54 protein-coding genes and 2 tRNA genes are annotated in these 46,975 nt (G+C 65.8%); 33 read left to right on the top strand and 23 right to left on the bottom strand.

The features are described 5' to 3' along the window. Window positions 1–120 precede the first annotated feature (120 nt). Both LRP66_RS16075 and LRP66_RS16070 read left to right on the top strand, forming a co-directional pair. Window positions 121–336, top strand: coding sequence for a hypothetical protein (locus LRP66_RS16075; protein WP_230483610.1), 216 nt, complete (start codon window positions 121–123; stop codon window positions 334–336). 155 nt (window positions 337–491) lie between these two features. Next, window positions 492–1,655 (top strand): ATP-binding protein, encoded by a 1,164-nt coding sequence (locus LRP66_RS16070; RefSeq protein ID WP_230483609.1) that lies wholly within the window; start codon window positions 492–494, stop codon window positions 1,653–1,655. 90 nt (window positions 1,656–1,745) lie between these two features. Here LRP66_RS16070 and LRP66_RS16065 read toward each other — a convergent pair whose 3' ends face one another. After that, complete coding sequence (locus LRP66_RS16065; protein ID WP_230483608.1) at window positions 1,746–2,450, bottom strand: hypothetical protein; 705 nt, start codon at window positions 2,448–2,450, stop codon at window positions 1,746–1,748. A 158-nt stretch (window positions 2,451–2,608) separates the two neighbouring features. On the opposite strand from LRP66_RS16065, the gene LRP66_RS16060 reads away from it, so the two are divergent. The 3 genes from LRP66_RS16060 to LRP66_RS16050 are packed head-to-tail and all read left to right on the top strand — an operon-like array spanning window position 2,609 to window position 4,508. After that, the gene (locus tag LRP66_RS16060) at window positions 2,609–2,812 is read left to right on the top strand and encodes a hypothetical protein (RefSeq protein WP_443026708.1); all 204 of its coding nucleotides are present in this window, start codon (window positions 2,609–2,611) and stop codon (window positions 2,810–2,812) included. Between the two features lie 14 nt (window positions 2,813–2,826). Then, a complete protein-coding gene (locus LRP66_RS16055) occupies window positions 2,827–3,243 on the top strand; it encodes a LexA family protein (protein ID WP_230483607.1) in 417 nt (138 codons plus the stop codon). Further along, entirely contained in the window at window positions 3,240–4,508 is a 1,269-nt protein-coding gene (locus LRP66_RS16050) for a Y-family DNA polymerase (RefSeq protein WP_230483606.1), read from the top strand. Before LRP66_RS16055 ends, LRP66_RS16050 begins: the two co-directional genes overlap by 4 nt. Before the next feature lie 301 nt (window positions 4,509–4,809). Here LRP66_RS16050 and LRP66_RS18285 read toward each other — a convergent pair whose 3' ends face one another. From LRP66_RS18285 to LRP66_RS16035, 4 genes are all read right to left on the bottom strand, one after another. Continuing rightward, entirely contained in the window at window positions 4,810–4,938 is a 129-nt protein-coding gene (locus LRP66_RS18285) for a hypothetical protein (RefSeq protein WP_268992467.1), read from the bottom strand. Further along, the gene (locus LRP66_RS16045; protein ID WP_230483605.1) at window positions 4,939–5,145 is read right to left on the bottom strand and encodes a helix-turn-helix domain-containing protein; all 207 of its coding nucleotides are present in this window, start codon (window positions 5,143–5,145) and stop codon (window positions 4,939–4,941) included. It abuts the gene before it with no gap. Between the two features lie 475 nt (window positions 5,146–5,620). Beyond that, the gene (locus LRP66_RS16040; protein WP_230483604.1) at window positions 5,621–6,247 is read right to left on the bottom strand and encodes an SOS response-associated peptidase family protein; all 627 of its coding nucleotides are present in this window, start codon (window positions 6,245–6,247) and stop codon (window positions 5,621–5,623) included. Window positions 6,248–6,652: 405 nt separating this feature from the next. Beyond that, a complete protein-coding gene (locus LRP66_RS16035; protein ID WP_230483603.1) occupies window positions 6,653–7,246 on the bottom strand; it encodes a hypothetical protein in 594 nt (197 codons plus the stop codon). 573 nt (window positions 7,247–7,819) lie between these two features. Here LRP66_RS16035 and LRP66_RS16030 point away from each other — a divergent pair. Further along, window positions 7,820–8,041: a hypothetical protein gene (locus LRP66_RS16030; protein ID WP_230483602.1), complete on the top strand. Its 222-nt coding sequence runs from the start codon at window positions 7,820–7,822 to the stop codon at window positions 8,039–8,041. 40 nt (window positions 8,042–8,081) lie between these two features. On the opposite strand, the gene LRP66_RS16025 is transcribed toward LRP66_RS16030, so the two are convergent. After that, window positions 8,082–8,396: a hypothetical protein gene (locus tag LRP66_RS16025; protein WP_076716960.1), complete on the bottom strand. Its 315-nt coding sequence runs from the start codon at window positions 8,394–8,396 to the stop codon at window positions 8,082–8,084. 102 nt (window positions 8,397–8,498) lie between these two features. Further along, complete coding sequence (locus LRP66_RS16020) at window positions 8,499–9,413, bottom strand: endonuclease/exonuclease/phosphatase family protein (RefSeq protein WP_230483601.1); 915 nt, start codon at window positions 9,411–9,413, stop codon at window positions 8,499–8,501. Window positions 9,414–9,992: 579 nt separating this feature from the next. Here LRP66_RS16020 and LRP66_RS16015 point away from each other — a divergent pair. Beyond that, the gene (locus LRP66_RS16015; protein WP_230483600.1) at window positions 9,993–10,247 is read left to right on the top strand and encodes a helix-turn-helix domain-containing protein; all 255 of its coding nucleotides are present in this window, start codon (window positions 9,993–9,995) and stop codon (window positions 10,245–10,247) included. A 154-nt stretch (window positions 10,248–10,401) separates the two neighbouring features. Here LRP66_RS16015 and LRP66_RS16010 read toward each other — a convergent pair. From LRP66_RS16010 to LRP66_RS16000, 3 genes are all read right to left on the bottom strand, one after another. Continuing rightward, a tRNA-Leu gene (locus tag LRP66_RS16010) sits at window positions 10,402–10,486 on the bottom strand. A 57-nt stretch (window positions 10,487–10,543) separates the two neighbouring features. After that, complete coding sequence (locus LRP66_RS16005) at window positions 10,544–10,855, bottom strand: hypothetical protein (protein ID WP_230483599.1); 312 nt, start codon at window positions 10,853–10,855, stop codon at window positions 10,544–10,546. Between the two features lie 31 nt (window positions 10,856–10,886). Continuing rightward, window positions 10,887–12,401, bottom strand: a complete 1,515-nt coding sequence (locus LRP66_RS16000) for a YifB family Mg chelatase-like AAA ATPase (protein ID WP_230483598.1) — start codon at window positions 12,399–12,401, stop codon at window positions 10,887–10,889. Between the two features lie 194 nt (window positions 12,402–12,595). On the opposite strand from LRP66_RS16000, the gene rpmH reads away from it, so the two are divergent. The 6 genes from rpmH to LRP66_RS15970 all read left to right on the top strand — a co-directional run bounded on the left by rpmH (window position 12,596) and on the right by LRP66_RS15970 (window position 16,554). Next, window positions 12,596–12,730: a 50S ribosomal protein L34 gene (gene rpmH / locus LRP66_RS15995; RefSeq protein ID WP_007404632.1), complete on the top strand. Its 135-nt coding sequence runs from the start codon at window positions 12,596–12,598 to the stop codon at window positions 12,728–12,730. A gap of 59 nt (window positions 12,731–12,789) precedes the next feature. Continuing rightward, entirely contained in the window at window positions 12,790–13,176 is a 387-nt protein-coding gene (gene rnpA / locus LRP66_RS15990; RefSeq protein WP_443026709.1) for a ribonuclease P protein component, read from the top strand. Between the two features lie 2 nt (window positions 13,177–13,178). Then, window positions 13,179–13,391 (top strand): membrane protein insertion efficiency factor YidD, encoded by a 213-nt coding sequence (gene yidD / locus LRP66_RS15985; RefSeq protein ID WP_230483597.1) that lies wholly within the window; start codon window positions 13,179–13,181, stop codon window positions 13,389–13,391. Between the two features lie 30 nt (window positions 13,392–13,421). Then, window positions 13,422–15,119: a membrane protein insertase YidC gene (gene yidC, locus LRP66_RS15980; RefSeq protein WP_230483596.1), complete on the top strand. Its 1,698-nt coding sequence runs from the start codon at window positions 13,422–13,424 to the stop codon at window positions 15,117–15,119. Beyond that, on the top strand, window positions 15,116–15,787 hold the full coding sequence (yihA, locus tag LRP66_RS15975; RefSeq protein ID WP_230483595.1) for a ribosome biogenesis GTP-binding protein YihA/YsxC: 672 nt from the start codon (window positions 15,116–15,118) through the stop codon (window positions 15,785–15,787). Before yidC ends, yihA begins: the two co-directional genes overlap by 4 nt. 104 nt (window positions 15,788–15,891) lie before the next feature. Beyond that, a complete protein-coding gene (locus tag LRP66_RS15970) occupies window positions 15,892–16,554 on the top strand; it encodes a glutathione S-transferase family protein (RefSeq protein ID WP_230483594.1) in 663 nt (220 codons plus the stop codon). Between the two features lie 18 nt (window positions 16,555–16,572). Here LRP66_RS15970 and LRP66_RS15965 read toward each other — a convergent pair whose 3' ends face one another. Continuing rightward, window positions 16,573–16,743, bottom strand: coding sequence for a hypothetical protein (locus tag LRP66_RS15965; protein ID WP_230483593.1), 171 nt, complete (start codon window positions 16,741–16,743; stop codon window positions 16,573–16,575). Window positions 16,744–16,854: 111 nt separating this feature from the next. Here LRP66_RS15965 and dapE point away from each other — a divergent pair, with 111 nt between their 5' ends. Next, window positions 16,855–17,970, top strand: a complete 1,116-nt coding sequence (gene dapE, locus LRP66_RS15960; protein WP_230483592.1) for a succinyl-diaminopimelate desuccinylase — start codon at window positions 16,855–16,857, stop codon at window positions 17,968–17,970. Here the strand turns inward: dapE and LRP66_RS15955 are convergent. From LRP66_RS15955 to LRP66_RS15945, 3 genes are read right to left on the bottom strand one after another with little or no spacing between them, the layout of a single operon-like run. Beyond that, window positions 17,948–18,475 (bottom strand): Smr/MutS family protein, encoded by a 528-nt coding sequence (locus LRP66_RS15955; protein WP_230483613.1) that lies wholly within the window; start codon window positions 18,473–18,475, stop codon window positions 17,948–17,950. The genes dapE and LRP66_RS15955 overlap by 23 nt on opposite strands. A gap of 25 nt (window positions 18,476–18,500) precedes the next feature. After that, window positions 18,501–19,865 (bottom strand): murein transglycosylase A, encoded by a 1,365-nt coding sequence (locus tag LRP66_RS15950; protein ID WP_230483591.1) that lies wholly within the window; start codon window positions 19,863–19,865, stop codon window positions 18,501–18,503. Window positions 19,866–19,889: 24 nt separating this feature from the next. Then, window positions 19,890–20,513 (bottom strand): Tim44/TimA family putative adaptor protein, encoded by a 624-nt coding sequence (locus LRP66_RS15945; RefSeq protein WP_230483612.1) that lies wholly within the window; start codon window positions 20,511–20,513, stop codon window positions 19,890–19,892. A gap of 267 nt (window positions 20,514–20,780) precedes the next feature. Here LRP66_RS15945 and secB point away from each other — a divergent pair, with 267 nt between their 5' ends. Genes secB through LRP66_RS15925 form a run of 4 tightly spaced genes read left to right on the top strand, consistent with a single transcriptional unit; the run spans window position 20,781 to window position 24,448 of the window. Then, on the top strand, window positions 20,781–21,296 hold the full coding sequence (gene secB, locus LRP66_RS15940) for a protein-export chaperone SecB (protein WP_230483590.1): 516 nt from the start codon (window positions 20,781–20,783) through the stop codon (window positions 21,294–21,296). Between the two features lie 13 nt (window positions 21,297–21,309). After that, complete coding sequence (gene murJ, locus LRP66_RS15935) at window positions 21,310–22,902, top strand: murein biosynthesis integral membrane protein MurJ (RefSeq protein WP_230483589.1); 1,593 nt, start codon at window positions 21,310–21,312, stop codon at window positions 22,900–22,902. Window positions 22,903–22,910: 8 nt separating this feature from the next. After that, window positions 22,911–23,918 carry a tryptophan--tRNA ligase gene (trpS, locus tag LRP66_RS15930; protein WP_230483588.1) on the top strand — a complete coding sequence of 336 codons (1,008 nt, stop codon included), beginning with the start codon at window positions 22,911–22,913 and terminating at the stop codon, window positions 23,916–23,918. Beyond that, window positions 23,918–24,448, top strand: coding sequence for a topology modulation protein (locus LRP66_RS15925; RefSeq protein ID WP_230483587.1), 531 nt, complete (start codon window positions 23,918–23,920; stop codon window positions 24,446–24,448). The genes trpS and LRP66_RS15925 overlap by 1 nt, the downstream gene beginning before the upstream one ends. Before the next feature lie 116 nt (window positions 24,449–24,564). Here LRP66_RS15925 and dnaA read toward each other — a convergent pair whose 3' ends face one another. The 3 genes from dnaA to mutM form a co-directional block, all read right to left on the bottom strand. Further along, window positions 24,565–26,136: a chromosomal replication initiator protein DnaA gene (gene dnaA / locus LRP66_RS15920; protein WP_230483586.1), complete on the bottom strand. Its 1,572-nt coding sequence runs from the start codon at window positions 26,134–26,136 to the stop codon at window positions 24,565–24,567. A 476-nt stretch (window positions 26,137–26,612) separates the two neighbouring features. Continuing rightward, entirely contained in the window at window positions 26,613–26,876 is a 264-nt protein-coding gene (gene rpsT / locus LRP66_RS15915; RefSeq protein ID WP_042490304.1) for a 30S ribosomal protein S20, read from the bottom strand. Between the two features lie 87 nt (window positions 26,877–26,963). Continuing rightward, window positions 26,964–27,779: a bifunctional DNA-formamidopyrimidine glycosylase/DNA-(apurinic or apyrimidinic site) lyase gene (gene mutM, locus LRP66_RS15910; protein ID WP_230483585.1), complete on the bottom strand. Its 816-nt coding sequence runs from the start codon at window positions 27,777–27,779 to the stop codon at window positions 26,964–26,966. Between the two features lie 80 nt (window positions 27,780–27,859). On the opposite strand from mutM, the gene LRP66_RS15905 reads away from it, so the two are divergent. The 8 genes from LRP66_RS15905 to LRP66_RS15870 are packed head-to-tail and all read left to right on the top strand — an operon-like array spanning window position 27,860 to window position 34,426. Then, on the top strand, window positions 27,860–28,591 hold the full coding sequence (locus LRP66_RS15905; protein ID WP_230483584.1) for a class I SAM-dependent methyltransferase: 732 nt from the start codon (window positions 27,860–27,862) through the stop codon (window positions 28,589–28,591). Window positions 28,592–28,633: 42 nt separating this feature from the next. Continuing rightward, window positions 28,634–30,169 (top strand): 2-polyprenylphenol 6-hydroxylase, encoded by a 1,536-nt coding sequence (gene ubiB / locus LRP66_RS15900; RefSeq protein WP_230483583.1) that lies wholly within the window; start codon window positions 28,634–28,636, stop codon window positions 30,167–30,169. A gap of 29 nt (window positions 30,170–30,198) precedes the next feature. Further along, a complete protein-coding gene (locus tag LRP66_RS15895) occupies window positions 30,199–31,281 on the top strand; it encodes a hypothetical protein (protein ID WP_230483582.1) in 1,083 nt (360 codons plus the stop codon). Then, window positions 31,278–32,465, top strand: a complete 1,188-nt coding sequence (gene coaBC, locus LRP66_RS15890) for a bifunctional phosphopantothenoylcysteine decarboxylase/phosphopantothenate--cysteine ligase CoaBC (protein ID WP_230483581.1) — start codon at window positions 31,278–31,280, stop codon at window positions 32,463–32,465. Before LRP66_RS15895 ends, coaBC begins: the two co-directional genes overlap by 4 nt. Then, window positions 32,462–32,911, top strand: a complete 450-nt coding sequence (gene dut, locus LRP66_RS15885) for a dUTP diphosphatase (RefSeq protein WP_230483580.1) — start codon at window positions 32,462–32,464, stop codon at window positions 32,909–32,911. Before coaBC ends, dut begins: the two co-directional genes overlap by 4 nt. After that, window positions 32,908–33,315 carry a hypothetical protein gene (locus tag LRP66_RS15880; protein ID WP_230483579.1) on the top strand — a complete coding sequence of 136 codons (408 nt, stop codon included), beginning with the start codon at window positions 32,908–32,910 and terminating at the stop codon, window positions 33,313–33,315. Before dut ends, LRP66_RS15880 begins: the two co-directional genes overlap by 4 nt. Beyond that, window positions 33,312–34,079 (top strand): HesA/MoeB/ThiF family protein, encoded by a 768-nt coding sequence (locus tag LRP66_RS15875; RefSeq protein ID WP_230483611.1) that lies wholly within the window; start codon window positions 33,312–33,314, stop codon window positions 34,077–34,079. Before LRP66_RS15880 ends, LRP66_RS15875 begins: the two co-directional genes overlap by 4 nt. Then, window positions 34,076–34,426 (top strand): hypothetical protein, encoded by a 351-nt coding sequence (locus tag LRP66_RS15870; RefSeq protein ID WP_230483578.1) that lies wholly within the window; start codon window positions 34,076–34,078, stop codon window positions 34,424–34,426. Before LRP66_RS15875 ends, LRP66_RS15870 begins: the two co-directional genes overlap by 4 nt. Before the next feature lie 489 nt (window positions 34,427–34,915). Here LRP66_RS15870 and galU read toward each other — a convergent pair whose 3' ends face one another. Then, window positions 34,916–35,776: a UTP--glucose-1-phosphate uridylyltransferase GalU gene (galU, locus tag LRP66_RS15865; RefSeq protein WP_230483577.1), complete on the bottom strand. Its 861-nt coding sequence runs from the start codon at window positions 35,774–35,776 to the stop codon at window positions 34,916–34,918. A gap of 112 nt (window positions 35,777–35,888) precedes the next feature. Between galU and wecB the strand changes: the two genes are divergently transcribed. The 4 genes from wecB to LRP66_RS15845 all read left to right on the top strand — a co-directional run bounded on the left by wecB (window position 35,889) and on the right by LRP66_RS15845 (window position 39,535). Then, a complete protein-coding gene (gene wecB / locus LRP66_RS15860) occupies window positions 35,889–37,016 on the top strand; it encodes a non-hydrolyzing UDP-N-acetylglucosamine 2-epimerase (RefSeq protein ID WP_230483576.1) in 1,128 nt (375 codons plus the stop codon). After that, window positions 37,000–38,268 (top strand): UDP-N-acetyl-D-mannosamine dehydrogenase, encoded by a 1,269-nt coding sequence (wecC, locus tag LRP66_RS15855; protein ID WP_230483575.1) that lies wholly within the window; start codon window positions 37,000–37,002, stop codon window positions 38,266–38,268. The genes wecB and wecC overlap by 17 nt, the downstream gene beginning before the upstream one ends. 73 nt (window positions 38,269–38,341) lie before the next feature. After that, window positions 38,342–39,100, top strand: a complete 759-nt coding sequence (locus LRP66_RS15850; protein ID WP_230483574.1) for a metallophosphoesterase — start codon at window positions 38,342–38,344, stop codon at window positions 39,098–39,100. A gap of 195 nt (window positions 39,101–39,295) precedes the next feature. After that, window positions 39,296–39,535, top strand: coding sequence for a hypothetical protein (locus LRP66_RS15845; protein ID WP_230483573.1), 240 nt, complete (start codon window positions 39,296–39,298; stop codon window positions 39,533–39,535). 577 nt (window positions 39,536–40,112) lie between these two features. Here the strand turns inward: LRP66_RS15845 and LRP66_RS15840 are convergent. Both LRP66_RS15840 and rpsU read right to left on the bottom strand, forming a co-directional pair. Next, window positions 40,113–40,682: an FKBP-type peptidyl-prolyl cis-trans isomerase gene (locus tag LRP66_RS15840; protein ID WP_230483572.1), complete on the bottom strand. Its 570-nt coding sequence runs from the start codon at window positions 40,680–40,682 to the stop codon at window positions 40,113–40,115. 163 nt (window positions 40,683–40,845) lie between these two features. Beyond that, a complete protein-coding gene (gene rpsU / locus LRP66_RS15835; protein ID WP_007404630.1) occupies window positions 40,846–41,052 on the bottom strand; it encodes a 30S ribosomal protein S21 in 207 nt (68 codons plus the stop codon). 387 nt (window positions 41,053–41,439) lie between these two features. Here rpsU and cysS point away from each other — a divergent pair, with 387 nt between their 5' ends. Then, complete coding sequence (gene cysS, locus LRP66_RS15830) at window positions 41,440–42,894, top strand: cysteine--tRNA ligase (protein ID WP_230483571.1); 1,455 nt, start codon at window positions 41,440–41,442, stop codon at window positions 42,892–42,894. 16 nt (window positions 42,895–42,910) lie between these two features. On the opposite strand, the gene LRP66_RS15825 is transcribed toward cysS, so the two are convergent. Further along, window positions 42,911–43,225 carry a hypothetical protein gene (locus LRP66_RS15825; protein ID WP_230483570.1) on the bottom strand — a complete coding sequence of 105 codons (315 nt, stop codon included), beginning with the start codon at window positions 43,223–43,225 and terminating at the stop codon, window positions 42,911–42,913. A gap of 54 nt (window positions 43,226–43,279) precedes the next feature. Beyond that, a complete protein-coding gene (locus LRP66_RS15820; protein ID WP_230483569.1) occupies window positions 43,280–44,323 on the bottom strand; it encodes a M48 family metallopeptidase in 1,044 nt (347 codons plus the stop codon). 196 nt (window positions 44,324–44,519) lie between these two features. Here LRP66_RS15820 and LRP66_RS15815 point away from each other — a divergent pair, with 196 nt between their 5' ends. After that, window positions 44,520–45,893, top strand: coding sequence for a class II 3-deoxy-7-phosphoheptulonate synthase (locus tag LRP66_RS15815; protein ID WP_230483568.1), 1,374 nt, complete (start codon window positions 44,520–44,522; stop codon window positions 45,891–45,893). Window positions 45,894–46,012: 119 nt separating this feature from the next. Then, window positions 46,013–46,087, top strand: a tRNA-Glu gene (locus LRP66_RS15810). An 80-nt stretch (window positions 46,088–46,167) separates the two neighbouring features. Here LRP66_RS15810 and LRP66_RS15805 read toward each other — a convergent pair. Further along, a complete protein-coding gene (locus LRP66_RS15805) occupies window positions 46,168–46,887 on the bottom strand; it encodes a tyrosine-type recombinase/integrase (RefSeq protein WP_230483567.1) in 720 nt (239 codons plus the stop codon). Window positions 46,888–46,975: the final 88 nt, after the last annotated feature.

Raw genomic sequence — 46,975 nt, 5'->3', positions numbered from 1 at the left:
GATGCTGTCGCCCGTCGAGTTCGAACGGCAGCAGGCTTTGATGGCTCAAGGCGTCTAGAAAACTAGGGGCTACTCAGGGTATGAGTCTTCTTCGAATCCGGCATCAGAGATCCTGAAGCTATGGCAGCGCTTTACTTTACAGGCACATCGCTGACCGGCAAGTGTCTGACGCTCGCACCGATGACCTCACGTAGGGCGGCAGGTTTAAACATCCAGCCGCATGATTGGGCAGGATATTTCTTATTTGAGGCGTCAACAAACGGTGATCGAGTGATCGCCCGTGTCGAGGATGACGAGGCAGCCTTCGACCTAGCAGCCCTCTTAGGCATTGGGTGACAGGCCGGGATAGCCGAACCGGCTCCGCTGTGATTTGGCTGGCTGCGGGCGCGGTGACAACCGCATATCCGAAGGCTAGCGTTGTCTAACGATGTCTAGCGTATACGACTAGACTTCCCTATCCATCGATAGACATCCCGCTTCGGACTTGACCCATGGACCCTTACCGCAACCCTTTCGCGCCTGGCGCAGGCAGCCGCCCCCCTGAGCTCGCCGGACGTGACACAATTCTGGAAGCCGCTCGCATCTCATGTGGCCGCGCGATCAATCGAAAAAACGCCCGGTCGATCATGTTGCTGGGCCTTCGCGGAACAGGTAAAACGGTTCTACTGAATGAGATAGGCCGCAATGCCGAACAGGATGGGCTGTTAATCTCTCGAGTTGAGTCACCTGAAGGTGAAAGCCTCGCCCGCCTTATCTTTCCTGAGATGAGGAAGGTGTTGCGATCGCTATCGGGGGTAGAGGCAGCGAAGCAGATTGCTGGTCGCGGCCTCCGTGGGCTTCGCAGTTTTGCGTCTATTTTTAAAATTGAGATAGGCGGCGTCGAATTTAATGTGGAACCCGAACCCGGCTTGGCAGACACCGGTGATTTGCAATACGACTTACCAGACCTTTTTGTACTCATCGGCAAAGCCGCCCAAGCAGCGGGCCGTGGGTGGGTCCTCCTCATTGATGAGGTTCAGTACCTTTCAGAAACTGACTTATCCGCATTAATTGTCGCATTGCATCGCATATCGCAAGAAGGGCTGCCCGTTCTACTCGTGGGCGCTGGGCTGCCTCAAATCGCGCGTCTGGCTGGTGAGGCCAAATCATACGCCGAACGCCTCTTTCAGTATCCACCGGTAGGCGCTCTCGACGAGAGCGCGGCATCACAAGCCATCGAAAAGCCTATAATCGAAGAGGATGCGCAAATTGACCCCAGGGCACTCTCTCTAATCGTACAAAAAACAAAGGGTTATCCTTTTTTCCTGCAAGAGTGGGCTTCTGTGGTCTGGAATAATTCAGATGGTCCTGAAATTACAGAAGAAGACGCCGAGCGATCATACGGTGAGACGCTCGCACTACTCGACGATGGCTTTTTCAAAGTCCGGATTGATCGCCTTACCAAGGCAGAGGTGCAATTCGTAAAAGCGATGGCGGCTCTTGGAGATGGCCCTTATGCAATGTCAGATATTGCTCATACGATGAATAGAACCCAAAAGTCACTTGGTCCTGCTCGTTCAAGCATTATCACCAAAGGCATGATATATAGCACGGACCACGGGTATCTTGATTTTACCGTTCCTCTGTTTGCCGAGTTCATGCGTCGTCAGGGCTAACCATCTGCACTGTCACTCACGGGGGCGACGGCTCATCTTTTGGTGTCGCGCAGGCGAGAAAATCAGTGTCACTGGCATTCTGCCGACCGATTAGAACGACACCTCCAGCACGATCACAACCGGCTTGCCATGCAGCTGCCCCACCAGCGTCACGTTCCCAAGCGGTGCGTCGGGGCTGTTCATTGCCATGATCGCTGTGACAGGCATGTGCGCGGTAAACAGCGGCTTGAACGTCTGAGACCGGGGCGCCGTCACGATCGTTGTGCCCGCCTTATCATCAACCCAAGCGCCGTATCCCCATGCCGAGCCGACCAGCCGCATCGACTTCCCCGCTGGCTGCGGGACAACTCGATCGTCGTCGTATCGACGACCATCACATGCCGTCGGCGTCAAGCGCGCGTCGGACAGCTTGCCATAATATTCTGCGCTGAGGCTGAAGCACTGCCCGCCACTCAATTGCAATTGAACCGAAAGGTATCCTGGCGACTTGGCACCTGTCAGCCGCTCACCGGCTGACAGGTCGAGTGAATAGGCCCCGACGATTTGAAGGCGCTGCTTGTCAGCATTCGGATAACCCGGATCCGTCTTAAACAGCTTGGCCACCTCGGCTATCGGGATGCAGGTCAAGCGCGGCGCCGATGCATCGACCACCGGTGCTACGCATGGGCGCGCCGCTGCATTCGGTCCGGCGCTGTAGCCGACGGGTGGCGTGAACTCTTGTGCCATGGCTGGCGCGGCGATCAGCCCCGCTGCAATGCCTCCCAAGCACCGCACAATGACCTTGTCTTGCAGCATCGACATTCTCCCTCACATGAGCCTAGCGCATGGATGTCGGCCGTCCAGTCCGTCATGCTCCTTAGGCCCATCGGGACGTCCGCACCTCATCGAACCCCTTGACCTATGTTCTCATTTTGTTCCAGCTAGGCCGGGTCACGAATCGCTGGAATATAAGCATGATGCAGCACGACCCCCGCCTGCGCGAAGCCGCGCGGGCCATCTATCAGGCTTGCTATCCCTCGGACGAATGGGCGCAGTTCGCGTTCGACGAGGCGGAGCGATACGGGACCGTGCATTACCGTCAGGCCGTGGATGGTGCGCTGGCGGCCCGTGCCTGCCTGGCTGCCGCTGGCGAGCAGCTCGCGCTTCCCGTCACGTGACATCCCAGCCTGCGATGCGCCTGCATGACGTGCCTTTCGACCTCGTCCCGCGCGAGTTGCCGTTCTTCCTGTGCCGAACCCCGGCGGGCTTTCCGTCGCCTGCGCAGGACGACATGGAAGAACCGATCGATCTGGGGGCTTGGCTCGTCGAGCATCCGGCCGCCAGCTATATCATGCGGGTCGAGGGCGGATCTATGGCGGGCGCCGGGATCACCGATGGCGACCTGATCGTGGTCAACCGCGCCAAGCGGGCCCGCGCCGGTTCCATCGTCGTCGCGCTGGTCCATGGCGACCGCACGCTGAAGCGACTTAAGCAGATGGACGGCCGCTATTGGCTGGTCCCGGAGGCTGATGGCTTCTCACACATTCTTGTCGACGAATATGTCGAGATCTGGGGCGTCGTGGTGGGCGTGGCGCGCAAGGTCGCATGACCTCCCCAATCGCCCTGATCGACTGCAACAACTACTATGTCAGCTGTGAGCGCGCCTTCGACGCCAGCTTGGTGGGCGTGCCGGTCATCGTGCTGTCGAACAACGATGGCTGTGCGATCGCACGCTCTGCCGAGGCGAAGGCGTTGGGCATCAAGATGGGTGATCCGGCCCATCACCTGCGTGACCTGATCCGACGCCACGGCATTCAGGTCCGCTCGTCCAATTACACGCTCTATGGTGACATGCAGCGCCGTGTCCTGGCCGCCTGCCAAGCGTTCGTGCGGGACTTCGAGATATACTCGATTGACGAGATATTTCTCGATCTGGCCGGGTTCGATGACCGCGACCTTGTGGACCATGCCCATCGCCTTCGCGCTCAGGTCCTGCGCTGGACGACGATACCCACCTGTGTCGGCATCGCCGATACCAAGACGCTGGCCAAGCTGGCGAACGCCGCCGCGAAGAAGCAGCCGCGCTTCGGTGGCGTCGCTGACCTGCGTGATGAACGCCTCCGCCAGGACGTCATGCGGGCTTTCCCCGTCAGTGACGTGTGGGGTGTCGGTAAGGCCACGGCGCTAAAGCTGGCAGCGCTGGGCGTGACCACCGCCGCCGGTCTTCGGGACATGCCCATGAAGCAGGCTAGAGGCGTCGGGACGGTAGTGCTTGAGCGACTGGTCGCTGAGCTGCGCGGCATTCCTGCTGACGCCGTTGAAGCGGTCGAGCCGCAGCGGAAGGGCATGGCCGTGACACGGTCCTTCGGGACGCCTGTGACTGACTTCGACGGCCTGATGGGCGCGCTATCCCAATATGCGCTGCGGGCCGGGGAGAAGCTGCGCAATCATGGCCTCGTCGCGGGGCGGCTGACGGCGTTCTTCCATACCAACAAGCATAAGCCCGACCGCCCTCAATATGCCGGGTCCCGAGCCGTGACGCTGCATCCGATGACAAGTGATAGCCTGGAATTGATCGCCGCCGCTCGACGGTGCGCGGAACGAGCTTGGCGGGATGGATACGCCTATACGAAGGCCGGGATATTGCTTGACGATCTGATGGCTTCGGCTGATCGCCCCCGGACGCTATTCGAGGCAGATACCGAGAAGCGCGATCGCCTCATGGCCGCGCTGGACGAGGTGAACGAGCGCTTTGGGACATTCACGGCCGTCACGGCCGGACAGGGCTTCAAGCGCCAGTGGCGGCTTCGGTCGGAGATGCGATCACCTGCATGGACGACGCGGATTGATGAGGTGCCGACGGTTCGGGCGTAACTGGAATTCACACGTAATGCACTAAACCAATCCTACCGCAAATGGGGCACTGTGGCTCAAGATAATTAAGGATGGGTCCAGCACTTTTCATTTCATTCCAGCTTGTGAACGTCGCCGACCTACCTTTAAATCCAGCAAGAGTGTACTGCTCCCACATTGAACTGAAAGGAGCGTCGTTTTCAGAACATTTAAGTTCGCCCTTATGGCCACACTCGCACTGGATAGGGGTGCTGGTCCTGGTAGTCATGACATACTTTCGACAGAAAAAAGGCCGCCAGCGTCAGAGCCAGCGGCCAATAAGTCAGTTTTTCGGCCCGTTCTTGCCGGTCTTATAAGTCTCAACAACGGTATTCGCGGGGCGGCGGTTCGCCTCTTTCACCGTGATGATCTGCCCTGTTCGGGCGTCACGTCCGCGCTTGAACTCACCCATTCAAGCAGCCTTCAGCGCGACAGGGAAAGGACCCCGACGAGGTGGCTCCTCCGGAAACCAGCGGCCATGCATGGTTTCGGAAACGCGGCCTTGGTTCACACCGCAAAGCGCGGCTGCTTGATGCTGGAAAAGCCCCATCTCGATGATGAGGAAACGAATGTGCGCCGCCATTTCCGGCGTCACAGGTGGGGAAGAAAAACGTCGCATTTGTTGTCGCTCCAAGGCGACAGAACCGAGTTGACACGACGCTCCGATAGGCTCTAAAGGGAGCCTCGCTAGCGAAATTCTACCGCGGTTCTGTCGCGGTTACCAAACCAACCCCGGGGTGCTCCAACACCTCGGGGTTATTTGCGTTTGAAGCGATTCTTGTTCCGAAGCAAGAAGAATCTGATTTGCGGGCCACTGAGCCGGTTTTCCGGCACAGATGAGTCGCCGGGGGTATTTGCCCTCGAATACGCCCCTGAGTGCCCTCTACGGGTAAAATCGGCGCATATTTGGGATCTATCCACAGCGCAGGTTGGGCTTATTCACAGGTATGGTTAACCGTTCCGGTTGCGTCCCACGGATGTTCCATTGCCGAGATGCCGTGCAAAGTTCAGGCTGATGCAGTTCTCAATTGAGCGATTCAGTCGATGGGTTAAGTGTGATTCGCCCGATCGGCTTATTGGCCAACAGCTTGGGGCTAGCGTCCCCTGGTAGGATACACTGGCCCGCGTACCTTCATGCGGTCGGCAGGATACGGGCGCTGGAGCATCACCGCTTCTGCTGCCGGTGCGCGCAGCCACGTCGTCACGTCCCCCGGGTGCAAGACGGTGATCATCGCCTTCGGGTGAACGGGCTCGACTAGTTCGTTGGCGTCGCAGGTAACCATCGCGAACGACCGGCCCTCAGCCGTCTGCTGCCAGAACCCCGCGACAGCAAAAGTCAGCTGATCGGTCACGCTGAACCACATCTCACCTTTGAGCGGCGGCTTCCCGTCCCCCAGGTCGTGGCGGTCGGGGGTGAACTCACAAAACTCCGTGAGCGGGATGATGCAGCGGTTTGCAGGATCAGCAGCTAGGCGTCGCCACTGCGGCAGTGCCAGGTTGCGCACGTTCGTCATGGGGTACGGAGCTTTCCCACCCAACACGTCCCAGGACATGACGTCCCAAGCTCTTTCGCCATCCTGCTCCCTGATCACATAGCTGCGCGCCTTGGGACGCAATTCCTGCGGGTGAAAGCGATTGTCGCGCGGTCGTTCGTCGAACAGCTTGGCGGCCGACTGAAATATCGTCTGCGGCTCGCCACCAAATCGGGCCCGGTTACACATTCGCCTATATCGCCGCCAAGCTATTGTCAGCGTGATAGAACGTGTCAGGCGAGCCCAGTTTCCCCTGAGTTAGGATGACGCGCCTAGACCCCGTATCGCTTATTCCCCCCGCTGGTGATGCAATAGCGCCCGCCACGTGGACCAACGCAGACGTTGCCGCCGTTGCACGGGCATGCCCCCTCGGTGGTGCCTCGGGTCGGATAGAAGTTCAGCCCCCGGCTTCGTTTCACCCGCTTCGTAGAGTGGGATGACCGGTAGCGCTTGGCATCAGCTTGATCGGCCCCGATGCCAGAGACGACGAGCGCAAAGCATGAAAGAGCGGCAAGGATTTTCATTCGTTCCTCCCACGACCGTGAGGCTGACGGTGAAGGGGCCGGGGTGAATCAGCACCCCGACCCCGCCCAATTATTTCGCGGGCTGCGGCGCAACCGGCACGGTCGCGTTGACCGCAAGCGGAGGCGGCGCGGTGGCAGAGATCGAAAGCGGCACGTCCTCGTCGACGAAGCTCTTCACGATCGACCCGGCCGGGACCTTGGCACTGGTGCCGGTCATCAGGAAGCCCGCCACCGGAACCAGGGCGATCGCCCCCACAACGCCAGCCGTCCCCGTCACGCCCTTGTCGTCGAAGGCACCCGACATGCGGATCTGGCGACCGTTGACCGTCACGAACAGGACGCGGCCCGCAAGGTGCCCCGACTTGCCCCACATGCCCTTGTTACGTACGTCGGTGATCTCACCCATTGCGGGGCTGCCAGCCGGAATGACCGTGACGCCGTTCACGACGACCGGCTCGGCCGTTTCAAGGTGAAAGCGCTGCCCGACGCGGAGCTGCTTGCCCTTGGTAGTCAACTCTTCAGAAAGGCGAAGAGGAACCTCAGTCCCGACACGCAGGACAGCGGCGTTAGTGGTGGAAGCAGCGATCGGCGTCGGTTCAGCGACTTGCGCATGCGCAGCAACAGAAGCGAGCGCAACGGCGCCCGCCAGGCAATACTTCAACATTAGGTATCCCCCCGTTTCTGATTCGCGGCTCGCGAAGCATTACGGGGATTAGGATTTAGGACCGCCGCTTAGTCAACTGTCCAATGCCACCACAATGACCGCAATGGCACGCCTGACATAACCGGCAATTGCGATGATCACCGGCAAGCCCATGATCAGCGCAAGGGCACAGATCTGAACCCAGTCCAGAACGCTGCGCCACCTGCTGACCGGCGGATTACTTAATCGGCTTGGCACCAGGCGTTCCGCACTTAGCGAACCGCCCATTCGCAGCCTTGCAGCGCGTGGCCTTCGGTGCGGCCGCCTCAGGGCACTTCACAAATTTGCCCTTCGCGTCGCGACATGGTGCAGCGATCGATGGCGTGGCGACGGCGATGAGCGAAAGAGCGGATGCGATAATGGCAAGCGAGCGCATTGGTCTTCTCCTGCCCGTGAGTCGGGCTGGCGGATGCTATTATCTATGCCAAGCGCGTGCCAGAGGATGGGCGTATCATGATGGCGTCATGGCAAGGACCGCCCATAATTGGACATTTCAGGCTGGCCTCTCGAGGGCAGCCAAAATAACGTCCTGCGGTGTTCATCAATCGAGCCTATGTCGAGCGGGAGAGTCTGTCAGATCGCGATCTGGAGCGGCTCCGCGCTAGTTTGGCCGACCAGGTGCAACGTTACGAGTACGCCATCCGCAACTACCCGCCAGACCGGATGGAAAAGCACGGGCGGCCGTTCCTCGACAAGCTCCGCGAAAAGGTCGCTCACGTTGATGCTCTGATTACCAGTCGGACGAATGTCCGCTGACGCCCACAACCGATCGTTCCGCTAACCTTCGCTCGCGGAACTACTCCACTAGCACGCTGACGGGCTTGCCACGTGAAAGCGGTTGCCAGCCGGCCTGAATGGCAGCGGTCACGGCGCGATTGAGCAGCGGCGCATCGATCTTCGGGCGCTGACGATAAGGTACGCTGTGACTCGCGGCCTTTGGCATCGGCCACTCAACCAGTGCCTCCCGCTGGCCATCGACGTGACGAACGGCAAGCACCATCCCACGCCAACCATCGGCAGTGCACCATTGCGGCTCGCGATGCAGGCGCCACGCGAAGTCCTCTCCGTCGACCGAGATCCTCCCGCTTTCCGTTCGCTTGGCATTACGCATAGGGCGGCACGCTACGCCGATCGAAGGCCGCTCTCCACCCAAACTAGCCATTCGCCACTTCCCAGACGTCGTCAGCTATGGCGGACGGCAGGCCCCGTTAATTCAACCTGATACAAGTGCGCTAACCGGACAGTGATCGGACAGATGCTTTTGCCCGGGCGCATAGGTCGTTTCGGCAAATCCACTCGCCTGTCCCGCCGCCCGACGATCAAAGACGATGTGATCGATGAATGAGCGATACCGGGGATCGCACCGTGGCGTCACACCTTCATCAGCCAGTCGCAGATCGGCGTTGGCGGGATTGCCATCGTCTAGTTCGGTCCAGACGGCATCGCCAGGTTCAGCAAGACGACGATTCCAGTCCCCCAAGACAACGAACCGATCAGGCCCGACGGCCGCTCGGTCAATCCAGTCCTCCAATACGGGCACCTGCTGTCGCAGGACGCCGCAGGCCTGAGCGCTGTCGCCTTGGAAGCAGCCGGACTTTAGATGGACCGCCAGCAACCGGACAGACTGGTGTCCTGGCGCCCTCACGCGAATATCGACCCCCGAACGCAATTGCGGGTTGCCGAGTTGTAGCGCCGTGACGTCCGGGTTGCGGTCGAAAGCGATACCCTTCCTGATCGCGAACCCGACGGCTTGACGGATAAATCGCTGCTCAGGGTGCTTGCCGCCACAACTGCCCGACGCGGCGCCGGGGCGCTTCTCCATCACGATGGTGTAGCGGTTCGGGTCGAACACGCGCGCCGCCGCCGCTTCGTTCTCCGCCTCTTGGAAAGCGATCACGTCAGCATCGAGCGTGTCCGCGATCTGACGCATGGCTGCATAATCAGCGTCGGTTCGCGGCTCGCATCCTGCGCCGTCCTTCTCTGCCAAGAACTCCAGGTTCCAGGACGCCACCTTGAGAGGGCGGGTTGCAGTCGCTTCGGTCGCGGCGTCTTGAGTAGGCGCATGAGGGGCAACGCACGATGCCAGACTGGTCAGCAGCGATGCGACGAGGACGGAGCGGAAGATCATGCCTGATGTGTGCCAAGGCATGCGCTAGCGCACAATGCCTTCAGAGCGGAGACCCGGAGGAATACCGCCTGCAAAGGCAGCGTTACTGGTACCGGCTCATATTCTCTACGCCAGCAGGCGCTAGGCGAGGAATACGGAATCGGCCGTCTCGTTCGCCATTGGGCTGAATTGCGGCCTTTCGATCTGTGAAGGCGGGCAGCACGGTTTTGTTATTGCCCGCCTATCGGCGGCAAATGCCAGCTGGATAGGCGTATTGACCTCTGATTACCTGTGCCCACTGATGCCGCAAAATATGTACGCCGGATTGAGATCCACCCACACCCTACGCAAGCTTCGCTTTAGAAAAAGGGAGCATTCCTGCGGGTTTATGGAAGCGGCTTTGCCGATCCCAAACGACTAGTTTTTGATCCCATCCGATCCCAATGGCTAAGTCGTTGGCACACATTGCAAAAATTGTAGTCGATCGGGATCACGCAGCCTGCAGCGTTTAAGATTCAAGCCGCTTGTTCTTCGTCGTCGAACCGGCCTAAGTTGCGTACGTCGCAGAGCCCACCAGCCTCCATGCTAGGAGTCTGGTACATGAAGAACCTTCGGGAGCCAGCTGGCGCCCTCACTACACGGCCCCCTCTCACCGTCACGGTGAAGGTCGCGCTTGCTATGATCGGCATCGGACGCACCCGCTTCTACGAGTTGGTCGCGGCCGGTCAGATCACCACCGTCAAGATCGGCCGACGACGGCTGGTGCACGTGGAGTCGCTGCAGCGCTTGGCAGCTGAGGGCTATGTCGTCGCACCGCCATACATCCGCCCAGAGCAGATAGACCTCGACCTTTGACCTGGCGTGAGAGACTATCAGACAAGGTCGTTTGACCGGCACTGTTCGCCATCAATCGGCTGTAGTCGGTATCAAATGTGGGAACAGCAGAGGGAGCGAGCCGCATCCACAAACATGAAAACTAAGCAAAAACAGGCACTTAAGTGACTGTTAGTGGTGCCCCTGGCCGGACTCGAACCAGCATGCCTTGCGGCGTTCGATTTTGAGTCGAATGCGTCTACCAATTTCGCCACAGGGGCAGCGAAGTGGCGCTGCTAGACGAGGGTGATGCCAGGCGCAAGCGCGATTGTGGTGCATCATGGACAATCCTGCGTGGCGATGCAGACGAAATAGACCAGCGTCGTCATCAGCATCAGCGCCGCGGCGACCAGATAGAGCGGGAGGATCAGCCACTTGGTGCTCGCGCGGAGCGGCAGCAACGCGATTCCCACGAGCCCCGGCACCGTCGACATGGCGGCGAGGCCATAGGCGAGCACGGGACTGCGCAGCCCCGATGCCACCGGATCCGACCACAGAATTGCCAGCCATGTCAGCGGCGGTCCCAGCAGGATGAGGATTGCGAGCCCCGCCGCCCTGGCGAGCTTCGATACCCGATCGGATTTTGCCATGACCGAATGCTCCGCGCTGCGACCGTAACGGTCAACTCACCGGCGGACGCTGGCGATAGCTGATCGCCTCGGCGAGATGAATCCGCCCTACCCGCTCCGCACCCGCCAGATCGGCGATCGTGCGTGCGACGCGCAGGATCCGCGTATAGCCCCGTGCTGTCAGGCGCATCCGCTCCGCCGCCTCGGCCAGGAGCGTGCGGCCCGTCTCGTCCGGCGTCGCCCAATGCTCCAGCAGCGTGCCGTCGGCTTCCGCATTGGTCCGTACGGTCACCGGTGCATCGCGATACCGCTCGGTCTGTCGCGACCGCGCCGCCGCGACCCGCTGGGCGACGATGGCGGAGGATTCGGCGTCGGCGCGGGCGAGCAGATCGACCGCGCGCACCGGCTGCACCTCGACCGACAGATCGATCCGATCAAGCAGCGGCCCCGAAATCTTCGCCTGATAATCCGCCGCGCAGCGCGGCGCCCGCGCGCAGGCGAGCGCGGCGTCGCCCAGATGCCCGCAACGGCATGGGTTCATTGCGGCGACCAACTGGAAGCGCGCGGGAAAGGTCACATGGGCGTTGGCGCGCGCGATGCTCACCGTTCCGGTTTCGATCGGCTGGCGAAGCGAATCGAGGACGGCGCGTTGGAATTCCGGCAGTTCGTCAAGAAAGAGGACGCCGAGATGCGCGAGGCTGACTTCCCCCGGCTTCGCCTTCAACCCGCCACCGGTCAGTGCCGCCATCGACGCGGAGTGATGCGGCGCGCGGAAGGGACGTGTCCGGGTCAGCCGACCACCGGTAAGCGTGCCCGCCACCGACTGGATCATCGACACCTCCAACGCCTCGACCGCGTCGAGCGGCGGCAGGATACCGGGCAGGCATGCCGCCATCAGCGACTTGCCCGACCCCGGCGGCCCGCTCATCAGCAGATTGTGCCCGCCCGCCGCCGCGATCTCGAGCGCACGCCGGGCATTTTCCTGCCCCTTCACCTGCGACAGGTCGGGGCCGGTCGCGGCCTGTTCGACCACACCGCCCTCGGGCGTGGGCAGGACGGAATGACCCTTCAGGTGGTTGATCAGCGACAACAGATCGGGCGCGGCGATGACCGATCCGCCGCCCGCCCATTGCGCCTCCGCCCCCTGCGCGGCGGGACAGATCAGCCCCTTGTCGAGCGAACCCGCATGGAGCGCCGCCAGCAGGACGCCGGGTGACGGCCCGATCCGCCCGTCCAGCGCCAGTTCGCCGACGACGACGTGATCGGCCAGCAACTCGGCATCGATCACCCCCATCGCCGCCAGCAGCGCCAGCGCGATGGGCAGATCGAAATGCGATCCTTCCTTGGGCAGGTCGGCGGGCGACAGATTGACCGCGATCCGCTTGGGCGGCAGCGCGAGGCCCATCGCGGCGATCGCGGCGCGAACGCGTTCGCGACTCTCCCCCACCGCCTTGTCGGCCAGCCCCACCAGATTGAACGCGGGCAGCCCCGCGATCAACTGCACCTGTACCTCGACGGCACGCGCCTCGAGCCCCAGATAGGCCACGGTGGACACGATGGTCGCCATGTGCTTTCCCCCTTCGCACGGGCTCCCCCCTGCCCGCCCGCCCTTCCTGCAAAGGATGGCGACGGATCGCAAGGGGGCGGCCATGGCGACGCCCGGACCGGATTGACTTGGACCGACGCTTTGTGTAAGCGGCTTGCCACCAAGGCCGTCCTCGTGGCGGCCGTTTTTATTCAGACGTATCCAAGGAATGAACGATGAAGCGGACCTTTCAGCCGAGCAATCTGGTGCGCGCTCGCCGTCACGGCTTCCGTGCGCGGATGGCGACGCCCGGCGGCCGTGCGGTGATCCGGGCGCGTCGCGCGCGCGGTCGCAAGAAGCTGTCGGCGTAATCACGACGCTGACCCGCCGCCGCGATTTCCTCGCGGCCAATGGCGGGCGACGCGTGGCGATGCCCGGCTTCGTGCTGCAGGTACGCCCGCGTGACGATGGTGAGGCCACGATTCGCGTCGGCTTCACCGTCACCAAGAAGATCGGCAACGCGGTCGTTCGCAACCGGATGAAACGCCGGTTGCGGGCGCTCGCGCGCGAGCTTTTGCCGGTCAAGGGCATAGCCGGTGCGGATCACGTGCTGATCGGACGGCAAGGCGGGATCGAGCGCGATTATGCCGCGCTCACCGCCGAGCTCTCCAAAGCGCTGACCCGTGCGGCCTCTCCCGAAACCGCCAGCGATCAGCGACCACGCGAACCGCGTGCGCATCACGGTCGTGGCAAGGGGCGTGGCCCGCGCGGCGGGGCGCATCGCCAGCCCGCCTCCCCTGCCCAGGATCCCGCCTGACCATGTTCGCGCGGGTCCTGATTCTCATCGCGCGGGGCTGGCAACTCGGCCCCTCGCTCATTTTACCGCCCAGCTGTCGCTATCAACCTTCCTGTTCGGCCTATGCAATAGAGGCCATTGGCCGCTATGGCGCGGTCAAAGGGGGCTGGTTGGCGCTCAAGCGCATTGCGCGGTGCCATCCCTGGGGCGGGCACGGACCCGACCCGGTGCCCTGACGTACTAGGCGTCACAACTGGGGTTTCGACGTGAACGAAGACCGCAAGAATTTCGTCGTGTTCGCGGTGATCGCGGCGCTGATCCTGTTCGGATGGCCGCTCATCCAGAGCAAGTTCTTCCCGAGCAATCCGCCCGCGACCAAGATCGTGGATGGCAAGCAGGTGCCGGTGGCCAACAGTTCGGCCAATCCGACGGCATCGACGCCGACCGCCATTCGCGACCGGCGCGTCGTGCTCGCGGAATCGCCGCGCGTCGCGATCGAGACGCCGCGTCTGAAGGGTTCGATCAACCTGAAGGGCGCACGGATCGATGACCTCGTCCTGCTCGACTATAAGGAGACGGTGGCCAAGGATTCGCCGCCGATCCGTCTGTTGTCGCCCGCGGGGGCGCAAGGCGCGTATTTCGCCGGGTTCGGCTGGCGCACCGACGGGCTGAACCCGCCCGCCGCCGACACGGTCTGGACCGCCAGCGCGCCCGTGCTGCGCCCCGGCCAGCCGGTCACGCTGACCGCCGCCAACGCCACCGGCCAGCGGTTCCAGATCACGCTGTCGGTCGACAAGGACTATATGTTCACCGTCCAGCAGACGGTGGCCAATGGCGGCGGCGCGGCGGTGCCGGTCGCGGCCTATGGCTATGTCAATCGCGGCATCTCGGCCGATCCCGACACTTGGACGATCCATGTCGGCCCGATGTCGGTCAACAACGGCTCGGCCAATTACGGTCCGAACTGGAAGGATCTGGACAAGGCGCCGACGCGCTTCGCGACGACCGGCGGCTGGCTGGGCTTCACCGACAAATACTGGCTGGCGACGCTGATCCCCGATCAGGGCAAGGCGTTCGACGGCCAGTTCCGCGCGGGCGCGGGCCAGACCTATCAGGCCGACTATACGCTCCAGCCGCAGACGCTGGCGCCGGGCAAGCAGATCACCCAGACCACGCGCTTCTTCGCGGGTGCCAAGGAAGTCGCGCTGCTCGACCGCTACACCGACAAGGAAGGCGCGACGAAGCTCGATTACGCGCTCGACTGGGGCTACCTGCGCGTCCTCGAGAAGCCGATCTTCTATTATCTCGACTGGCTGTTCCGCCTGGTCGGCAATTTCGGCGTCGCGATCATCCTGCTGACCGTCACCATCCGGGCGCTGATGTTCCCGATCGCGCAGCGCCAGTTCGCCTCGATGGCCGCGATGCGCGCGGTGCAGCCCAAGATGAAGGCGCTGCAGGAACGCTACAAGGACGACAAGGTCCGGATGCAGCAGGAGGTCATGGCCCTCTACAAGCAGGAGAAGGTCAATCCGCTGGCGGGCTGTCTGCCCACGCTGATCCAGATCCCGATCTTCTATGCGCTCTACAAGGTGCTGATGCTGACGATCGAAATGCGGCATCAGCCCTTCGTCGCCTGGATCAAGGATCTGTCCGCGCCCGACCCGCTGACCCCGGTCAACCTGTTCGGCCTGCTGCCCTTCGTCCCGCCGCACTTCATCGCGATCGGCGTGGTGCCGATCCTGCTGGGCATCTCGATGTACTTCCAGTTCAAGATGAACCCGCAGCCGATGGACGATGCGCAGAAGCAGGTCTTCGCGATCCTGCCCTGGGTGCTGATGTTCGTGATGGCGCCGTTCGCGGTCGGCCTGCAGGTCTACTGGATCACGACCAACTGCATCTCGATCCTGCAGCAGCGTCTGCTCTACGCCCGCCATCCGGGCCTCAAGCAGCCGGTGGCCAAGTGAGCGAACTGCCCCCCGTCTCCTCCGAGGATCCGACCGGGTTCTCGGAGGAACTGGTCGAATCGGCGCGCAAGCTCTTCGCCGGGCCGGTTACCTTCCTGAAGTCCGCGCCAGCGCTGAAATTCCTGCCCGATCCGATCGTCCCGGAAGTCGCGGTGGCGGGGCGATCGAATGTCGGCAAGTCGTCGCTGCTCAACGCGATGACCAACCGCAACAGCCTCGCCCGCACGTCCAATACGCCGGGACGGACGCAGGAGCTGAACTTCTTCGACGTGGGCACGCCCCCCGTGCTGCGCCTCGTCGACATGCCGGGCTATGGCTTCGCCAAGGCGCCCAAGGACATGGTCAAGCAGTGGCGCTTCCTGGTGAACGACTTCCTGCGCGGGCGGCAGGCGCTGAAGCGCGCGCTGGTCCTCATCGACTCGCGTCACGGCATCAAGGAAGTCGATCGCGAAATCCTCGAGATGCTGGACCGTGCGGCGGTCAGCTATCGCATCGTCCTGACCAAGGCGGACAAGGTGAAGGCGACCGAGCTCGCCGCCGTCGTGGAGCGCACCCAGGCCGAAGCCCGCAAGCGCGCCGCCGCGCATCCCGAGATCCTGGCCACCTCCAGCGAGGGCGGCATGGGCATTGCCGAGCTGCGTGCCGCGGTGCTGGAAGCCATCGGCTGATCGGAGACCGTTGCGTGGGATCATGAAGGCCCGTCCGGATTGCCGGGCGGGCCTTTGCTTTGCACGGTTGCCGGGACGGGGCATGGCCGCTACCCCTTGTGCCCATGAAGCTGATCATCGGTAACAAGGCCTATTCCTCCTGGTCGCTGCGCGGCTGGCTCGCCTGTCGTCAATCGGGCCTTTCCTTCGAGGAGGTGGTCGTGCCGCTGTACGACGAGGATTGGGACCGGCGGCGCGAGGGCGCGGAGTTCGCCCCGTCGTCCGGCAAGGTGCCGATCCTGTGGGACGGTGAGGCGGTCGTCTGGGACAGCCTGGCGATCATCGACTATCTGGCGGACAAGGTCGGCCGCGATCGCTTCTGGCCCGAGGACGACGCCGCGCGCGCGATGGCACGCTCGATGGCGGCGGAGATGCATTCCAGCTTCGTCGCGCTGCGTCGCAAGCACAGCATGAACATCCGACAGATCTATCCCACGCAGACGCCCGACGAGGATGTCGTGGTCGATCTGAAGCGGATCATGGAATTATGGGCGCAGGCCAGGGCGCGGTTCGGCGGCGACGGGGATTTCCTGTTCGGCGCCTTCGGTGCGGCGGACATCATGTTCGCGCCCGTCGTCACCCGCATGGTCACCTATCAGCTTCCCGTCGCGCGCTTCGCGGTGCCCTATATGGACGCGGTGCTCCGCCACCCCTTCATGCAGGACTGGATCGCCGCCGCGCAGGAAGAGGAATGGGTGATCGAACGGTTCGAACAGCCGGTCGAATAGAAGGCCACGCCCCTACCCTTACCGCGCCGAGGGCTGGACCTCGTTCAACGGCGCGCGCTGTTCGGATGCCGGTTCGGCGACGCGCGACGTGAAGACGTAGAGCAGCACGCCCGCGATCGCGACCGCGATCACCAGCCAGAGCGCCAGTCGCTTGCCGGCCTTGTGCCCATTGGGATCGGGATCGTTCATCGCATCGCTCCTGTCGTTCGGGAGCAGGAACGATGTCGGGCCGCCTGGGGTCCGTAACCGCGATCAATCACATGATTGCCGTCCCCGCGCGCGCTGCCTATGCCGCTGGCCATGACCGACGTGCTGCAACTCGCCCAGTCCCTGATCCGCGCCGACAGCGTCACGCCCGCACACGGCCCCGTCTTTGACGTGCTGGAGGCCGCGCTGGCCCCTCTGGGCTTCACCGTCGATCGCTTCACCGTTGGCGAGGCGCCTGATGGCCCGGTCGAGAATCTGCTCGCGACGCGTGCCGGATCGGGTCGCCATCTGGCCTTTGCGGGCCATGTCGACGTCGTCCCCGCCGGAGAAGGCTGGCAGGGATCGCCCTTTTCCGGCGAGGTGCGCGACGGGCTGCTGTTCGGACGCGGCGCGGTCGACATGAAAGGCGCCGTCGCGGCGTTCGTGGCGGCCTTGCCCCCCGGTCCCGGCATTCCCCTGTCGCTGATCGTCACCGGCGACGAGGAAGGCCCGGCGATATACGGCACGCAGGCGCTGATCGACCGGATGGCGGCGCGCGGCATAGCACCCGACCTGTGCCTCGTCGGCGAGCCCACCTCCGCGCATCGGCTCGGCGACATGATCAAGATCGGACGGCGCGGCTCGGTCAATATCTGGATCACCGTGCCGGGGCGGCAGGGCCATGTCGCCTATCCCCATCTTGCCGACAATCCGATCACCCCGTTGATCGCGATCCTCGCGGAGATCGAGGCGGTGACGCTCGACACCGGCAACGCCTGGTTCCAGCCATCCAATATCGAGATCACCGACCTGCATGTCGGCAATCCTGCGCACAATGTCATCCCCGGCTCGGCGCAGGCGCGGCTGTCGATCCGTTTCAACGATGAGCAGAACGGCGCGGCACTGATCCAGCGGATCACCGGCATCGCCCGGTCCCATGCCCCCGCCGCGCAAGTGAACGGCCGCATCTCGGGCGAAGCGTTCCTGACGCAGCCGGGCCCCTTCTCGACGATGATCGCGGATGCGATCCGCGCCGAAACCGGGATCGAGCCCGAGCTTTCGACGACCGGCGGGACGTCGGACGCGCGGTTCCTGTCGAAGCTGTGCCCGACGGTCGAGTTCGGCCTGCTCAACGCCACGATGCACAAGGTCGACGAGGCGGTGGCGGTCGAAGACCTTTATGCGCTGACCCGCATCTATGCCGGGATCATCGCTCGCGCGGGCGCCTGAACACGATGTAGAGCGCGCCCTGCCCGCCATGGCGCGGATGGGCGTTGCGGATCGCGGCGATCGAATCGGCATGGCGGGACGCGCCCAGCCAGTCGCCGATCGCCGCGCGGATCGCGCCGCGTGCGTGGGGACGCTCGCTCTCGGGGCGCGGCGGCTTGCCGGTGACGAGCAGCAGCACCCGGTCGCCCCGCGAGATCGCCCGCGCCAGCCCCTGGTCGAGCATAGCATGTGCGGACGACAGCGTATGGCCATGCAGGTCGAGCGAACTGTCGGGCATGACGCTTCCCCGCGACAGTCTCTTGTCCCAGCCGCCATCGAGCGTCTCGCCCGGTCCCTTCCGGGAAGCGAGGGTCGGTGACGGCGGCTGGCGCAACGGCGGCACCCTGCCCTTCACGCGGACCTTGGGTGCGCCGGGCGTGTCCTGAAACACCGCCTCCATGGTCGGCGGGGGCGGACCGGGACGTGCGGGCACGATGGCGGCGCGCAGCGGGCGGACCGTCTCCATCACCCGCGCCCAGAGTTGCGCCTCGTCAGAATTGAGGGGGCGCACCGAGCGTCCCGTTCTGGCTGGCCACCCCGGCGCGGGCCAGCGTGCCGACCGGCAACAGCAGGAAGGCGGTGCCGCGCGCCGACATGCCGCCCGCGACGCTGCGCGCCGTCTCGCCCGCACCCCAGAAGGTGTCGAAGCGGTTGGAGCCCTTGATCGCCCCGCCGGTATCCTGGACGACCCACAGCCCGGTCACGTCCTGCCGATCCATCGACAGGAAGACGGGCGCGCCCAGCGGCGCGAATTTGGGATCGGCCGCCGCGCTGACCTGCCCCGTCACGGGATAGCCCATCGCCCCTTGCGGTGCGCCGTTCAGTTCGCGGAAGAACACGAAGCTCTTGTTTTCGCGCATGATCGCGCGGCCTTCCTCGGGATGGTCGTGCAGCCATTGCACGATCCCCTGCATCGAGGTCTGGCCCGGCCCCAGCAGCCCGCGCGACTTCATCAGCGCGCCGATGCCGGTATAGTCGCGGCCATTCTGGCTGTCATAGCCGATCCGCATCACCCCGCCGTCAGGCAGCCTCAGCCGCCCCGAGCCCTGGATCTGCAGGAAGAACACCTCGACCGGATCCGCGCCCCAGGCGATGACCGGCGCGCGCCCCTCCAAGGAGCCCTGCTCGATCGCGGTACGGTCGTCATAGGGGACGAGGTTGCTGCCCTGGACCTTGCCCCGGACCTTCTTGCCCTTGAGATCGGAATTGAACGCGCCGAGGTCGACATCGATCAGGTCGCGCGGGCGGGCATAGATCGGCACCTCATAGCCCGAGCGGCGATCGCGTGACCCCGATATCTCGGGTTCGTAATAGCCCGTCGCCAGCGAACGTCCGTCGCCGACCTGCACCGCCTCGAAATAACGCGCGAAGAAATCGCGGGCCCCGCCCCTGGGCACGCTGGCGGCGGCCTGGCAGGCCGGTTGCCAGTCGGCGCCCTGGGTAAGGCCACTACCGTCCGTCCGCCGCATCAGACCCGGACAGGACAGCAGGAACGCCGCGCGCGCCGCCTCCGCCTGAGGCTCGGTCATCGGCAGCGACGCGACCGCCGGACCGGCGATCAGCCCGGCCTGCGCCGCGTTGACCGCGCCCGGTACGGCGACCACCGTTGCGGCGGGAAGCGGCGTCGATGGCTGAATACGAACCGGGCCGGGTGGCACACGCGACACGCTGGGCCCGTTCGGTTGTACGGCGGTGCCTTCGGCGCGCGGACGCGGGCGTGGCTCGGACCGCGATGCGGATGCCTCGCCACCGCGCGACGGATATACCCCCGACGCGCCGGGTGGAACGATCCGGCCCGCACAGGCCGACACACTGAGCGAAAGCGCGGCGATCGCCGCGATGCGAAACCCCTTCAAGGCCCCCTGTCCCCCCTTGGCGCGTCAGGCTTCGTCGGTATCGACGAGCTTCCAGTTCGGATCGCCGCTCTTGAGCGTCCGCGCGAAGGTCCAGACATCATGCGTCTCGACCGCGTCGCTGAGCGAACCGGCGATCACCTGACCGTCCGCATCACGGGTGACGGCGGCGATATCGGCATCGAAGCGTACCGTGATCCGGGCCTCGCGCCCCTCGACCTGCGCATCGACGATCTTGGCGCTGTCGACGCGGATCAGCCGGTTGTCGAGCGTTTCGCCGGATTCGCGACGCTGCTCGATCGCCTCGGAGAAGGCCGCCAGCACGTCCGACGCGACGAGATCGGCAAGCGCGTCCTCGTCGCCCTTCCAAAAGGCCTCCAGCGTCATCCGATAGGCCGCCTGCGCGCCACCCAGGAACTGGGTCACGTCGAAGCCCGGCTCACCCGAGATGACCGAGCGCAGGCCCTGTTCGGCACGCGGATCGATGTTGCGGTTCAGGACCGGTGTCGTTCCCTGCACGGGTTCGGCGGCGCGCGGCAGCGTCACCGGCAGCGGCCGGTCATCGGCACTGCGCGCCAGTGGCTGCTGTTCATGGCCGGTACGCTTGCCCAGGACGCTGTAGAGCCGCAGCGCGAGGAAGAGCGCGACCATCGCGAGAAGAACGACGTAGAATAACAACACAAGCGCCTTTCACTATCCGGACCGATATAGGCGTGCGGGCCGACAATGAAAACCCGCGCTCCCGACGGAAGAGGGCAAGGTTGAATCCATGCCTGCCCGCTGCTACGCGCAACGGCCATTGGGCCGAACGCGCGAACCCGCCCTTTCGGTTCCCTGAGGGTCTATACGCGATCACGATCCCGTCGTGATCGCGTATAGACCCTAATCCCCTTGATCTAACGCAAGAAGGTATCGACGATGGACGAACAGGGTTTGCCGCAGGGCTTCGAAGCGCCGATCGCGGACGGTGAGGACGGCGGTCCCGCCGCCGGTCTGATCTCGCAATACGTCAAGGACCTGTCGTTCGAGAACCCGAACGCGCCCGCCATCTATCAGACCCAGGCGGCGCCCGGCATCGACGTGCAGTTCAACATCGCCTCCAGCCAGGTGGGCGAGGAAGTCCACGAGCTGGTCCTGAAGATCGAAGTGCGCGCGGAGTCCGAGGGCAAGACCGCGTTCATCGTCGACCTCAGCTATGCGGGCCTGTTCGGCTTCCGCAACGTGCCGGTCGACCAGATCCAGCCCTTCATGCTGGGCGAGGCACCGCGCCTGCTCTTCCCTTTCGCGCGCCGCGTGCTCGCCGACGCGGTGCGTGACGGCGGCTTCCCGCCGCTGATGCTGGAGCCGATCGACTTCGCACAGCTCTACCTCCAGCAGGCCGAGGCGCAGGCTGGCACCGCCCAGCCCAATACCCCGGAAACCGGCCACGCCTGATCCGACCTGAACGATGAACCTGACCAAGGCGCTGGGCTCGGTCGGCGGGCTGACTCTGGCGAGCCGCGTGCTTGGTCTGGTTCGCGACTCGCTGTTCTTCCGCTACGTGGGCGCGAACTTCGCCTCCGACGCGTTCCAGATCGCGTTTCGCCTGCCCAACATGTTCCGCGCCCTCTTCGCGGAGGGCGCCTTTTCCGCCGCCTTCATCCCGATGTTCAACCGCAAGGTGGCGGAGGGCGACAAGTTGGCGGAGAGTGGCGCGGCGGAGGGCTCGGGGCTGGCCCTCGGCCTCGCCTTTGCCGAACACGCCCTGTCGGTCCTGCTGCCCGTGCTGATCGTCATGACCGCGATCGTCGAGCTTGCGGCCTGGCCCGTCACCTGGGTCCAGACCTTCGGCTATGGCAAGGGCACGGCCGCACAGTTCGACTATATCGTCCTGCTCAACCGGCTGACCTTCCCCTATCTGCTGTTCATCAGTCTGGTGTCGCTCCTGGGTGGCATCCTCAATTCGCTTCATCGCTTCTGGGTGAATGCGGCGGCGCCGATCCTGCTCAATCTGACGCTGATCGTCGCGGTGGTGTTCTTCCATACGCATGATCCGATGACGACCGCGCGCAATCAGGCGGTCGCCGTGTCGGTGGCCGGCCTGCTCCAGTTCGTCTGGCTGTGGTGGGCGTGCCGCCGTGCGGGCGTGCGGCTGAAGCTGCGCTGGCCCGTCATCAACGACGATGTGAAGCGGCTGATGAAGCTGATCCTGCCCGCCGCCGCCGGGGCGGGCGCGGTGCAGATCAACCTGGTCATCTCGACCGCGCTGGCCGCGCGCTTCCTGCCCGCCGGGTCGGTCTCCTATATCTATGCCGCCGATCGGCTGAACCAGTTGCCGCTCGGGCTGATCGGCATCGGGCTGGGCACCGTTCTCCTCCCGACCGTGTCGCGCCTGCTGGGCGCGGGGCGTGAGGCGGAGGCGATGGAGACGCAGAACCGGGGCATGGAGCTGGCGCTGCTGCTCACCCTGCCCGCGACCGTCGCCCTGATCGTCTGCGGCCAGCCGATCACCGCCGCGCTGTTCGAACATGGCAAGTTCACCGCGCTCAACAGCTATTACACCGCACAGGCGCTGGCGGCCTTCTCTATCGGCCTGCCCAGCTATATCCTCGTCAAGGTATTGACCCCCGGCTATTATGCGCGCGCCGACACGCGCACGCCGGTCCGCTTCGCCACCTGGTCGATGCTGATCAACCTGGTGCTGAACCTGATCTTCATCTGGTGGCTGGGGCATATGGGCCCGCCGCTGGCCACCGCCATCGCGTCGACGGTCAATGTCGTGCTGCTCTATCGCACGCTGGCCCGGCGGGGACATTTCGTCGCGGATGCGCAACTGCGTCGGCGAAGCTGGCGGATGCTGCTCGCCGCCCTGCTGATGGGCGTCGCGATGGCGCTGCTCAACGCGCGGTTCCAGCCCTATGTCACCGGCACCAATGTCGAGCGCTGGGGCGCGCTCATCGCGCTGGTCGTGACGGGGATGCTCGTCTATGCGCTGGCGACGTTCGCGACCGGGGCATTCCGGCTCGCGGACATCAGGCGGCTCGCTCGCCGCAACTCTTGAGGACCATCATGCGCGTCGTTTCCGGCATCAAGCCCACGGGCAATCTCCACCTCGGCAATTATCTGGGCGCCGTGAAGCAGTGGGTGGCGATGCAGGACGACATCCAGGCGCAGGGTGGCGAGACGATGTATTTCATCGCCGACCTGCACGGCCTGACCGAATGGATCGCGCCCGCCGACATGGCGGCCAACACCATCGAGATGACCGCGACGCTGATCGCGGCCGGGATCGATCCCGAACGCTCGATCCTGTTCAACCAGACCCGCGTGCCGCAGCATAGCGAGCTGAGCTGGCTGCTGAACAATGTCGCGCGCGTCGGCTGGCTGAACCGCATGACCCAGTTCAAGGACAAGGCGGGCAAGAACCGGGAGGGCGCGAGCGTCGGTCTGTACGACTATCCCGTGCTGATGGCCGCCGACGTGCTGCTCTACAACGCCACGCACGTGCCGGTCGGCGAGGACCAGAAGCAGCATCTGGAGCTGGCGCGCGACATCGCGACCAAGTTCAACAACGATTATGAGCGTGAGGTCTTCACCCTCCCCGCGCCGTTGATCAGCGCAGCGGCGCCGCGGATCATGTCGCTTCGCGACGGCTCGGCGAAGATGTCCAAATCGAACCCGTCGGAGATGTCGCTGGTCAAGCTGATCGACAGCGACGACATGATCGCCGAGAAGTTCCGCAAGGCCAAGACCGATCCGGACGTCCTGCCCGAGACGATGGACGGGCTGGAGGGGCGGCCCGAGGCGCGCAACCTGATCACCATCTATGCCGCCATGGCGGACCGCGCCCCCGCCGATGTGCTGACCCAATTCGCGGGCCAGGGGTTCGGTGCGTTCAAGCCCGCGCTGGCCGATCTCGCGGTCGCGACGCTTGGTCCGATCCGCGAAAGGCTGACCCGGCTGCTCGACGATCGTGGCGAAGTGGGCCGCATCCTGGAACGCGGGGCGGAGAAGGCACGCGATCTGGCCGCGCCGATGCTGCTCGACGTGCAGCGGACCATGGGCCTGCAAGTCTGATGCTCTCCGGCCCCGTCACCCGCATCATGGTGATGGGGCCGCCCGGCAGCGGCAAGTCGACGCTCGCGCGGCAGTTGGGCGAGCGGTTGGGCCTGCCCGTCCATCACGCCGACGCGCTGTTCCATGGCCCAGGCTGGGTCGCGCGGCCGCGCGACGATTTCATCGCCGACATGACCGCGCTCGCCGCCGGGGCGGACTGGGTGATCGACGGCAATTATTCCAGCGCGCACTATGGGTCTGCCATCACCGACAGGCTCGCGCGGGCTGACAGGATCATCCTGCTCGACCTGCCACGCCGCGTGACCATTCCCCGCATCCTGCGACGCGTCGCGCGCTATCGGGGGCAGCAGCGGCCGGATAGTGCCGCGGGATGCGCGGAGCGGCTGGACTGGCCGTTCCTGGCCTATTGCTGGAACTGGCGGCGCGCGGTGCGACCGGGGATATTGCGGGCACTTGAGTCGGTCGAGGATCGGGTGATCCGCTATGACAGGCCACCGACGCCGGAGCGGGTGCTGGCGGATCTGGGGTAAGCGGGTTCCCTCGGCCTTCGACTTCGCTCAGGCGGAACGGCGCTTCGGGGTTCGGGACCAACACCCGTTCAGGCCGAGCGAAGTCGAAGCCCACGCCCCGACCCCGCCGACCAGCCTCAGCCCTCCAGTTCCTTCATCAGCACCCGCACCGCATTGTCGATATCGCGGTCGGTATCGCGCAGTTCCTCGATCTTGCGCACCGCATAGATCACCGTCGAATGATCCCGCCCACCGAATTTCCGCCCGATCTCGGGCAGCGAGCGGGTGGTCAGTCGCTTGGCGAGATACATGGCGATCTGACGCGGACGTGCGATGGCGCGGGCGCGACGGGCGGACACCAGATCGAGCGGCTTCAGCTCGAAATGGCGGCTGACCAGCTTCTGGATCTCGTCGATCGTAATCCGCCGCTGCGCGCCACGCAGCACCTCGCCGAGCGTGGCCACCGCGAATTCCAGATCGATCTTGTCGCCGGTCAGTTGCGCATAGGCGACGACGCGGTTCAGCGCGCCCTCCAGCTCGCGGATATTGCCGCGAATCCGTGAGGCGAGCAGATCGAGCACATCGGTCGGCACCTCGATCTCGGGCAGATCGGCGACCTTGCGATTGAGGATCGTGCGGCGAAGCGTCAGATCGGGTGCCTTGATGTCGGCGACCAGGCCAGCGCCCAGCCGACCGATGATCCGCGGCTCCACCCCGTCGAGCGACTGGGGCGAACGATCCGCCGAGATGACCAGCCGCTTGCCCGCACCGACCAGCTCGTTGACCGTGTGGAAGAATTCCTCCTGAGTCGAATCCTTGCCCGCGATGAACTGCAGATCGTCGATGAGCAGCAGATCGGCCGAGCGCAGCCGCGACTTGAACGAGAAGGTATCGCGCGCGCGCATCGCCGCGACGAAGTCGAACATGAACCGCTCCGCCGACATGCACAGCACGATCGCATCGGGATGCGTCTCGAGAAAGGCATGGGCGATGGCGTGCATCAGGTGGGTCTTGCCCTGCCCGGTGCCGCCGTGAAGGAATAGCGGGCTGAACCGCGGCGGGCCCGGCTCGGCCAGCGACAGCGCGGCGTTGAACGCAACCCGGTTCGACGAATCGACGACGAAGCGGTCAAAGGTCAGGCGCGGGTCGAGCGGCGGCCGATCGCTGGGTACGCGAAGCGCGGGTGCCGGCGCCGGAGCGGCAGGCTTCGCCACGCTGCGTGCCGCCGGACGTGCGGCAGGGGTAGGGGCAAGCGCAGGCGCTTCGACCGCGACCGGCACGGGGCGCGGCCGCGTTACCGGCTCACCGAACAGCGAGGGCTGGTCGTCATCCGCGACCGGCTGCGCGGGGGCGCGGGGCTCGTCGGTGCGCGCGACGACGCGCAGCGGCGCGGCCTCCGGCGTCTCGGTGGTCAGCCGCGCGACCTTGCTGGGCGCGCGGGTCTCGATGACCACCGAGCGAACCTCGGGCAGGACCGCCTTGAATTCGAGGTGAAGGCGATCGGCATAATGGCTCCGCACCCAATTGGTCGCGAAGGCCGATGGCAGCGCCAGGCGAACCGTGTCGGGCTCGTCACCCTCGATCAGTTCCATCGGCTTCAGCCATTGGTCGAACAGGCGGGCACCGGCCGATTCGCGCAGGTTCGCGCGGACGCGCGCCCAGGCACGAGCCTGGTCCGTCGTCGGTCGCGTTGCCTGCCAATTCGTCACCCGCGCACTCCACCTATGCCGCCCGCGAAAATGCAGACGGACCCCCGTTCCAACCGGCGACACGATCCCGATGGGCGAATCAAACGGATTCGGCCCGGTCCTGTCGCTTTGCTATTTCCATGACGCGAGCACGAAGCACCGCTGCTGGGATACCGATTATGAGCCATGGCGGGGTCCGATCAAGACCATGTCCGGCCATAAATCTGAAATAAACCGGATTGACAGGCAAAAGCCCGCAGAAACCCGTCCAATTATCTAATAACGCCTTGTTATTGCTGGCCTTTACCAGAACGGGGCGAACGCTCGCGAAGTCCCGAATCACTCGAATCGCGGATTAAGCTGGGCTTCCGCGAAACGGGAGAAGGTTCCCCCGGATCGAGTCCGATCACGTCGTCGACGGCTGTACGACGCGCACGAAAAAACCCGCCGGGGACCGCCCCCGGCGGGTTGATTTCGTCGCGGAAACCGGAAGGCTTTTAGGCCAGCGCGGCAATGCGCTTGGTCAGGCGCGAAAACTTGCGCGAGACCGTGTTCTTGTGCAGCACGCCCTTGGCGACGCCGCGCGCCATTTCCGGCTGCGCCGCGGCCAGAGCCACCGTCGCGGTTTCCTTGTCGCCAGCGGCCAGCGCGGCCTCGACCTTCTTGACGAAGGTGCGGATGCGGCTGACGCGGTTACCGTTGATGACGGCGCGACGCTCGTTGCGACGGATACGCTTTTTGGCCTGCGGCGTGTTCGCCATGAAAACCTCTAAATCTCGATCAAAAGGGATAGCGGCGCGACGCACCAGCTTTGAAGCCGGGGCCCTTACCGGTTGGCGCGCCGTCCGTCAACTGCGCTGGCAGGTCGCACACCAGAAAGTGGAGCGCCCCGAATCGGTTCTGCGCCGCACGATCGCCCCACATTCGCACGCATCGCCCTCCCGGCCATAGACGCGCCATTCCTTGGAGAAATAGCCCAGCTCGCCATCGGGTCGCACATAATCGCGCAGCGACGAACCGCCCGCCAGGATGGCCGCCTCCAGCACGGTACGGATCGCCTCGACCAGTCGGGCGAGTCGCGTCTTCGAAATCTGTCCACCCGCGCGCCCCGGCGTGATCCGCGCCATGTGCAGCGCTTCGCACACATAGATGTTGCCCAGACCCGCCACGATCCGCTGGTCGAGCAGCATCGCCTTGATCGGCGCGGCCCGCCCGTCCAGCGCCGCCGCCAGATAGTCGGCGGTGAAGTCCGGCCCCAATGGCTCGGGCCCCATCGCGAGGAAGGGCGGATAGCTGGCCAGCTCCGCGGTCGGCCAGAGATCGACGAATCCGAATCGCCGGGGATCGTTGAGCGCGAGCCGCCGCCCCGCCCCGGTCTCCAGCAGCAGATGGTCGTGCGTCTGCGGCTCGCCGGGATCGATCCGCCAGCGCCCCGACATGCCGAGGTGGAAGATCATGGTATCGCCGCGATCGCTGTCGATCAGGCCGTATTTCGCCCGGCGTCCGAGCGCGACGACGGTCGCCCCCGTCATCCGCTGGCGCAGGTCGGCCGGAAAGGGATGGCGCAGATCGGGACGACGCGGCTCGACCAGCGTCAGCCGCTCGCGCGCGAGCACCGGGGTCAGGCCACGGACCGTCGTTTCGACCTCGGGAAGTTCGGGCATCGTCTCTCTGACTGGGTTTCCTTGGGTCAACAGCTAGGTAGCGTTTGCCCCGCCAGCAAGGCCGGGCTAGGGCATCGTGCATGAGCGATACCGTGTCCTTCGGCTATGAAGATGTGCCCCGCGACGAAAAGGCCGCCCGCGTCGGCGGCGTCTTCACCAACGTCGCCGCCAAATACGACCTGATGAACGATGCCATGTCGGGCGGTATGCACCGCCTCTGGAAGGATCGCTTCGTGCGCCGGGTAAAGCCGCGCAGCTCCGACCAGATCCTCGACATGGCGGGCGGCACCGGCGACATCGCCTTCCGCCTGGCCGAATCGGGCGCCAGCATCACCGTCGCCGACATCAACCCGGCGATGCTGGAAGTCGGCATGAAGCGCGCGGCGGAGCGTGGGCTCGACGGCCTCGTCTGGACCGAGGCCAATGCCGAGGTGCTGACCTTCCCCGACAAATTCTTCGACGCCTATACCATCGCGTTCGGCATCCGGAACGTCACCGACATTCCGGCGGCGCTGAGGGAAGCGCACCGCGTGCTACGGCGCGGCGGTCGGTTCTTCTGCCTGGAATTCTCGACCACCGTGTGGCCGGGCTTTTCGGAGGTGTACGACGCCTATTCGCACAAGCTGGTGCCCAAGCTGGGCCAGTTGCTGGCGGGCGATGCCGACAGCTATCGCTATCTGATCGAGTCGATCCGTCGCTTCCCCGACATGCCGACCTTCGAGGCGATGATCCGCGAGGCGGGCTTCGTCGAGACCAAGGTCGAGCCGATCATGGGTGGCCTCGTCGCCATCCATTCGGGCTGGAAGATTTGATGCAGGCGGGCCCGGGCGGATTCGCCCTGTGAGTTTGGTGCTGTGACGCAGCCGGTGGTGCATCTCTGGCGTCTGCTCAAATGGGGGCGGACGTTGGCGCGGCATGGCGCGCTCCGGGGGATCGAGCGCGATCCCAACACGCCAGCGCCCGTCCGGCGGCTGGCGCGCGTCGCCCGTTTCGGGACGCGCCAGCCCGCCAAGCCCGCTTATGCCGATGCGTTCCAGGCGATCGGCCCGGCGGCGATCAAGCTGGGCCAGACGCTGGCCACGCGCCCCGACCTGGTCGGCGACGACGCCGCGCACGATCTGTTGCGGCTCCAGGACCAGCTTCCCCCCGTCCCCTTCGCGACGATCTGCGCCGCGATGGAGGCGAGCATGGGCCGTCCGCCGTCGCACTTCTTCGCCTCGATCGAGGAGGAGCCGGTCGGCGCCGCCTCGATCGCGCAGGTTCACCGCGCAGTGACGACCGACGGCCGGACGGTCGCGGTCAAGGTGCTGCGCCCCGGCGTCGAGGACGACTTCGCCCGCGCCATCGATACCTATCAATGGGCCGCCGCGCAGGTCGAGGGGATGAGCCCCGAGGCGGCACGGCTCCGGCCGCGCCTGACGGTGGAGAATTTCCGCCGCTGGACGCTGCGCGAACTGAACTTCCGGCGTGAGGCGGCCTCGGCCTCCGAACTGGCCGAGGCGATGACCGCCGAGCCCGATTTCATGGTGCCGCAGATCGACTGGCAGCGCTCCACCGCCAAGGTGCTGACGGTCGAGTGGATCGACGGCATCAAGCTGTCCAACCGGCAGGCGCTGGTCGAGGCGGGGTACGACCTGCCGCATCTCGCGCAAACGCTGGTCCGCGCCTTCCTGCGTCAGGCGATCGCGGAGGGTTTCTTCCACGCCGACATGCATCAGGGCAATCTCTTCGCGCTGCCCGGCAACAAGATCGCCGCGATCGACTTCGGCATCATGGGGCGGATCGACCGGCGCGCGCGGGTGTGGCTGGCGGAGATCCTCTATGGCCTGATCACCGGCAACTACAAGCGCGTCGCGGAGATCCATTTCGAGGCGGGCTATGTGCCTCCGCACCACAATGTCGCCGAGTTCGCGACCGCCCTTCGCGCGGTCGGCGAGCCGATGCGCGGCCTGCCGGTCAAGGACATGTCGATCGGCATGATGCTGGACGGCCTGTTCTCCATCACCCGCGACTTCGACATGGTGACGCAGCCCCACCTGCTGCTGCTCCAGAAGACGATGGTGATGGTCGAGGGCGTGGCGACCAGCCTCGACCCCAATATCAACCTGTGGGACTCGGCCGCACCCTTCGTGCGCGAGTGGATTCGCACCGAACTGGGCCCGGAGGCCAAGATAGCCGACCGCCTGATCGAGGATGTGCAGACGCTGGCCCGCCTGCCCGAACTGGTCCGCCGGATCGAGGCACGCTACCCCGCGCCCGGCGGCGAGCCGCCCGCGCCGCCGCTCAAGCAGATCGAGGTCGTCCGAATCGGCGGGGGCTGGCGTTACGCGCTGTTGTCGATGCTGTCGGCGGCAGCGGGCGTCGCCGCGACGCTGGCCGTGCTTCGGTAGAGATGCAGGGCAGCGAGCCCCCTGCCCCCATGCGCCGCGTGTCGCGGTCGCTCTGGTTCGGCCAGACGGGGCGGCTGACGGGCCTCTCGCCCATGGCGGCGCGGGGGGTGCTCGCGTTGCTGATCCTGCTGACCCTGATCGGCTATGCGACGCAAGGGGCGTTCGAGCCGGTGGGCGAGCGGCTGGCGCCGGTCACGACGACGATCCTCGATCATGTCCGGCATGGCCAGTCCTTCTACCCCGCCGCGCTCGATGCGCTTCGCGAGAATGACCGGGCGTTGCGGCCCGCCTTGTTCGCCGTTCCCCTACCCGCCTTGTTCGTCACCCTCGCCGTGCTGCCCACGCTCCTTTGGCACGGCGCGATGATGCTGCTCGGCCTGGCGATGATCGCGGGCTGGCTGCGACGCGTCGTCCCGGTGCTGGAGGGGCGGACGGCCATCGCCTTGCTGGCGGTGTTGCTGATCGCAGGCGTCTTCCCCCTTCCCAACCCGCCGATGGTGACCGCGCCCGAAAGCTGGGCGGCGGTGCTGATCGCGCTGTCGCTGGTCCAGCGGCGCCCCGAGGCGGGCATGAGCGCGGTGGCGCTGGGCCTGGTCGCGATGATCCTGACGCCGATGGCGCTGCCCTATGCCATCGTCATGCTGGCGCTGGCGGCGCGGGCCGGGGCACGGCGAGAGGCGATCGGCTGGATGACCGCACTCGCGGTCGCGCTGCTGGTGCTGGCGGCCCATGCCCATGCGCTCAACGCCTTGGTCAGTGCGGCCGACCCCGCGATGGGGAGCCCCCTCCACCTGATCGCGCCCGGCACGCTGGTCGCCTCGATCGCGGCGGCCCAGGCCATGGGCTTCCTGCCGATGAGCGTCGTCGTCCCGCTCGCCGTGCTCGCCCTATTGGGCTGGGCGCACTGGCGCGCGCCGGTCGCGCGGCGGGCGGGCGTGACGATGGCCGTCTATACGCTGCTGGCGCTGCTGACCGGATCGCCCGCCATGATATTGGGCATGTCCCCGCTCTTCTTCCTTGGCGTCGTGTTCGCGCCCGATGCGGTGCGGGAGTTGATCCTCGCCGCGCGGGGTTCGCGGCGTCGAATCACCGTGACGCGAGTCGTGCGATGAGCCATATCCTGTTGATCGTCGGCGGCGGGATCGCCGCGTACAAATCTTGCGAACTGATCCGCCTGCTTCGCAAGAACGGCCACAGCGTCCGCTGCGTCCTGACCGAGGGGGGCAGCCATTTCGTCACGCCGATGACGCTGGCCGCGCTCTCGGAAAATCAGGTCTTCACCACGCTCTGGGATCTGAAGGACGAGGCGGAGATGGGGCATATCCAGCTCAGCCGAGAGGCCGATCTGGTCGTCGTCGCGCCCGGCACCGCCGACCTGATCGCGCGGATGGCGAACGGCCATGCCGACGATCTCGCGACGACGCTGCTGCTGGCCACCGATACGCCGGTGCTGGTCGCGCCCGCGATGAACGTGCGCATGTGGCTCCATCCCGCGACCCGGCGCAACGTCGCGCGGCTTCGCGCCGACGGCGTCGAGGTCATGGCGCCGGACGAGGGCGCGATGGCCTGCGGCGAGTTCGGGCCCGGCCGCCTGCCCGAGCCGCCCGCGATCCTCGCCGCGATCGAAGCCCGACTGGCACCCGCGATCCGCCCACTGACGGGCCGCCATATCCTCGTCACCGCCGGGCCGACCCATGAACCGATCGACCCGGTCCGCTACATCGCCAACCGCTCTTCGGGCCGACAGGGTTTCGCTGTCGCTGGCGCGTTGGCGGCGCTGGGCGCGCGGGTCACGCTGGTCGCGGGGCCGGTGACGCTGGCGACCCCGCAGGGTGTCGACCGGGTCGATGTCGAGACGGCACGCCAGATGGCCGATGCGGTCGCCGCCGCGCTGCCCGCCGATGCCGCCGTCATGGTCGCCGCCGTCGCGGACTGGCGAGTCGAGTCGGCGGCACAGAAGGTGAAGAAGGACGGCGGCGCGGCGCCCGCCCTGACGCTGGTCGAGAATCCCGACATCCTCGCCAGCGTCGCGGCAGCGGCGAACCGGCCCAGGCTGGTCGTCGGCTTCGCGGCGGAGACCGAGCATGTCATCGACCATGCCGTCGCCAAGCGCGTGCGAAAGGGCGCCGACTGGATCGTCGCCAACGACGTGTCCGGCGACGTGTTCGGGGGCGAGGCGAACAGCGTCCACCTGATCACCGCGGACGGCGTCGAAAGCTGGGCCCGGATGGGCAAGGACGATGTCGCCAGGGGGCTCGCGCAACGCATCGCCGATGCGCTAGAAGGACGGTCATGACGCTTGCTCCCATTTCCATTGCCGTCAAACGCTTGCCCCATGGCGAGGGGCTTCCCCTGCCCGCCTATGCCACCCCCGGCGCGGCGGGCATGGACGTGGTCGCGGCGGAGGCGCTGACCCTCCATCCCGGCAAGCGCGCCGCCGTCGCGACCGGCTTCGCCATCGCGATACCGCCGGGATACGAGGTGCAGGTCCGTCCCCGCTCGGGCCTTGCGCTGAAGAACGGCATCACCTGCCTCAACACGCCCGGCACGATCGACGAGGATTATCGCGGCGAGGTGAAGGTGATCCTCGCCAATCTGGGCGACGCACCGTTCGAGGTGGTCCGTGGCGAACGGATCGCCCAGCTCGTCCCCGCCCCCGTGCAGCGCGCCACCCTGTCCCTCGTCGACGAACTCGATGCGACGCAGCGGGGTGACGGCGGATTCGGATCGACCGGACGATGATGGCGCTGCTCCTCGCCACCGCGGTGCAGGTCACCGCCCCGACCGTGCCGGCCTCCCCGGCGACCGCCGCAGAGCCGCCGCACGACTGGTCGACGCTGGCCGCGATCACCCTGCCGCCCGCCGCGCCCGACATGGTGCGCTTCGTGCGGGACGAGGTCGCTGCGGGACGCTGCCTTCGCGCCAGGCCCGCCGACGAGCAGGTCGTGCTGGTCGTGCCGATGGCCATTCGCATCGGGACGGACGGCATCGCGAGCAGCGTCGTACCGCTCGCGATCGGCTGTCCGACCGTCGAGCAATATAGCGCGGGCGTGGCGCAGCGAATGGTCCGCCGCCTGACCCATCGCACGATGATGACGGGCGATCGCTGGTATCGCACGGTCATCACCTATACATGGCCGGGATGATCCTGAGCGACGACGAACTTGCCCGCTATGCCCGCCATATCGTGCTCCGCGAATTCGGTGGTGGTGGCCAGACCCGGTTGAAACAGGCGACGGTGGCGGTGATCGGCGCGGGCGGTATCGGATCGCCCGCCATCCAGTATCTCGCCGCCGCCGGGATCGGATCGCTGATTCTGATCGACGACGATGTGGTCGAGCCGTCCAACCTGCAACGCCAGACCATTTTCACGACCGGGGATCGCGGCCTTCCCAAGGTCGAGGCCGCCGCCGCGCATGTCGCGCGGCTCAATCCGCATGTCGCCGTGACGGTGCATCGCGAGCGGGTGACGGCGGAGAATGCGGGGGCGCTGATCGACGGGGCCGATGTCGTGCTCGACGGCTGCGACAATTTCGCGACGCGACTGGCGGTCGCCGATGCCGCGCTGGGCCGGCGGATCCCGCTCGTATCGGCGGCGGTGGGGCAGTTCGAGGGGCAGTTGGCGGTCTATCGCGGTTGGGAACGCGACAAGCCCTGTTACCGCTGCTTCGTCGGCGAGGTTGCGGATCAGGCCGGACTGACCTGCGCCGATGACGGCGTGCTCGGACCCGTCACCGGCGTGATGGGCAGCCTGGCCGCGCTGGAGACGTTGCGTGCCGCCGCGCCGTTCGGCCGCGACAGCGCGGGCAGCATCCTGATCGCCGACATGCTGAACATGCGCTTCCGGACGCTGGCGCTGCCCAAGGATCCCGGCTGCCGTTGTGCCCGGTCGGTCGCGGTGGCGGCATGAGCGGGCATCCGAAGCCGCCGCCCGGCTGGCTCGACTGGACGGGCGACAAGGGGTGGATCGGCCAGGTCACCGGCTTGCCCGATTCGACGCTCCACGCGCATGTCGGCATGGCGATCCTGGTCCTCGCCGCGCTGGCGATGCGCCGCGCGCCCTGGGATTGGCGCTGCTGGCTGACCGTGCTGGTCATCGAGACGCTGAACGAGTTCTATGATCTGCTCCAGCCCTTCTATCCCACGGACGAAGGCAATCTGGCGGCGAGTTGGTCCGACATGTGGGCGACGATGCTTTGGCCGACGGTCATCCTGCTGACCTTCCGCTGGCTCGCTCGACGCGCGGAGCGACGCTAACCCATTCCTCCCCAAGCAAACTTGGGGAGGAATTGCGCGCGGCGGCGTCAGGGAAGACCCATTCCTCCCCATCTCCGATGGGGAGGGGGACCGCTCGCGCCAGCGAGTGGTGGTGGGGCCTGCAACGCCAGCGACAGGCCCCGCCCCTCCACCACCGGGCTTGTCGCCCGGCGGTCCCCCTCCCCAAGCAAGCTTGGGGAGGAATTGCGCGTGGCGGTGTCAGGGAAACCCGATTCCTCCCCATCCCCGATGGGGAGGGGGACCGCTCGCGCCAGCGAGGGGTGGTGGGGCCTGCAACCTCAGCGACAGGCCTCGCCCCTCCACCACCGGGCTATCGCCCGGCGGTCCCCCTCCCCAAGCAGGCTTGGGGAGGAATTGCGTGTGGGGGCGTCAGGGAAACCCTATTGCTCCCCGAGTTCGCTTGGGGCGGAACAAGAAAAGGGGCGGTGACCTTTCGGTCCCGCCCCCTTCCTCATCGCTGAAACCCGATCAGGCGAACAGCGTCTTGGCGAATTCGCGCACCGCCGGACCGATGTCCTCGCGCGCCACGCCCAGCGCCAGGTTGGCGGTCAGCCAGCCGGCCTTGTCGCCGCAATCGTAACGCTGGCCATCGAAGGTGAAGCCGTGGAAGGGCTGGCGTCCGATCAGCTTGGCCATCGCGTCGGTCAGCTGGATCTCACCGCCCGCACCCGGCTCCTGCGCGTCGAGGATGTCCATCACCTCGGGCTGGAGGATGTAACGGCCGGGGATCATCAGGTTCGACGGCGCCTTGCCCTTGGGCTTCTCGACCAGCGCGGTGACCTCGGTCAGGCGACCGTCCTGCTTGCCGGGCGAGATGATGCCGTATTTGTCGGTTTCGCTGTCGGGCACTTCCAGCGCGCCGATGACGTTGCCGCCGACCGTGTCATAGGCCTGAACCATCTGCTTCATGAAGCCGCCGACCATCAGTTCGTCGGGCAGCAGCACCGCGAAGGGCTCGTCGCCGACGATCTCACGCGCGCACCATACCGCGTGGCCCAGACCCAGCGGCTCCTGCTGGCGGACATAGACGGGCGAACCGGGCTTCTGGCGGATGCCGTCGATCACGGCGAGCGACTTGCCGCGCGCCTTCATCGTGGCTTCGAGTTCGTAGGAGATATCGAAATGATCCTCCAGCGCGCCCTTGCCGCGACCGGTGACGAAAATGATCTGCTCGATCCCCGCTTCCAGTGCTTCCTCGACGGCGTACTGGATCAACGGCTTGTCGACGACCGTCAGCATTTCCTTGGGCATCGACTTGGTCGCGGGCAGGAACCGCGTTCCCAGACCGGCCACCGGAAAAACGGCCTTGCGCACTTTCTTGATCGTCATGAAACCTCCCTGGACACGGCCGCCATTACAGTGACTTTGCGCCGCAACATAGACCCGCAACGTGCCGCTGCGGTTAGGATGTCCTTAAAAGCGACAGGATAGAAAGCGATCCATGAAGCCCGCACCCATCCTCGTCGTCTTTGGAACGCGCCCCGAGGCGATCAAGCTCTTCCCGGTGATCCGGTCCCTGGCCGCGACGGGCCTGGCGGTATGCACCTGCGTGACGGCGCAGCATCGCGGGATGCTGGACCAGGTGCTGGCGATCGCCGGTCTGACGCCGGACCACGACCTCGACCTGATGGAACCCGGCCAGTCGCTCGACCGGCTGACCGCGCGCCTGTTGACCGGTCTGGGCGAGGTGATGGACCTGGTGCGCCCGGCGATGGTCGTCGTCCAGGGCGACACCGCCACCGCGATGAGCGGAGCGCTGGCCGCCTATTATCGCAAGATCCCGGTCGCGCATGTCGAAGCGGGCCTGCGTTCGGGCGACATCTACCAGCCCTGGCCCGAGGAGGTGAACCGCCGGATCGTCGCCCCCATCGCCGCGCTGCATTTCGCCCCCACCGAGACGGCCGCCGCCGCGCTGCTGGCCGAGGGGATCGACCCGGCCAGCGTCCATGTCACCGGCAACAGCGTGATCGACGCGCTCCACTGGACCCGCGAGCGGATCGCCGCCGAGCCTGCGCTGGCCGGTGATCTGGACCCGGTGCTGGAGCGATTGGCCGGCAAGCGGATCATATTGGTGACGACCCACCGGCGCGAGAATTTCGGCGACGGCATGGCCGCCATCGCACGCGCGCTGCGCCGGATCGCCGAACGGCCCGACATGGGCATCCTGTTCCCCATGCATCCCAATCCCAATGTGGCGAGCGTCATGGAGGCGATCCTGGGCGATCATCCCGGCATCGTGCGAATCGCCCCGCTCGACTATCCGCATTTCGTCCGCGCGCTCGACGCCGCGCACATCGTCCTGACCGACTCGGGCGGCGTGCAGGAGGAGGCCCCCGCCCTCGGCAAGCCGGTGCTGGTGATGCGCGAGACGACCGAACGCCCCGAGGGCGTCGCGGCGGGCACCGCCCGTCTGATCGGCACCGATGAGGACCGTATAGTCGAGGAGGTCTTCGCGCTCCTCGACCAGCCCGCCCGCCACGCCGCGATGGCGCGCGCCCACAACCCCTTCGGCACCGGCGACACCGCCGACCGGATCAGCAGGATCATTCACGATGCCCTTGGACGCTGAACTCTCCGTCACGGTCATGGGGCTGGGCTATATCGGCCTGCCCACCGCCGCCGTCATCGCCCGGACGGGCGCGATGGTGGTCGGCGTCGATGTCACCCCCTCGGTGGTCGAGACGATCAATTCGGGCCGCGTGCATATCGAGGAGGTCGATCTGGACGGCCTCGTCTCCGGCGTCGTCGCGCGCGGGAGCCTCAAGGCCTCGCTGACCGTCGCGCCCGCCGACGTCTTCGTCATCGCCGTCCCCACGCCGTTCACGGACGACCGCCAGCCCGACATCACCTATGTCCTCGAAGCCGCGCGCGCGGTCGCGCCCGTGCTGAAGGCGGGCGATACGCTGATCCTCGAATCGACATCCCCGGTCGGTACGACCGAGCGCGTCCGTGACCTTATCGTCGAGGCGCGGCCCGACCTGAAGATGCCGGGCCGGACCCGCCCCGGCGAGCAGGCCGATATCGCCATCGCCTATTGCCCCGAGCGCGTGCTGCCGGGCCGAATCCTGGTCGAGCTGATCGACAATGACCGGGTGATCGGCGGCATCACCCCGCGCTGCGCGCGCAAGGCGCTGACCTTCTATCGCCGCTTCGTGCGCGGCGCCTGCGTCACCACCACCGCGCGCGCGGCGGAGATGACCAAGCTGACCGAGAACGCCTTTCGCGACGTCAACATCGCCTTCGCCAATGAACTCAGCCTGGTCGCCGACACGCTGGGCGTCGATGTGTGGGAGGTGATCCGGCTGGCCAACCGGCATCCGCGCGTCAACATCCTGTCGCCGGGGCCCGGCGTCGGCGGTCATTGCATCGCGGTCGACCCCTGGTTCCTGGTCGCCGCGGACCCCGCCAACACGCCCCTGATCCGCACCGCGCGCGAGGTGAATGACGGCAAGACCGACCATGTCATCGCCCGCGCCGCCGCGATGATCGAGGCCCAGCCGGATGGGCGACCCGTCGCCTGTCTCGGCCTCGCCTTCAAGGCCAATATCGACGATTTTCGCGAAAGCCCGGCGCTCAAGGTCGCGACCGAACTGGCGCAGCGCTTCGGCGAGCGTATCCGGATCGTCGAGCCCTATGCGACGACCCTGCCGCGCGGCTTCGACGGCACCGGATCGACGCTGATCGACATCGACACCGCGCTGGAAACTTGCGCGGCGATGATCGTTCTTGTCGACCACGACCTTTTCCGATCGATTCCTTTGGAAGAGCGGCGCGGCAAGACGGTCCTGGATACCCGGGGATTGTGGCCCGACCAGAACTGATCGCCGCTTCGTGTTTGCATGGGGGATTGGGGGGGCTTAAGGACTGCCGCCTGTTGCGGACATAAAATCATCCATGCTTGCCAAGTTATTGAATCTTCGAAAGCGCGCACCGGATGTGGTGCCGGTCATGGAAGCGGGCGTCCGGGTCTATGCGATCGGCGACATTCATGGCCGCCTGGACTTGCTCGACCGGCTCCTGGCGCAGGTCGAGGCCGACCATGCGGCGCGTGCCCCGGCGCAGCGCCATATCATCTTCCTGGGCGATCTGGTCGATCGCGGCCCCGACTCGGCGGGCGTGGTCGAACGGATCCGCGTGCTCGCCGCGGGCGATCCCAATGTTCGTTGCCTGATGGGCAATCACGAGGAAATCCTGCTGCGGTCGATCGACGGCGACGACAAGGCGCTGCGCCTGTTCTGCCGAATCGGCGGGCGCGAGACGATGATGAGCTACGGCGTCAGCGCGCAGGATTATGAACGCCTCGACTATGCCGAAGTCGAAGAGCGGCTGAAGGCGATCGTCCCGGCGACGCACCGCGACTTCCTGTCCTCGCTCGACGAGATGATCGTCATGGGCGACTATGCCTTCGTCCATGCGGGCATCCGTCCGGGGGTGCCGATCGCGGAGCAGAAGATGGCCGAGACCCGCTGGATCCGCGACCCGTTCCTCGACCACCGCGCCCCGCTTGAGAAGGTGGTGGTGCACGGCCACACGGTCGCGGACGAGGCAGAAATCCTGCCGCATCGCATCGGGATCGACACCGGCGCCTATGAAAGCGACCGGCTGACCGCCTTGATGCTGGAAGATGCCGAGCGGGTCCTTTTCTCCACCTGAGGCCTGTTTACCGGGGCGAAACGATTGTCAGGGCATTCCGTTTGTCGGCAAAGCACAGTATAGCCGCATAGCGGTGAAGTAATGTTGCATTGCCGCATCGGTGTGGGAGCATAACTGTCCCATACTCGTTGGTGGGCTTGCCATGTCCCGGTCTCCGTGCCATGGGCCTACCCGCATATCTTAAGGGAGTTCGACATGCGTCTTGGGAAGTTTCTCGTCGCCGCTGCCGCCGTTTCGATGACCGTCGCTCCGGCGATGGCTGCGAATCCGGCTGCCAGCCTTTCGGTTTCGAAGTCGGTTCGCGCCTCGGCGCCGACCGCGAAGAAGAACGGCCTGGCCGGCGGTGGCATCCTCGTCGCCGTTCTGGCTGCTGCTGCTGTCGTCGCCGGCATCGTTGTCGTCGCCGACTCGAGCGATTCGGCCGACAGCAACTAAGTTGCTTCAGCCTCACGGCTGAAAGGAATAGCGGCCTTCGGGCCGCTATTTTTTTGTGCCGTGAAGATGGGGTGGAGGATCAGGCGGCCATCCATGACGCGCCAGGGCACGGCCGTGGGCTTTTAAACAATCCTGCCCCCCCCTGCGAGGACCGTACTGGGCACAAGGATTGTGGTGAGGCGTGTCCCTGCTCATCGCGTCAGGCCATCGCCTTCTTGCGGCCAGCCACGCGGTCGCCCGCCATTGGCGTGATGACAGATGAGAGTTTGTCGGCCCCCTTCCTGGCGAGGAAGTCGGCAAGGGACGCTGCCCAAATCGAAAAGCCCCAGCCTCGGCTGAGATGACGTCCGTTATGGCGTCTGGCGGCCGACCCCAGGATCGAGGGCCGATCGCCATTCAACTATGCCTGTCCGTCCCTCGCCCCTCGTGGAGGGGACAGGGAAGAATAAGCGGAATGTCGATCGCCCCCAGAGCACGACGCGCGTCCGTCACCACCCCAAACGACAATCGCCGGGGCTCCCTGCGGAACCCCGGCGATCACATTTCGGTCCATACGCTCCCACAGGGAGCGGTTAGGTCAGCGGGGCGACGGCGCGCCGGGAACGCCGCCTGGAGCCCCACCGGGCATTCCGCCCATCATCGACTGCTGCGCCTGCATCTGCCGCAACACCGCCTCCGGGATGAAGTCGAGCAGCTCGACATCGAAGACCAGCGTCGAATTCGCCGGGATCTTGTCGTTCGCGCGGTCGCCGTAACCGATCTTGGCGGGCAGCCAGAACCGATATTTGGCGCCCTTCGGCATCAGCTTGAGCGCTTCGGAGAAGCCGGGCAGCACGCCCGAGAGCGGCATCGGCGCCGGCTGCTGCGACTTGTCGAACACCGTGCCGTCGATCAGGCGACCGGTATAGTTGACCAGCGCCACGTCGGTTGCGGTCGGATGCGGGCCGCCCTGACCAGGCTCGATCACCTTGTACTGGAGGCCGGACGCCGTGGTCACGACACCCGCGCCACGCGCCTCGCGCAGCAAGGCGGCATCGCCCTGACGCGCCAGCAGCGCGGCCACGACGACTGCGGCGATAACCGCCACCCATATCCAGACCAGATAGGAACGCCGGACGGGACGAAGGGGAACAGCGGTGACGGACATGCCTGTTTCTCGCTTTGTGCGTTGGCGTTGGTCGGGCCGCCATGACGCGGCCCATAAGCGCGGGTCGCGATCCGCCGGGGCGAATCAGCGACCCATCCGACCGGACGGTCCATCCCGGCCCCATGGGAGCCGCAGGACGGACGCCACCCGGCCAGTCGGCCTATTACCGGGCGCCGTCGCGCTCGGCGCGCTTACGCTCCAGCTTGCGCGCGCGACGCACCGCCGCCGCACGCTCACGAGCGCGCTTTTCCGACGGCTTTTCGTAGTGGCGACGGAGCTTCATTTCGCGATACACGCCTTCCCGCTGCAGCTTCTTCTTGAGCGCGCGAAGGGCCTGATCCACATTGTTGTCGCGAACGATGATCTGCATAAAAACGAATTGCTCCGGCAAAACAGAATAAAGCGGCCGCAGAATGCTGTGGCCGCAACGTTGCGCGCTCCTAGCAGTGCGGTGTGGCGAATACAACCCGTCGGTTCGCAAATCGCTCCCCGGCCTTGCGCGGCATCGACCGGCACGGCGTGATTGAAATGAAAGGCGATGTCATGCCGCGGACATGCTGTTGTGATGCGGCGGAGCCTAAAGCACTGGCTGTCCGGCCAACTCCCGTACGCCGGACACCCTGACACGTTCTCGAGCCTTTCAGGCGCCGGAACGAACAGGCGCGGTGCCTCCCCTGTCATCGCGTCGGCCCCGGTCCTGCTCCCGCCGGACCGGGGCCCCCTTTCGGGGCGAAGCCGACATGGCTAAGGCAGGCCGATGACCGCGCCAGACACCGACACGATCCCGCTGACCCTGTATAACAGCCTGACCCGCGCGACAGAGACGTTCCGGCCGATCGATCCGGCCAATGTCCGCGTCTATTCCTGCGGGCCGACGGTCTACAACTATGCGCATATCGGCAATCTGCGCGCCTATGTCTTTACCGACACGCTGTCGCGCGTGCTGCGGTGGAAGGGGTGGCCGCTGACGCACATCATCAACATCACCGATGTCGGCCACCTGACCTCCGACGCGGATGCGGGTGACGACAAGATGGAGGCCGCCGCGAAGAAGAGCGGCCAGGATATCTGGGCGGTCGCCGCGCATTATACGGCGGCGTTCAAACGCAACCTGAAGGACCTCGGCATCGCCGAGCCGACGCGCTTCCCGCTGGCGACCGATCATGTGCCGCAGATGATCGACTTCGCGAAGGCGATCGAGGCCGGGCATTGCTATCGCCTGCCCGACGGCCTGTATTTCGATGTGACGACCGTACCTGACTATGGACGGCTGGCACGCCATCATGACGATGAAGGCGAAGGCCGGATCGACCCCGTCGCGGGCAAGCGCCACCCTGCCGACTTCGCCATCTGGCGCGCCTCGGCGCCCGGCGAGAATCGCCAGATGGAATGGGATAGCCCCTGGGGCCCCGGCGCGCCCGGCTGGCATCTGGAATGCTCGGTGATGAGCAGGCAATATCTGGGCGCGCAGTTCGACATCCACACCGGCGGCATCGACCACCGCGAGATCCATCACCCCAACGAGATCGCGCAGAACCAGGCGCATCAATGTTCGAGCGACACGGGCGCGAACATCTGGATGCACAACAACTTCCTGGTCGACCGCACCGGCAAGATGTCCAAGTCGTCGGGCCAGTTCCTGACGCTGCAGGCGCTGATCGATCGCGGTTTCCACCCGCTCGCCTATCGACTGATGTGCCTGCAGGCGCAGTATCGTTCGGAAATGGAGTTCAGCTGGGAGGGCCTGGCCGCCGCCCAGGTCCGCCTGAAGCGGCTGGTCCAGACGGTCGAGGGGCTGCGGACCCGCGCCGACGCCCCCGAGAAGGGGGATGCGGCCCCCTATCGTGTGCGACTCGACGCTGCGCTGTCGGACGATCTGGCGACACCGCGCGCCTTGCCGGTGCTGGACGAGATGCTGGCCGACAAGAAGCTGTCGCCCGGTATCCGGCTCGCCGCGCTGACCGATTTCGACGCCACGCTGGGGCTGCAGCTCGCGACCCTGACCCGCGCGGACCTCCGCACGCGCCCCGAATCGGCGACGCTGAGCGACGACGCGATCGAGGCGCATCTGGCCGAGCGCCGCGCCGCGCGTATCGACAAGGACTTCGCCCGCTCCGACGCGATCCGCGACACGCTGCTCGCCGGCGGGGTCGAGGTGATGGACGGCGATCCGCTGGGCTGGGACTGGAAACCGGTGCTGCCGGAGGGGTGATCCCCTCCGCCGCCCTTTAGCGACGACCGCGCGGGCTCCGCATCCGAAGCCCGATGAACAGGACGGTCGGCCAGAACATGGTGTTGGCGACATCGCCCAGCGTGTCGGCCCAGCGCCATGATCCATAATGCAGCCGGTCGAGGATCTCGTTCGCCGCCTCCGCCAGCGCGACGCAGGCGAGCGGGATCGGCGTGGCCAGCGACTTGCGGGTCAGCACGCGCGCCAGGAACAGCACCGCCATCCCCGCATGAACGTGCAGCAGGCTGTCGGCCATGCCGGTCCCATCGCCGATCCACTGGATGAACTGGGCATAGCGTGCGGGTATATCCATGGCGGCGCCTTTGGCGTGCGCGGCGACGGGACACAATCCCTGTCGCTACGCCGGTTATCGCAGCGGCGCGGTCGCGCGGTCGAGCAAGGGCGGACGATAGGGCGTCGGAGCATCCGCCGGGATCGTCGCGATTTCCGCCGCCACCGCATCGGCGCGCGCGGAGGAAGACGGATGGGTGCGGCTTCGGAACAGGCCGCCATCGACCTCTCCGCCATGTTCGCGCCAGAAGCGCACCGCATCCTGCGGATCATAGCCCGCGTTGCGCATCAGCACGACGCCCAGCAGGTCCGCCTCCGTCTCGGTCTGGCGGAACAGTCGGCCGTTGCGGCCGAATTCGGAGAGGATTCCCCGCTTCACCCCCGCTGAGTCGAGGCGGTCGCGATGATGCAGGATGTTGTGCGAGAACTCATGCCCGACGACCACCGCGATCATCCGGTCGTCGAAACGTTCGAAAAATCGCGAACCGATCTGGACGATGTCGCCGTCCGCGGAGGCGGTCAGGCCCGGCCCCATCAACATCTCGAACCGCGAACGGCAGCCGGGTTGCGCCGGGACCGTGACCTCACGCCGCGCCCCCTTGCGCACCAGGGTCAGGCGCAGCGGCCGATCGGCGGGCTCCGCCAGGAGAAGGCGCTGCGCGGCATCGCGGGTCGCCGTGTTGGCCTGGGTCGCACCCGCCGGATTCGCCGACAGGGGCTTGCCGTCGATCGCCGCGATCGTGTCGTTGGCGAGGACACCCGCCTTGGCGGCCGCGCTTCCCGCCACCACCGCCTCGACCGCGACCGGCCCATCGAACCCGAACAGCGCGGGCAATTGCTTGCGAACGCCGGGATCATATTGGTCGATCGCATGGATCACCAGCCCCGGCGTCGGCGCCACGTCACGGCAGATCGCGGCATTCGCGGTGGCGAGCCGCCATGCGATCGTCGCGAGTCGCAGGTCCGCATCGCGCATCGCACCGAACAGCGCGGCATCGTCACTCCGCTCGACCGTGGCCGCCGCGTCGAGCGGAGCCGTCGCTGGCGCCCGATGCGGCACCGTCAGCAGCAGGGCGGACAGGGCGACGAACGCCGACGACAGGAAGGGGACACGCGACATCGCGCTCCTGCTAGCGGCTTCGTCGGCGTTCGGCAAAACCGGTCGGCGCATCGGCCGGTCGCTCGGCGCAAACTCGTATCACGCGCAACAAACCGCGCGACTTGCGCCCCCCAAACGCCAACTTCATTGCGTCGTCGCCGGATTCGGCGCATGGGCGATCGGATCGATAGCAAGAACACGAAAGAGCAGGACTGCCATGGCCGCGAAATGGGCCCCCGACAGCTGGACAAGCGCAGAGGCGCGCCAGCTTCCCCGTTACCCCGATCAGAACGCGCTGGACGCCGCGACCAGGACGCTGGCGACCTATCCGCCGCTGGTATTTGCGGGCGAGGCGCGCAGCCTGACCGCGGAACTGGCCGAAGTGGCGGCGGGCCGGGGTTTCCTGCTCCAGGGTGGCGATTGCGCCGAGAGCTTTGCCGAGCATAGCGCCAACAACATCCGCGACACCTTCCGCGTCATCCTCCAGATGGCGGTCGTCCTGACCTTCGCATCCAAGCTGCCCGTCGTGAAGCTGGGCCGCATGGCGGGCCAGTTCGCCAAGCCGCGCTCGGCCGATACCGAGGTGATCGGCGGGATCGAGCTGCCCAGCTATCGCGGCGACAATGTCAACGACATCGCCTTCACGCCCGAGGCCCGCGTGCCCGATCCGCAGCGGATGCTGCGCTCATACGCGCAGTCCGCGGCGACGCTGAACCTGCTGCGCGCCTTCGCGCAGGGCGGCTATGCCAATCTGCACCAGGTCCATCGCTGGACCCACGACTTCATGGGCCGCAGCCCCTGGGCACAGAAATACGCCGAGACCGCCGATCGGATCGGCGAGGCGCTCGACTTCATGGCGGCGTGCGGCATCGATCCCGCGTCGGTCCCGCAGCTTGCGCAGACCAGCTTCTACACCAGCCACGAGGCGCTGCTGCTCCCCTATGAGCAGGCGCTGACCCGGCAGGATTCGCTGACGGGCGACTGGTACGACACCTCCGCGCATTTCCTGTGGATCGGCGACCGCACCCGTTTCGAGGGATCGGCCCATGTCGAGTTCCTGCGCGGCATCGGCAACCCGATCGGCGTCAAGTGCGGGCCCAGCCTCGAGCCCGAGGCGCTGCTGCGTATGCTCGACACGCTGAACCCCGGTCGCGTGCCGGGCCGCATGACGCTCATCACCCGCTATGGCCATGACAAGATCGAGGCGCATCTGCCCAAGCTGGTCCGCGCCGTGACGCGTGAAGGCCACCCGGTCGTCTGGTCGTGCGATCCGATGCACGGCAACACGATCAAGGCGGCGACCGGCTACAAGACGCGCCCCTTCGACCGCATCCTGGCCGAGGTGCGCGGCTTCTTCGCCGTCCACCGCGCAGAGGGCACCCATGCGGGCGGCATCCATGCCGAGATGACCGGCCAGAACGTCACCGAATGCACCGGCGGTGCGATCGACGTCACCGAGCAATCGCTGGCCGATCGCTACCACACGCATTGCGACCCGCGCCTGAACGCCGGACAGAGCCTGGAATTGGCCTTCCTGCTGGCGGAAATGCTCAACGAGGAAATGGCCGAGCGCCGCAAGGACGCGGCCTGACCAATGAAAAGGGCGGGCGGCGTGCCCTTCAGCCCGCCCTTTTCAACATTTATCACCTTTTGGCCCGAGGGGTCCTTGACGCCCCGCCCCTCCCCCGCTAACAGCGCCCCTCCGCACACGGCCCCTTCGTCTAGCGGTTAGGACGTCGCCCTCTCACGGCGAAAACACGAGTTCGATTCTCGTAGGGGTCACCAACCGCAGAAAACTGCGGTTTTTGTGAAGTTGGTCAGGGTGATTTGCCCCCGCAAAATCATTCGATTTGCCCCCGCCGCTTTCAACGTGCCCGCGCAATCGGGACGATGGAACCACCCGTGACCCGTTCCGCCGCGTTCCTGGCGATCATCAGAGCCCGTGCGCGCTTGCCGTAGTGGCGCACCATTTCGCTGGACATCCCCAGGATCGAACCCGTCTCGGTGTCACTCAACCCAAGCTCCAGAAGGTAGCAGCACGCGTTCTTGCGAAGGCCGTGAAACGAAAAGGTCGAGTCCGGCGCGATCAGCTCGCGGGCGACCAGATCCGCATGTACCTCGCGGACGTCCTTGTCCGCCATGAGATCTCGCAGCCGGGCCTGGATGGCCCCGGTCGTCTTGAATGGTGCGCCGCTGCGTTCGTACAGCAGCGTCGTAGCGCTGCGCGGCAGATTCTTCAGCTCGCCGATCCAGAATCCGTGCATGGGAATGGCTACCGCCTTGCCGGTCTTCTTCTGCGACAATTCCATGATGCCGCCCTCAATCCAACCGTACTGCATGCGGATGCAGTCGCTGACGCGCTGGCCGGAGCAGAGCCCCGTCACGATCGCGAGGCGCGTCATCGGTGTTGCCTTCTCCAGCGCGACTGCCAACAAATCCGCTGGCCACGGTTCGTGCTCGCCGAGTTCCAGTCGCTTGATGCCTGACGCTGGGTTATCGGCGCGCATGTCCAGGCGCGTGCCGTAGGCGAGCAGCGAGCGCATGACGCTCAACCAGGCGTTGGCCTTGCCCGGAGTGTCCGCCATCCGATCCCGCATTGAGTAGCCCCTAGTTTTCTAGACGCCTTGAGCCATCAAAGCCTGCTGCCGTTCGAACTCGACGGGCGACAGCATC

This window comes from Sphingomonas sp. Leaf21, assembly GCF_916858675.1.
Classification (GTDB): domain Bacteria; phylum Pseudomonadota; class Alphaproteobacteria; order Sphingomonadales; family Sphingomonadaceae; genus Sphingomonas.
This window is presented reverse-complemented; position numbering and strand designations above follow the sequence as displayed.

Coding starts and splice junctions, on each gene's coding strand:
- LRP66_RS16075 (WP_230483610.1), top strand. CDS start 121: ATGGCAGCGCTTTACTTTACAGGCACATCGCTGACCGGCAAGTGTCTG.
- LRP66_RS16070 (WP_230483609.1), top strand. CDS start 492: ATGGACCCTTACCGCAACCCTTTCGCGCCTGGCGCAGGCAGCCGCCCC.
- LRP66_RS16065 (WP_230483608.1), bottom strand. CDS start 2,450: ATGCTGCAAGACAAGGTCATTGTGCGGTGCTTGGGAGGCATTGCAGCG.
- LRP66_RS16060 (WP_443026708.1), top strand. CDS start 2,609: ATGATGCAGCACGACCCCCGCCTGCGCGAAGCCGCGCGGGCCATCTAT.
- LRP66_RS16055 (WP_230483607.1), top strand. CDS start 2,827: ATGCGCCTGCATGACGTGCCTTTCGACCTCGTCCCGCGCGAGTTGCCG.
- LRP66_RS16050 (WP_230483606.1), top strand. CDS start 3,240: ATGACCTCCCCAATCGCCCTGATCGACTGCAACAACTACTATGTCAGC.
- LRP66_RS18285 (WP_268992467.1), bottom strand. CDS start 4,938: ATGGGTGAGTTCAAGCGCGGACGTGACGCCCGAACAGGGCAGATCATC.
- LRP66_RS16045 (WP_230483605.1), bottom strand. CDS start 5,145: ATGCGACGTTTTTCTTCCCCACCTGTGACGCCGGAAATGGCGGCGCAC.
- LRP66_RS16040 (WP_230483604.1), bottom strand. CDS start 6,247: ATGTGTAACCGGGCCCGATTTGGTGGCGAGCCGCAGACGATATTTCAG.
- LRP66_RS16035 (WP_230483603.1), bottom strand. CDS start 7,246: ATGTTGAAGTATTGCCTGGCGGGCGCCGTTGCGCTCGCTTCTGTTGCT.
- LRP66_RS16025 (WP_076716960.1), bottom strand. CDS start 8,396: ATGCGTAATGCCAAGCGAACGGAAAGCGGGAGGATCTCGGTCGACGGA.
- LRP66_RS16020 (WP_230483601.1), bottom strand. CDS start 9,413: ATGATCTTCCGCTCCGTCCTCGTCGCATCGCTGCTGACCAGTCTGGCA.
- LRP66_RS16015 (WP_230483600.1), top strand. CDS start 9,993: ATGAAGAACCTTCGGGAGCCAGCTGGCGCCCTCACTACACGGCCCCCT.
- LRP66_RS16005 (WP_230483599.1), bottom strand. CDS start 10,855: ATGGCAAAATCCGATCGGGTATCGAAGCTCGCCAGGGCGGCGGGGCTC.
- LRP66_RS16000 (WP_230483598.1), bottom strand. CDS start 12,401: ATGGCGACCATCGTGTCCACCGTGGCCTATCTGGGGCTCGAGGCGCGT.
- rpmH (WP_007404632.1), top strand. CDS start 12,596: ATGAAGCGGACCTTTCAGCCGAGCAATCTGGTGCGCGCTCGCCGTCAC.
- rnpA (WP_443026709.1), top strand. CDS start 12,790: ATGCCCGGCTTCGTGCTGCAGGTACGCCCGCGTGACGATGGTGAGGCC.
- yidD (WP_230483597.1), top strand. CDS start 13,179: ATGTTCGCGCGGGTCCTGATTCTCATCGCGCGGGGCTGGCAACTCGGC.
- LRP66_RS15970 (WP_230483594.1), top strand. CDS start 15,892: ATGAAGCTGATCATCGGTAACAAGGCCTATTCCTCCTGGTCGCTGCGC.
- LRP66_RS15965 (WP_230483593.1), bottom strand. CDS start 16,743: ATGAACGATCCCGATCCCAATGGGCACAAGGCCGGCAAGCGACTGGCG.
- dapE (WP_230483592.1), top strand. CDS start 16,855: ATGACCGACGTGCTGCAACTCGCCCAGTCCCTGATCCGCGCCGACAGC.
- LRP66_RS15955 (WP_230483613.1), bottom strand. CDS start 18,475: ATGGAGACGGTCCGCCCGCTGCGCGCCGCCATCGTGCCCGCACGTCCC.
- LRP66_RS15945 (WP_230483612.1), bottom strand. CDS start 20,513: ATGGTCGCGCTCTTCCTCGCGCTGCGGCTCTACAGCGTCCTGGGCAAG.
- secB (WP_230483590.1), top strand. CDS start 20,781: ATGGACGAACAGGGTTTGCCGCAGGGCTTCGAAGCGCCGATCGCGGAC.
- murJ (WP_230483589.1), top strand. CDS start 21,310: ATGAACCTGACCAAGGCGCTGGGCTCGGTCGGCGGGCTGACTCTGGCG.
- trpS (WP_230483588.1), top strand. CDS start 22,911: ATGCGCGTCGTTTCCGGCATCAAGCCCACGGGCAATCTCCACCTCGGC.
- LRP66_RS15925 (WP_230483587.1), top strand. CDS start 23,918: ATGCTCTCCGGCCCCGTCACCCGCATCATGGTGATGGGGCCGCCCGGC.
- rpsT (WP_042490304.1), bottom strand. CDS start 26,876: ATGGCGAACACGCCGCAGGCCAAAAAGCGTATCCGTCGCAACGAGCGT.
- mutM (WP_230483585.1), bottom strand. CDS start 27,779: ATGCCCGAACTTCCCGAGGTCGAAACGACGGTCCGTGGCCTGACCCCG.
- LRP66_RS15905 (WP_230483584.1), top strand. CDS start 27,860: ATGAGCGATACCGTGTCCTTCGGCTATGAAGATGTGCCCCGCGACGAA.
- LRP66_RS15895 (WP_230483582.1), top strand. CDS start 30,199: ATGCGCCGCGTGTCGCGGTCGCTCTGGTTCGGCCAGACGGGGCGGCTG.
- coaBC (WP_230483581.1), top strand. CDS start 31,278: ATGAGCCATATCCTGTTGATCGTCGGCGGCGGGATCGCCGCGTACAAA.
- dut (WP_230483580.1), top strand. CDS start 32,462: ATGACGCTTGCTCCCATTTCCATTGCCGTCAAACGCTTGCCCCATGGC.
- LRP66_RS15880 (WP_230483579.1), top strand. CDS start 32,908: ATGATGGCGCTGCTCCTCGCCACCGCGGTGCAGGTCACCGCCCCGACC.
- LRP66_RS15875 (WP_230483611.1), top strand. CDS start 33,312: ATGATCCTGAGCGACGACGAACTTGCCCGCTATGCCCGCCATATCGTG.
- LRP66_RS15870 (WP_230483578.1), top strand. CDS start 34,076: ATGAGCGGGCATCCGAAGCCGCCGCCCGGCTGGCTCGACTGGACGGGC.
- galU (WP_230483577.1), bottom strand. CDS start 35,776: ATGACGATCAAGAAAGTGCGCAAGGCCGTTTTTCCGGTGGCCGGTCTG.
- wecB (WP_230483576.1), top strand. CDS start 35,889: ATGAAGCCCGCACCCATCCTCGTCGTCTTTGGAACGCGCCCCGAGGCG.
- wecC (WP_230483575.1), top strand. CDS start 37,000: ATGCCCTTGGACGCTGAACTCTCCGTCACGGTCATGGGGCTGGGCTAT.
- LRP66_RS15850 (WP_230483574.1), top strand. CDS start 38,342: ATGCTTGCCAAGTTATTGAATCTTCGAAAGCGCGCACCGGATGTGGTG.
- LRP66_RS15845 (WP_230483573.1), top strand. CDS start 39,296: ATGCGTCTTGGGAAGTTTCTCGTCGCCGCTGCCGCCGTTTCGATGACC.
- LRP66_RS15840 (WP_230483572.1), bottom strand. CDS start 40,682: ATGTCCGTCACCGCTGTTCCCCTTCGTCCCGTCCGGCGTTCCTATCTG.
- rpsU (WP_007404630.1), bottom strand. CDS start 41,052: ATGCAGATCATCGTTCGCGACAACAATGTGGATCAGGCCCTTCGCGCG.
- cysS (WP_230483571.1), top strand. CDS start 41,440: ATGACCGCGCCAGACACCGACACGATCCCGCTGACCCTGTATAACAGC.
- LRP66_RS15825 (WP_230483570.1), bottom strand. CDS start 43,225: ATGGATATACCCGCACGCTATGCCCAGTTCATCCAGTGGATCGGCGAT.
- LRP66_RS15820 (WP_230483569.1), bottom strand. CDS start 44,323: ATGTCGCGTGTCCCCTTCCTGTCGTCGGCGTTCGTCGCCCTGTCCGCC.
- LRP66_RS15815 (WP_230483568.1), top strand. CDS start 44,520: ATGGCCGCGAAATGGGCCCCCGACAGCTGGACAAGCGCAGAGGCGCGC.
- LRP66_RS15805 (WP_230483567.1), bottom strand. CDS start 46,887: ATGGCGGACACTCCGGGCAAGGCCAACGCCTGGTTGAGCGTCATGCGC.